50 protein-coding genes (1 of these 50 running past the window's edge) are annotated in these 57,671 nt (G+C 62.7%); 32 read left to right on the forward strand and 18 right to left on the reverse strand.

Annotated features, from left to right (window positions below; all coding sequences use genetic code 11):
• On the forward strand, positions 1-211 hold a 211-nt coding region (locus KUV41_RS04605), incomplete at its 5' end, for a hypothetical protein (protein ID WP_222484609.1).
• A 459-nt stretch (positions 212-670) separates the two neighbouring features.
• Here the strand turns inward: KUV41_RS04605 and tyrS are convergent.
• On the reverse strand, positions 671-1,873 hold the full coding sequence (gene tyrS, locus KUV41_RS04610) for a tyrosine--tRNA ligase (RefSeq protein ID WP_222484616.1): 1,203 nt from the start codon (positions 1,871-1,873) through the stop codon (positions 671-673).
• Between the two features lie 174 nt (positions 1,874-2,047).
• Between tyrS and KUV41_RS04615 the strand changes: the two genes are divergently transcribed.
• On the forward strand, positions 2,048-3,181 hold the full coding sequence (locus tag KUV41_RS04615) for an anhydro-N-acetylmuramic acid kinase (RefSeq protein ID WP_222484618.1): 1,134 nt from the start codon (positions 2,048-2,050) through the stop codon (positions 3,179-3,181).
• A 72-nt stretch (positions 3,182-3,253) separates the two neighbouring features.
• Here the strand turns inward: KUV41_RS04615 and KUV41_RS04620 are convergent, their stop codons facing one another.
• On the reverse strand, positions 3,254-4,336 hold the full coding sequence (locus tag KUV41_RS04620) for a type IV pilus twitching motility protein PilT (RefSeq protein WP_222484620.1): 1,083 nt from the start codon (positions 4,334-4,336) through the stop codon (positions 3,254-3,256).
• Between the two features lie 65 nt (positions 4,337-4,401).
• Here KUV41_RS04620 and KUV41_RS04625 point away from each other — a divergent pair, with 65 nt between their 5' ends.
• From KUV41_RS04625 to KUV41_RS04655, 7 genes are all read left to right on the forward strand, one after another.
• The gene (locus KUV41_RS04625) at positions 4,402-5,097 is read left to right on the forward strand and encodes a YggS family pyridoxal phosphate-dependent enzyme (RefSeq protein ID WP_222483920.1); all 696 of its coding nucleotides are present in this window, start codon (positions 4,402-4,404) and stop codon (positions 5,095-5,097) included.
• Between the two features lie 129 nt (positions 5,098-5,226).
• The gene (gene proC / locus KUV41_RS04630) at positions 5,227-6,051 is read left to right on the forward strand and encodes a pyrroline-5-carboxylate reductase (protein WP_222484636.1); all 825 of its coding nucleotides are present in this window, start codon (positions 5,227-5,229) and stop codon (positions 6,049-6,051) included.
• A gap of 20 nt (positions 6,052-6,071) precedes the next feature.
• Positions 6,072-6,665 carry a YggT family protein gene (locus KUV41_RS04635; protein ID WP_206943924.1) on the forward strand — a complete coding sequence of 198 codons (594 nt, stop codon included), beginning with the start codon at positions 6,072-6,074 and terminating at the stop codon, positions 6,663-6,665.
• 55 nt (positions 6,666-6,720) lie between these two features.
• Positions 6,721-7,896 (forward strand): homoserine O-acetyltransferase, encoded by a 1,176-nt coding sequence (locus KUV41_RS04640; protein ID WP_222484638.1) that lies wholly within the window; start codon positions 6,721-6,723, stop codon positions 7,894-7,896.
• Positions 7,886-8,482 (forward strand): methionine biosynthesis protein MetW, encoded by a 597-nt coding sequence (gene metW, locus KUV41_RS04645; RefSeq protein ID WP_206943922.1) that lies wholly within the window; start codon positions 7,886-7,888, stop codon positions 8,480-8,482. Before KUV41_RS04640 ends, metW begins: the two co-directional genes overlap by 11 nt.
• A gap of 105 nt (positions 8,483-8,587) precedes the next feature.
• Positions 8,588-9,031, forward strand: coding sequence for a DUF4426 domain-containing protein (locus KUV41_RS04650; RefSeq protein ID WP_206943921.1), 444 nt, complete (start codon positions 8,588-8,590; stop codon positions 9,029-9,031).
• Positions 9,021-10,355: a sigma factor gene (locus tag KUV41_RS04655; protein ID WP_222483930.1), complete on the forward strand. Its 1,335-nt coding sequence runs from the start codon at positions 9,021-9,023 to the stop codon at positions 10,353-10,355. The genes KUV41_RS04650 and KUV41_RS04655 overlap by 11 nt, the downstream gene beginning before the upstream one ends.
• Before the next feature lie 25 nt (positions 10,356-10,380).
• On the opposite strand, the gene sfsA is transcribed toward KUV41_RS04655, so the two are convergent.
• Together sfsA and KUV41_RS04665 are read right to left on the reverse strand one after the other, a co-directional pair.
• The gene (gene sfsA / locus KUV41_RS04660) at positions 10,381-11,139 is read right to left on the reverse strand and encodes a DNA/RNA nuclease SfsA (protein ID WP_206943916.1); all 759 of its coding nucleotides are present in this window, start codon (positions 11,137-11,139) and stop codon (positions 10,381-10,383) included.
• A complete protein-coding gene (locus tag KUV41_RS04665; RefSeq protein ID WP_222162485.1) occupies positions 11,139-12,302 on the reverse strand; it encodes a pyridoxal phosphate-dependent aminotransferase in 1,164 nt (387 codons plus the stop codon). Before KUV41_RS04665 ends, sfsA begins: the two co-directional genes overlap by 1 nt.
• 297 nt (positions 12,303-12,599) lie before the next feature.
• On the opposite strand from KUV41_RS04665, the gene dksA reads away from it, so the two are divergent.
• The 10 genes from dksA to KUV41_RS04715 all read left to right on the forward strand — a co-directional run bounded on the left by dksA (position 12,600) and on the right by KUV41_RS04715 (position 24,070).
• Positions 12,600-13,037: an RNA polymerase-binding protein DksA gene (dksA, locus tag KUV41_RS04670; protein WP_206943914.1), complete on the forward strand. Its 438-nt coding sequence runs from the start codon at positions 12,600-12,602 to the stop codon at positions 13,035-13,037.
• A gap of 125 nt (positions 13,038-13,162) precedes the next feature.
• On the forward strand, positions 13,163-14,065 hold the full coding sequence (gene gluQRS, locus KUV41_RS04675) for a tRNA glutamyl-Q(34) synthetase GluQRS (RefSeq protein WP_206943912.1): 903 nt from the start codon (positions 13,163-13,165) through the stop codon (positions 14,063-14,065).
• A 171-nt stretch (positions 14,066-14,236) separates the two neighbouring features.
• Positions 14,237-14,413, forward strand: coding sequence for a hypothetical protein (locus KUV41_RS04680; protein ID WP_206943910.1), 177 nt, complete (start codon positions 14,237-14,239; stop codon positions 14,411-14,413).
• A complete protein-coding gene (locus KUV41_RS04685; protein ID WP_222483931.1) occupies positions 14,403-17,396 on the forward strand; it encodes an ATP-binding protein in 2,994 nt (997 codons plus the stop codon). The genes KUV41_RS04680 and KUV41_RS04685 overlap by 11 nt, the downstream gene beginning before the upstream one ends.
• A complete protein-coding gene (locus KUV41_RS04690) occupies positions 17,374-18,771 on the forward strand; it encodes a sigma-54-dependent transcriptional regulator (RefSeq protein WP_206943906.1) in 1,398 nt (465 codons plus the stop codon). The genes KUV41_RS04685 and KUV41_RS04690 overlap by 23 nt, the downstream gene beginning before the upstream one ends.
• A gap of 1,167 nt (positions 18,772-19,938) precedes the next feature.
• Positions 19,939-21,342 carry a polynucleotide adenylyltransferase PcnB gene (gene pcnB / locus KUV41_RS04695; protein WP_222483935.1) on the forward strand — a complete coding sequence of 468 codons (1,404 nt, stop codon included), beginning with the start codon at positions 19,939-19,941 and terminating at the stop codon, positions 21,340-21,342.
• Positions 21,343-21,347: 5 nt separating this feature from the next.
• Positions 21,348-21,866, forward strand: coding sequence for a 2-amino-4-hydroxy-6-hydroxymethyldihydropteridine diphosphokinase (gene folK / locus KUV41_RS04700; RefSeq protein WP_222483936.1), 519 nt, complete (start codon positions 21,348-21,350; stop codon positions 21,864-21,866).
• Positions 21,867-22,037: 171 nt separating this feature from the next.
• The gene (gene panB, locus KUV41_RS04705) at positions 22,038-22,829 is read left to right on the forward strand and encodes a 3-methyl-2-oxobutanoate hydroxymethyltransferase (protein ID WP_206943900.1); all 792 of its coding nucleotides are present in this window, start codon (positions 22,038-22,040) and stop codon (positions 22,827-22,829) included.
• Positions 22,830-22,838: 9 nt separating this feature from the next.
• The gene (gene panC / locus KUV41_RS04710; protein ID WP_206943898.1) at positions 22,839-23,687 is read left to right on the forward strand and encodes a pantoate--beta-alanine ligase; all 849 of its coding nucleotides are present in this window, start codon (positions 22,839-22,841) and stop codon (positions 23,685-23,687) included.
• 8 nt (positions 23,688-23,695) lie between these two features.
• Positions 23,696-24,070 (forward strand): translation initiation factor Sui1, encoded by a 375-nt coding sequence (locus tag KUV41_RS04715; RefSeq protein ID WP_222238941.1) that lies wholly within the window; start codon positions 23,696-23,698, stop codon positions 24,068-24,070.
• A gap of 163 nt (positions 24,071-24,233) precedes the next feature.
• Here the strand turns inward: KUV41_RS04715 and KUV41_RS04720 are convergent, their stop codons facing one another.
• Positions 24,234-25,103: an NAD-dependent protein deacetylase gene (locus KUV41_RS04720; RefSeq protein WP_222162477.1), complete on the reverse strand. Its 870-nt coding sequence runs from the start codon at positions 25,101-25,103 to the stop codon at positions 24,234-24,236.
• 142 nt (positions 25,104-25,245) lie between these two features.
• Between KUV41_RS04720 and KUV41_RS04725 the strand changes: the two genes are divergently transcribed.
• Entirely contained in the window at positions 25,246-26,163 is a 918-nt protein-coding gene (locus KUV41_RS04725) for a nuclease-related domain-containing protein (protein ID WP_206943893.1), read from the forward strand.
• 11 nt (positions 26,164-26,174) lie between these two features.
• Here KUV41_RS04725 and KUV41_RS04730 read toward each other — a convergent pair whose 3' ends face one another.
• Positions 26,175-27,005, reverse strand: coding sequence for a ribonuclease T2 family protein (locus KUV41_RS04730; RefSeq protein ID WP_222484641.1), 831 nt, complete (start codon positions 27,003-27,005; stop codon positions 26,175-26,177).
• 97 nt (positions 27,006-27,102) lie between these two features.
• On the opposite strand from KUV41_RS04730, the gene KUV41_RS04735 reads away from it, so the two are divergent.
• Positions 27,103-27,882: a RimK family alpha-L-glutamate ligase gene (locus tag KUV41_RS04735; RefSeq protein ID WP_206943889.1), complete on the forward strand. Its 780-nt coding sequence runs from the start codon at positions 27,103-27,105 to the stop codon at positions 27,880-27,882.
• Between the two features lie 38 nt (positions 27,883-27,920).
• Here the strand turns inward: KUV41_RS04735 and KUV41_RS04740 are convergent, their stop codons facing one another.
• The 6 genes from KUV41_RS04740 to KUV41_RS04765 form a co-directional block, all read right to left on the reverse strand.
• Entirely contained in the window at positions 27,921-29,636 is a 1,716-nt protein-coding gene (locus KUV41_RS04740; RefSeq protein ID WP_206943887.1) for a BCCT family transporter, read from the reverse strand.
• 149 nt (positions 29,637-29,785) lie between these two features.
• On the reverse strand, positions 29,786-31,123 hold the full coding sequence (locus KUV41_RS04745; RefSeq protein ID WP_222238945.1) for a deoxyguanosinetriphosphate triphosphohydrolase: 1,338 nt from the start codon (positions 31,121-31,123) through the stop codon (positions 29,786-29,788).
• Between the two features lie 123 nt (positions 31,124-31,246).
• Entirely contained in the window at positions 31,247-32,743 is a 1,497-nt protein-coding gene (locus tag KUV41_RS04750) for a tripartite tricarboxylate transporter permease (protein ID WP_206943883.1), read from the reverse strand.
• Position 32,744: 1 nt separating this feature from the next.
• Positions 32,745-33,230, reverse strand: a complete 486-nt coding sequence (locus KUV41_RS04755) for a tripartite tricarboxylate transporter TctB family protein (protein ID WP_222483940.1) — start codon at positions 33,228-33,230, stop codon at positions 32,745-32,747.
• Positions 33,227-34,213, reverse strand: a complete 987-nt coding sequence (locus KUV41_RS04760) for a Bug family tripartite tricarboxylate transporter substrate binding protein (protein WP_206943879.1) — start codon at positions 34,211-34,213, stop codon at positions 33,227-33,229. The genes KUV41_RS04755 and KUV41_RS04760 overlap by 4 nt, the downstream gene beginning before the upstream one ends.
• Positions 34,214-34,515: 302 nt before the next feature.
• The gene (locus KUV41_RS04765) at positions 34,516-35,730 is read right to left on the reverse strand and encodes a CaiB/BaiF CoA transferase family protein (protein ID WP_222483941.1); all 1,215 of its coding nucleotides are present in this window, start codon (positions 35,728-35,730) and stop codon (positions 34,516-34,518) included.
• Between the two features lie 325 nt (positions 35,731-36,055).
• Between KUV41_RS04765 and KUV41_RS04770 the strand changes: the two genes are divergently transcribed.
• The gene (locus tag KUV41_RS04770) at positions 36,056-37,639 is read left to right on the forward strand and encodes a peptide MFS transporter (protein WP_222483942.1); all 1,584 of its coding nucleotides are present in this window, start codon (positions 36,056-36,058) and stop codon (positions 37,637-37,639) included.
• 2 nt (positions 37,640-37,641) lie between these two features.
• A complete protein-coding gene (locus tag KUV41_RS04775) occupies positions 37,642-39,459 on the forward strand; it encodes an aminopeptidase P family protein (protein ID WP_222483943.1) in 1,818 nt (605 codons plus the stop codon).
• Positions 39,460-39,567: 108 nt separating this feature from the next.
• On the opposite strand, the gene KUV41_RS04780 is transcribed toward KUV41_RS04775, so the two are convergent.
• From KUV41_RS04780 to glnA, 5 genes are all read right to left on the reverse strand, one after another.
• The gene (locus tag KUV41_RS04780; RefSeq protein WP_222483949.1) at positions 39,568-40,539 is read right to left on the reverse strand and encodes a hypothetical protein; all 972 of its coding nucleotides are present in this window, start codon (positions 40,537-40,539) and stop codon (positions 39,568-39,570) included.
• Between the two features lie 198 nt (positions 40,540-40,737).
• A complete protein-coding gene (ntrC, locus tag KUV41_RS04785) occupies positions 40,738-42,150 on the reverse strand; it encodes a nitrogen regulation protein NR(I) (protein WP_206943869.1) in 1,413 nt (470 codons plus the stop codon).
• Positions 42,143-43,192: a nitrogen regulation protein NR(II) gene (gene glnL, locus KUV41_RS04790; protein WP_222483951.1), complete on the reverse strand. Its 1,050-nt coding sequence runs from the start codon at positions 43,190-43,192 to the stop codon at positions 42,143-42,145. Before glnL ends, ntrC begins: the two co-directional genes overlap by 8 nt.
• 413 nt (positions 43,193-43,605) lie before the next feature.
• Positions 43,606-44,292 carry a hypothetical protein gene (locus KUV41_RS04795; protein WP_222484645.1) on the reverse strand — a complete coding sequence of 229 codons (687 nt, stop codon included), beginning with the start codon at positions 44,290-44,292 and terminating at the stop codon, positions 43,606-43,608.
• A gap of 151 nt (positions 44,293-44,443) precedes the next feature.
• Complete coding sequence (gene glnA, locus KUV41_RS04800) at positions 44,444-45,850, reverse strand: glutamate--ammonia ligase (protein ID WP_222162466.1); 1,407 nt, start codon at positions 45,848-45,850, stop codon at positions 44,444-44,446.
• Between the two features lie 513 nt (positions 45,851-46,363).
• Between glnA and KUV41_RS04805 the strand changes: the two genes are divergently transcribed.
• From KUV41_RS04805 to KUV41_RS04840, 8 genes are all read left to right on the forward strand, one after another.
• Entirely contained in the window at positions 46,364-46,882 is a 519-nt protein-coding gene (locus tag KUV41_RS04805; protein WP_222484646.1) for a glycosyltransferase family 2 protein, read from the forward strand.
• 563 nt (positions 46,883-47,445) lie between these two features.
• Positions 47,446-49,272: a translational GTPase TypA gene (gene typA / locus KUV41_RS04810; protein ID WP_206943861.1), complete on the forward strand. Its 1,827-nt coding sequence runs from the start codon at positions 47,446-47,448 to the stop codon at positions 49,270-49,272.
• A gap of 249 nt (positions 49,273-49,521) precedes the next feature.
• Entirely contained in the window at positions 49,522-49,827 is a 306-nt protein-coding gene (locus KUV41_RS04815; RefSeq protein ID WP_206943859.1) for a hypothetical protein, read from the forward strand.
• A gap of 176 nt (positions 49,828-50,003) precedes the next feature.
• The gene (locus KUV41_RS04820) at positions 50,004-51,452 is read left to right on the forward strand and encodes a sodium-dependent transporter (protein WP_222484648.1); all 1,449 of its coding nucleotides are present in this window, start codon (positions 50,004-50,006) and stop codon (positions 51,450-51,452) included.
• 59 nt (positions 51,453-51,511) lie between these two features.
• Entirely contained in the window at positions 51,512-52,282 is a 771-nt protein-coding gene (locus KUV41_RS04825) for an ABC transporter ATP-binding protein (protein WP_206943857.1), read from the forward strand.
• 77 nt (positions 52,283-52,359) lie between these two features.
• Complete coding sequence (locus KUV41_RS04830) at positions 52,360-53,064, forward strand: ABC transporter ATP-binding protein (protein ID WP_206943856.1); 705 nt, start codon at positions 52,360-52,362, stop codon at positions 53,062-53,064.
• A gap of 28 nt (positions 53,065-53,092) precedes the next feature.
• Complete coding sequence (locus KUV41_RS04835) at positions 53,093-54,097, forward strand: branched-chain amino acid ABC transporter permease (RefSeq protein ID WP_222484650.1); 1,005 nt, start codon at positions 53,093-53,095, stop codon at positions 54,095-54,097.
• Positions 54,097-55,413, forward strand: a complete 1,317-nt coding sequence (locus KUV41_RS04840) for a branched-chain amino acid ABC transporter permease (protein ID WP_222162464.1) — start codon at positions 54,097-54,099, stop codon at positions 55,411-55,413. The genes KUV41_RS04835 and KUV41_RS04840 overlap by 1 nt, the downstream gene beginning before the upstream one ends.
• Before the next feature lie 305 nt (positions 55,414-55,718).
• On the opposite strand, the gene KUV41_RS04845 is transcribed toward KUV41_RS04840, so the two are convergent.
• Positions 55,719-56,924, reverse strand: a complete 1,206-nt coding sequence (locus tag KUV41_RS04845; RefSeq protein WP_206943959.1) for an ABC transporter substrate-binding protein — start codon at positions 56,922-56,924, stop codon at positions 55,719-55,721.
• A gap of 273 nt (positions 56,925-57,197) precedes the next feature.
• On the opposite strand from KUV41_RS04845, the gene KUV41_RS04850 reads away from it, so the two are divergent.
• Positions 57,198-57,671: the 5' portion of a dienelactone hydrolase family protein gene (locus KUV41_RS04850; RefSeq protein WP_222484653.1), read on the forward strand. The gene runs 318 nt beyond the window's last position; the window shows 474 of its 792 coding nt (coding positions 1-474); it begins with the start codon at positions 57,198-57,200; its stop codon lies beyond the right edge, outside the window.

The raw sequence follows: 57,671 nt of genomic DNA on the forward strand, positions 1-57,671 counted from the left end.
AGCGCCCTGCGAGGAAGGCGTATTCTACAGAATCGAAGCGTTTCGTCAAGCGCTTTCTTTTGCGTCCTGCAAGCGATGCTCGCAGACTTCAAAAGAGAGCGAAGCGTGCTTCAGCGCACCCTTTGATGCCCTGTCGACGACCCCGATCAAGTGGCGAGCATTTTACCGATTTCTCGTTGCTCGTCAAGCAGTGATTTTTCCGAGAAGCTAAAAAAAGCCTTTCCAAATCAACTACTTTTACCACTCTTCACCGCCTGTGACGTTTGCTCGTCGCCGGCAGCGGATGCGTACTTTACGGATCTCGAGGCAGCTTGGCAATAGCCTAACGTAAAAAAAGTGAACAGCCCTCCCTGGCAACTTATCCACACCCACGTCTCGCTCACTCCCTGTGGACGAACTACCCAGGCGGAAGAACAGCCGAAGCCGAAGAACCACCAGCCACTATCTAGCGCTATAGGAGTGTTGGTCGAACGTCTTCACTCTGCCTTACGAGACCTTCGGAGCGGTGGCCCCAGCGCTTCGCACTCCGGCCGGCAGGCCGAAATGACATCTGGCCATATCAGGCAGGTCCATAGCGTCGGTGGCGCAAGGCGTACTCTGCAAACGCTACCAACGCACGACGCTCGCCATCGGCGAGCGTCGTGTACATTTACCGTCACACCGTGTGTGTTCAGCGCGTCAAGTTCACCTTGGCGTAACGCTTCTTGCCAGCCTGAATGACATAGCTCTTGCCGACCGCCAGCATGGTGTCCTTGGCCACCACGTCTCCGTCGACTTTGACGCGGCCATTGCCCAGCATGTCCTTCGCCTGGGCACTGTTGTTGGCCAGACCTGAACGGTTCAGTACCGCGGCGATAGGCGCCTGCTCGCTGTCCTCGAAGCTCACCTCGACTTCAGGCAGGTCTTCAGGCAGCTCACCTTCTGCCAACTGATTGCCGGCACTTCTGTGCGCGTTGGCAGCGGCTTCTTCGCCGTGATAGCGAGCGATCAGTTCGCGAGCCAGCTCCATCTTGATGTCACGAGGGTTATCTCCGCGCTCGATACGCTGACGCAAGTCTTCAATCTCAGCGTTGTCCTTGAGCGACAGTAGCTCGAAATAGCGCCACATCAAGCTGTCAGGCATCGACACCAGCTTGTTGAACATCGCCCCGGGAGCCTCATCCACGCCAACATAGTTACCCAGTGACTTGGACATCTTCTGCACACCATCCAGCCCTTCCAGCAGCGGCATGGTGATCACGACTTGAGGCTCAAGTCCAAAATGCTTCTGGACCTCGCGCCCCATCAGCAGGTTGAACTTCTGGTCTGTCCCACCGAGCTCGATATCCGCCTTCAGCGCGACCGAGTCGTAGCCCTGTACCAGCGGATACAGAAACTCGTGCACGGAAATCGCCTGCCCACCCTTGTAGCGCTTCTCGAAGTCGTCTCGCTCGAGCATGCGCGCCACCGTGGTCTGCCCGGCCAGCTCGATCATATCGGCTGCACTCATCTGGGAGAACCACTCGGCATTGAAGCGAACTTCCGTCTTTTCGGGGTCGAGGATCTTGAAGACCTGCTCTTTATACGTCTGAGCGTTAGCCTTGACCTCATCTTCAGTGAGAGGCTTGCGCGTCACGTTCTTGCCGGTCGGATCACCGATACGTCCAGTGAAGTCACCAATCAGGAAAATGACCTCGTGGCCCAGGTCCTGGAATTGGCGCATCTTGGTCAGCAGCACGCTATGACCAAGGTGAAGGTCAGGCGCAGTAGGATCGAAGCCCGCCTTGATCCGCAACTTGCGACCGGAGGCGAGCTTTTTCTTCAGCTCGTCTTCCAGAAGAATCTCGTGGGTGCCGCGCTGTATCAGCGCCAGGGCCTCGTCCACTTCGCTCATGGTATCCACTCCACTCCTCACTTCAGCTATGTCGGCCACCCCCTTGTGTCAGCGGGGCCCTTCATTCATGACCAAACAGCGGCGCGACGCCAACATCAGGTTGCGCCAGCACCAGGTTTCAATAGTGGCGGCGATGTTACCATGAACCTTTCCAGCGGTTGAGACGACGACACCATGCAACGCTTCATCGGACTGATGTCAGGTACCAGCATGGACGGTATAGATGCCGCCATGGTGCACATAGATGACCAAGGCGAGCCTTCTCTGGAAGGAAGCCTGGGCCACCCCATGCCAGATGCTTTACGCCGTCAACTGTGGCAATTGGCCCATGCCGACTGCGTCGCCTTCGCCGACCTGGCCGCTGCCGAGGAAGCATTCTGCCAGTGTCAGGCCGCCGCCGTCAGCGCGCTACTCAAGCAGCAAGGCTTGGGCGCCACCGATATTACCGCAATAGGCAGCCACGGCCAGACGATCGAACACGCACCCTACGGCCACGTTAGCGGCGCCCCGCCCTACACGCTGCAGCTCGACAATCCCAGCCGCCTGGCCGAGCTGACCCAATGTAGTGTTGTCGCCGATTTTCGTCGCCGCGACCTTGCCGCTGGCGGTCAGGCCGCTCCCCTCGCGCCCATCTTTCACCAGCAGGTCTTTCGCCATGACGAGCGCTGGCGCCTGGTGCTGAACCTTGGCGGCATCGCCAACCTGACCCTGCTTCCCCCGCTGACGTTGCAGGACGCCCCCTTGGGCTTTGACACAGGTCCCGCCAACGCCTTGCTCGATGCCTGGCACGAACGCCACCACCAGCAGCCGTTCGACGCCCAAGGATGCTGGGCGGCTGGTGGGACGGTAGACACAGAGCTGCTGGAGCGCTGGCTGGCGGAGCCTTACTTCCATCAGGCGCCTCCCAGAAGCACCGGTCGCGAGCTGTTCCATCTGGACTGGGCCGAGTCTCGTCTCAGCGGCCGTGAAACTGCCCAGGACGTTCAAGCCACGCTGGCTGAGCTGACCGCCGCCAGTGTGGCCATGGGCATCGAGATGGTATGCCAGCAGCTGAATGCTCCTCGTGATATCGACCTCATCCCCTGCGGAGGTGGCGCGCGCAACACCGACCTGATGACCAGAATTGAACGGCGTCTACCGCAGGCCAGGGTCCTCGACAGCGAAGCCCTGGGCTGGCCCGCCGACTGGCTCGAGGCCGCAGCCTTCGCTTGGCTAGCCTATGCCAGGATTGAACACCTGGCCGGTAACTTGCCCTCTGTCACCGGCGCCAGCGGAGCGCGGGTGCTGGGCGGCATCTACTCACGCTGACGTCATACCGCTCCGAGGACGAGGGCGTTCCCGCTGGCACAAGGGATGCCTCGTCCCGCCCCTCAGGCAGACTCAGGACCATCCGCCCCGCGGCTCACCCCAACTGCCAGCTGAGTCGCCCTGGGGTGCCAGCGACTCACGCGACAAACGCTGCGCCACCTCCCGAGACACATTACCCTTCGCCACCAGTGTCGCCAGGTCGGCATCCAGGGTTTGCATGCCGGCCTGACCGCCGGTCTGCATGGCCGAATACACCTGTGCCAGCTTGCCTTCACGAATCAAATGGCGGATAGCCTGGTTGACCAGCAGGATCTCTCGCGCGGCGACTCGCCCTCCCTGGGTGCCTGGCAACAGGGCTTGGGAAATGACGGCCTGCAATGACTCCGACAGCATGGCACGTACGGCCTCCTTTTCGTCGCCTGGAAAGGTGTCGATAAGACGGTCGATCGTCTTCACCGCCGACGCCGTATGCAAGGTGGCAAACACCAAGTGGCCCGTCTCGGCAGCGGTCAGCGCCAGATGCGCTGTTTCTCGGTCGCGAATTTCTCCCACCAGAATCACATCGGGGTCTTCTCTGAGAGCACTGCGCAGCGCCACCGCAAAGCTCTGGGTATGACGGTGTACTTCCCTCTGTGACACCAACGAAAGCTGGCTCTGGTGGATAAACTCGATAGGGTCTTCGATGGTCAGGATGTGGTCGTGGCGATGTCGATTGATGTGATCAATCATGGCCGCCAGGGTCGTGCTCTTGCCGGAGCCGGTGGGGCCTGTCACCAGTACCAGGCCTCGTGGCAGCGCGGCCAATCGCTCGAAGACCTCCCCCATCCCCAGGTCACTCAAGCAGGGAACTCGATCAGGAATCGCCCTCAGTACCGCAGCAGCCCCTCGCTGATGCACAAAGGCGTTAACACGATAGCGCGACAGGCCCGGAATATGATGAGAGAAGTCCGCCTCCTGGGTGCGTGCGAACTGGTCGCGCACGTCGCTTGCCATGACCGCATCCAACAGGGACCTGACCAGCGCATCGTCAAGAGGCGGGCCGGGCAAACGACTCAGGACACCATGGACCCGCATCATGGGCGGCAACCCCGCGGACAGGTGCAGATCCGAGGCGCCCTGCTTTGCCGAGAGTGCCAGCAGTTCGGTAATATCCATGGGCTTACCAGGCTTTACGCCCTGATCCAGGGCAGGGAGCCCCACCATAGGACAGACCCAGGCCGATGACCACGACGATCACTGAATCCTTGATCTCAGCCCAAACACGCATGTTGCGGGCGCTTGAAGCGGCTCAGCGCGGGCCTGACGATGCCCTGTTGCTGGCTGTCAGCAAGACCAAGCCCGCCAGCATGATCCGCGAGGCCTATGAGCAGGGACAGCGCGATTTCGGCGAGAACTATCTGCAGGAAGCGCTGGAGAAGCAGAAGGCGCTGGAAGACTGTGACGCTATCTGCTGGCATTTCATCGGGCCGCTGCAGTCCAACAAGACACGTGACGTTGCCGAGCACTTTGCCTGGGTTCACAGCGTTGACCGCGTCAAGATCGCCAGACGCTTGAGCGAGCAGCGCCCTGCACACCTGCCGCCCCTGAACATCTGCTTGCAGGTCAACGTCAGCAACGAGCCGTCCAAGTCCGGCGTAGGCCTTGAGGATCTTCCCGAGCTGGCGGCGCAGGTCGCCGCCCTGCCCGGCCTACAGCTACGCGGGCTGATGACCATACCGGCCCCCTGCGACGACACCAAGGCCCAGCGCCAGCCCTTTCGACAGCTGGCATCGGCACTCGCTACGTTGCGCGAACAGCTGCCGCAAGCGCCACTTGATACCTTGTCCATGGGAATGAGCGCAGACCTGGAGGCCGCCATCGCAGAAGGCGCCACCATGGTCAGGCTGGGCACGGCCATCTTTGGCTCGCGCCAGTAGCGAACAGCAGCACAGGTCTCAGCCCCTGGACTGCGGCACGGCATCTGCATCGCTCGAGGTGTCGACAGCGGTTCCCACACCGGTTTCAACACCGGCACAAACATCGGCTCAACATCCAAGGAGCACCGCATGGCCCGTAACGTGACCTTCATCGGCGCCGGCAACATGGCAAGCGCGATCTTCGGCGGAATGGTCCACAGCGGCTATCCCGCCCACGCCATCACCGCCACCGCCACACGAGAGAGTACGCTTGCCCCCCTCGCCGATACCCTGGGCATTCGCACCACCACCGATAACATGGCCGCCATCGCGGATGCCGATGTGGTAGTGCTTTCGGTCAAGCCACAGATCATGCGACAGGTATGCGAGACTCTGAAAGACGGCATTCAAGCGAAAAAGCCACTGATCATGTCGGTCGCCGCTGGCCTCAGCGCCGAGACCTTGGAACAATGGCTGGGTGGCGACCTGCCTGTCGTGCGCTGCATGCCCAACACTCCGTCGCTGGTCGGCAAGGGCGCCTCGGGTCTTTATGCCAACTCGCGCGTCACCGACGAACAACGCGACGCGGTCAGTGACTTGATGAGCGCTGTTGGTATCGTCGAGTGGGTCGATGAGGAGTCGCTACTGGAAGCCGTCACGGCGGTATCTGGCAGCGCTCCTGCGTACTTCTTCCTGATGTTCGAGGCGATGGAAGAAGCGGCCATCAAGCTGGGGCTCAATGCCGATGCTGCACGCCGACTCGCCATGCAGACCGCCTACGGTGCTGCCGCGATGGGCATGAGCAGTGACAAGCCCCCGGGTGAGCTCAAGCGCAACGTGATGTCGCCGGGCGGCACCACAGAAAAGGCCATAGAGCATCTCGAACAGGCAGGACTGCGGCAAGCGGTCGATGGCGCCATGCAGGCCTGCGCCCAGCGTGCCAAGGAAATGTCCGCCGAACTCGGCAAGAGTTAAACCAAGACGGAGGAGCCCACATGGGCAGTCAACTGGGAAATGCCGGCCTGCTGCTGGTCAACACCCTGATCAACATCTTCATGTTCCTGCTGATGCTGCGCTTTCTGCTGCAGGCATCACGGGCCGACTACTACAACCCGCTGAGCCAGTCGGTGGTCAAGATCACCCAGCCCGTCGTCCGCCCCTTTCAAAGCGTTCTTGGGCCGGTGATGGGGCGCTTTGACCTGGCGACGCTGGCGGCAGGCTTTCTGGTCAAGGTGATCAGTATCGTCATTCTGCTGCAGTTGGCTGGCGTGGGCATGCCCAACCTGGACGGACTTGCCATTGCCGGCGTTGCCGCCTTGGCCAGCGCCATTCTGAAGATCTATTTCTTCGCGCTGATCGTGATGATCATTCTAAGCTGGGTCGCGCCTAACGCCAGCCACCCCGGCGCGCTACTGGTGATGCAACTGGTCGAGCCGATCATGTCACCGGTCCGTCGCGTCATTCCGCCACTGGGAATGCTGGACCTGTCACCCATTGTGGTCTTCATCGGCATCAATCTGATCGATGGGATCGTGGTGGGCTCGCTGGTTCGCGCTGCCGGTATTTCCGGCATGCTGGTCGGTCTGTAGTACCGCAGACGTCAGGCCCACGACAACACCAACTTGCACTGGACACATACGACTGATGCCCGAGCCTACTCGCGATTCGGTCGGACTGGTGACGCCGCAAATGGCGCACTTCGACGACCCACTGCCGCTGGTCTGCGGCAAGACGCTCACGACCTATGATCTGGTCTACGAGACCTACGGCACGCTCAATGAAGACCGCAGCAATGCGGTCCTCATCTGCCATGCCCTGTCAGGTCACCACCACGCAGCGGGATACCACGACGACAGCGACCGCAAGCCAGGATGGTGGGATGCCCACATTGGCCCCGGCAAGTCCATCGATACCGACCGTTTCTTCGTGATTTCGCTGAACAATCTCGGCGGCTGCCATGGCTCCACCGGTCCTTCCAGCATCAATCCGGAAACCGGTCAACGCTGGGGCCCCGACTTTCCCATGGTCACGGTATGCGACTGGGTCGACAGCCAGGCACGCCTTGCCGACCGCCTCGGTATCACCCGCTTCGCAGCCGTGGTAGGGGGTAGCCTGGGCGGCATGCAGGTACTGCAATGGTCGCTCGCCTATCCAGAGCGTATCGCCAATGCGGTCGTCATCGCCGCTACACCGAAACTGTCGGCACAGAATATCGCCTTCAACGAGGTGGCCCGGCAGGCCATCCGCTCTGACCCGGACTTTCATGACGGCCACTACGCTGATCATGACACGCTGCCACGCCGCGGCTTGAAGCTGGCGCGCATGGTGGGACATATCACCTACCTGTCGGAAGACGCCATGGGCTCGAAGTTCGGTCGAGACCTGCGCAGCGATGATCTCAATTTCGGCTTCGACGTCGAGTTTCAGGTGGAGTCCTACCTGCGCTATCAGGGCGACGCCTTTTCCACCTCGTTTGACGCCAACACCTACCTGCTGATGACCAAGGCCCTGGATTACTTTGATCCCGCCGCCCCCCACCAGGGCGAATTGGCCAAGGCGCTGGCCCCGGCTCAATGTCCCTTTCTGGTGGTCAGCTTCACCACCGACTGGCGCTTCCCGCCGTCGCGGTCGAAGGAGCTGGTCAACGCCCTGATTCGGGCCGGCAAATCGGTCAGCTTTGCCAATATCGACTCACCCCACGGTCACGATGCCTTCCTGATGCCGGAACCCCGCTATCAGGCGGTCTTCGCCGGGTTCATGCAGCGTGTCGCCAACGACCTTGGACTGACCTCCCGCCAGGAGAACGACAATGCGCTCTGACCTGACCTTGATCCACGGCTGGGTCCCCGAAGGGGCTCATGTGCTCGACCTGGCTTGCGGTGATGGCACGCTGCTCCACGCCCTGGCGCGTGACAAAGGCGTCTCCGGCTACGGCCTGGAGATTGACCCGGACGGCATCACCTCCTGCGTCGAGAAGGGCGTCAACGTCATCGAACAGAACCTGGACGATGGCTTGGCCAACTTCGAAGATGATGCCTGCGACCTAGTCATCATGACCCAGGCACTGCAGGCCCTGCGGCGGCCTGACCTGATGCTGGATGAGATGATGCGTGTGGCTCGAGAGTGCATCATTACCTTCCCCAACTTCGCCTACTGGCGCCATCGCGTGCACCTGGGGCTTCGCGGCTACATGCCGGTATCGAAGTCGCTGCCCCACGCCTGGTACGACACGCCCAACATTCACCTGTCCACCTTCAACGACTTCGAAGCGCTGTGCCGGGACAAGGGACTAACCATTATCGATCGCGCGGTCGGCATCAAGGATCACGAGGGTAGACGCCTGTCGCGGCTGTGGCCCAACCTGTTCGGAGAGATTGCCATTTTCCGCGTGACTCGCAACGACTGAGCCATCGCGGTACTGGGCTACTGTGGCACTGGGCTACTGTGGCACTGGGCTCGTGCGGCACTGAGCTAGCGCGACACGGAGCCACTGCGACATAAGGAGGCAAGCATGAAGGGCAGAGGCTGGCGTTACGCGGCAACCCTGGCACTGTTGTTGATCCTGACCACCACGGCAAGCGCTCAGCAGTTCGAGCGTTTTGGCGATGTCGAGGCTCACTACGGGGTGATGGCCAGCAATGCCCTGCCCGAGGAAGTGTCACGGCGTCTCGGTATCCAGCGCTCTCCTCACCAGGGCTTGATTACCCTGAGTGTGAGAGACGCTGATGGCGAGGCGCTGAACGTCGCGACGGAAGGTAGCGTCTCGGTGGTCGGCACCAGCCATGACACCCCTCTGGCCTTTCGTACCCTGCGCGAAGGTAACGGTATCTCGCGCTACGCCACCTTCAGCATCGACACCAGCGCCCCCATGCGTTTTCGCCTGCTGCTCCAGCTGGATCGCAACGCCGCTCCTGAAACCCTGAGCTTTGTACAACGGTTCTATCGTGACCAGTGATACTGACAAGCAACCTGCGCCGCCCGTAACAACAGCGTTAGGCGATGCCCTGAATGAGTGCGCTGCAGGCGCTACGCAGGGCCTCGAGTCCCTGGCGTGCCTGGTCGTTCCTCACCTCAGCGCCGTGTCCCAGCAGTTTCTCGAGACCGCCCAGGACGTGGAAGACGTCATTCATGACACCCTGGTCATTGCCTGGCATAACGTCTGGCGGTTCGAGCCTTCTCTCGAGTCGCCTCACCAGTGGCTGCTCAAGATTTTCGCCTCGCGCCTTGCCAGTCAATGCCAAGCCATCGCGGCGCCACCCACGCTCACCCAATGGCAGCTGGATGTGGATCAAGTGAGCCTGCCGGTGGCCCTGAGCCGGCCGCCATCGCCGTCGCCTGAGAGCCTGCTGGCGCTGTATCAGCAGCTTCCCCCGGTAGCGGTGGATAGCGCACTGAAAGCGCGGCTTTGCACGGCCATCAGCCTGCTGAATGCGGGGCGGGACATGCCTCTTACACCCAGCGGCGAACCGGCAGACCCCAGCCTGTTCGACCCCAGCCTCGGCCCACGCATGAGTCTGTCCAGGCTGGCGCAACGTGCCAAGGTTGTCGTCAACCGCTCGCTGACGCTGCCGATGGAGCAGCTAGCGCTGAGCGCCTGGCTCAACCAGGCACCCGGCAGCCAACGTATAGAGCAGCGGGGCTTGCCCCGTCGCGGCATCGAAGCTCGCTACGCCGATGCCCTGGATGTCAACGTGGATCCTCGCCGGCTGCTGCAGCACGTGCACTATCCGCGGTCCTTCCCCGACCGACGTCAACGCCATCGCATCAGCGACCAGCTGCTATGGGATGGGGACTGGGATATTCCCACCACCCATGCGTTGTCGAGCCGACGCATGCACTTTATCGCCGATATCTGGGAACACCGCCGCGCCCCCAGCGGCAGCCGCAGCTACCACCAATTGGCCGAGCGCCTGGCACGCGGCAAACCGGTCGCCTCTCACTCGGATGGCATGGTGCTGGATCGCCCGGAGAGAATTCTGGCCTACCTGCGCCGCTACCTGCTGTATATGGAGGCCATGGCCTGCTTTGGCTTTGACGCGGGGCTGGGCAAAGACCGGCTGGGGGCGGCCATCAACCGCCACGGGCATCTGGTCAAGATCAACAAGGGCCTGCATCGCATGGCCATGGCGCAGGTCATCGGCATACCTGAGGTACAGGTCAGAATCAGGGGCGTTCACCGTCACTGGTGGCAGCAGGTCACAGGCGATGCCCGCGGGTCCTCTGCGATAGAACGCTTTCTGGCGGCCCTGCCAGAGTGCCAGCCGGCTCCGTCACCATGACGCCAGCGAGACGCCCCAGCGTCGCCTAACGGGATTGCGGGTAGCGACCGTCGACACGCACCGGCAACGACGTGTCCAGCGACAGCGCCAGAGGCCTCCCCTGCTCATCCCGTGAGGCACAGATCCGATAGGCCAGCACTTCGACGCCAGTGCCTGTCACCCGTTGCAGGGTGCTGGCGTAGCCTGGGTCCAGGTGTTGTGCCGGCGCCACGTCATCGATGCCCTCATGGGCCACCAGGAACAGCAGCACCGCCCGTTCTCCCTGGGAGGCCAGCCGCGCCAGGGTCTCAAGGTGCTTGCGTCCGCGCTCGCTGACGGCGTCGGGAAAGTAACCATGCCCATCATCCTCGCGCAGCGTGACCTGCTTGACCTCGACGTAGCAGCGTGGGCGAGCCGGGTCATCCAGCCTGAAATCCAGGCGGGCATCCTCGATCTTGGCCTCACGCTTCAACTGGGCATAGCCCCTCAGCTCGACCACCTTCTCCTCGACCAATGCCTCCTCGACGATCCGGTTGGCGCGCCCGGTATGGACCGAGGCCAGTGACACTCCTGAGCCGCCGTCACCATCAGGCAGTTCGATCAGCTCCCAGGTCCAGGCCAGCTTGCGCGCCGGATTGTCGCTGGCCGACAGCCACACCCGAGCCCCAGGAACGTTCACGGCGCGCATCGACCCGGTGTTGGGACAATGCGCCACCACCTCTCGGCCATCATCGAGACGCACATCGGCCAGAAAACGCTTGTAGCGTCGAAGCAGGGTGCCCCCCACCAGCGGCGGATAGTCCATCAGCCGTGCCTCGCCAGAAAGCGCGACAGCCTCTCGACCGCCTCATGCAGGCGCGGAATCCCCGTGGTGAAAGCGATTCTGACATGATGCTCCCCCCCGCTCAGGGCAAAGTCGGTGCCTGGGGTAATGGCGACATTTTCCTCCTCCAGCAGACGCCGGCAGAAGGCTTCACTGTCGTGACTGTAGGCGGAAATATCCAGCCACAGATAAAACGCCCCCTGGGGAGGCAAAGAGGGTGCCAGCCCAAGCGTCGCCAGTCCCTTGAGCAAGGCATCACGCCGTTCGCCAAGCTCGCGCCGACGCTCCTCGAGCAATGCCAGACAGGACGGTGTGAAGGCCGCCAGCGCAGCATGTTGTGCCGGCGTAGACGCCGCCAGAAAGACATTCTGCGCCAATCGTGTCAGCGGCTCCACGGCCGACTCAGGCGCGACCAACCACCCCAGGCGCCAGCCGGTCATGCCGAAGTACTTGGAGAAGCTGTTGACCACGAAGGCTCGATCCGTCAGCGAGGTCACCGATTGCGGCGCTACGCCATAGTTGAGCCCCTGGTAGATCTCATCGACCAACAGCTCCCCGCCCCGCTCGGCAACGCAGCTCACCACGTCCGCCAGCGCCTGCCGATCAAGCACGTGGCCAGTAGGATTGGAGGGGGATGCCAGCATGGCCAGCCGCGTCGACGTCTGCCAATGGCGCTCTACCAGAGCGGCATTCAGCTGCCACGCGCTATCGGGGCCTACAGGCACCGCATCGACCTCTGCGCCAGCCAACGCCATGAAGTGCCGGTTGCAGGGATAGTTAGGGTCTGCCATCAACACCCGATCTCCAGCCCCCGCCAGCAGCTGACTGGCCAGCAGCAGGGCCCCGGAAGCCCCCGGGGTCACAATGATGCGCTGCGGTGAGACCTCGGCCGCAAACTGCTCGGCATAGTGCTGGGCGATCGCCTCCCGCAGGGCGGGAATGCCGGTGGCAGGGGTGTAGCGGGTATGGCCTTGCTCGAGCGCTCGGGCGCCGGCCTCGCGTATCGGCGCAGGCGTCTCGAAATCCGGCTCACCGACCTCAAGGTGAATCACATCCTCTCCGGCGGCTTCACGCTGCTGTGCCAACTCAAGCAAACGCATCACGCGAAACGGCGCTACACCCTCGACCCGGGCATTCCAGCTCATTATGACGTCTCCAACAAGGGGGTTGCTGGCGAACCTGGGCAACTTCCCATGGTCCAACTCACATATTGAAACATGGAATCACGGCGCCGTCCGTCGCCACCTCCCCACCGCCAAAAAACAGGGCTTCCTTGTCCTGATCGAGAAACCCCTAAGACTTTGGGCACAAAACCGGCGGACAGCGCTCAAAAGTGTTGCACTCAGGCTAAATATCAGCTAAACAACCTTCCCTTTGGCGTGAGATACCTTAGCCTTGCGTGGGGTATTGATCAGCAGTCACTAAAGTAATGAGGCAATCCCATGCCAGTTGCACAGAAGAAGCCGGAAGCGCCCAAGAAGTTCATCCCGTACGAGCCGGCCGCGGGCGAAGAGTACATGAACGAGAAGCAGCTCGAGCACTTCCGACAGATCCTGCTGGGCTGGAAGCAGGAGCTGATGGAAGAGGTTGATCGCACCGTTCGTCATCTGCAGGAAGAAGCCAACAATTACGCCGATCCTGCCGACCGGGCTACCCAGGAGGAAGGCTTCAGCCTTGAACTCCGTACCCGCGACCGCGAGCGCAAGCTGCTGAAGAAAATCAACGAAACCCTCGAAGCGATCGACGAGGACGACTACGGCTTCTGTGAGGCCTGCGGCGTCGAAATCGGCATCCGCCGCCTCGAGGCCCGTCCGACCGCCACCCTGTGCGTCGACTGCAAGACACTGGCCGAGCTCAAGGAAAAACAGCTCGGCGGCTGACCCTACCCGGGCCGGTCCCTTCGCCAAGCGGGCACCTGCGGGTGCCCGCTTGCGTATCTGCCGAACGCGACGTGCCGCGCTCACGCTATCCCTCTCGCCCTTCACTCGACCAGGGTTAATGCTCCATGCCCCACGTCCACGGTCGCTTTGCCCCCACACCTTCAGGCCCACTGCATGCGGGCTCACTCGTCGCAGCCGTCGCCAGCTACCTGGATGCACGTCATCAGGCAGGGCGCTGGAGTCTGCGGATCGAGGACGTTGACCCACCGCGCTGTCCGGCTGGCGCTGCCGACACCATCCTCAGGCAGCTGGAAGCCTTTGGCCTCGAGTGGGACGGCGAGGTTCGCTATCAGAGCCAGCGTGATCACGCCTATGAGGCCGCGCTTGCCAGACTTACCCAGCAGGGCATGGCCTACCGCTGCAGCTGTTCGCGTCGCCAATGGCGAGATTACGGGATCTACCCAGGCTGGTGCCGCCAAGGCACTCGACGCCCCGACATCGCCTGTGCCTGGCGGCTGCGCAGTGATCTGGGCGCGCGCCCTGTCAGCTGGCAGGACCGTGTTCAGGGCTATCAGCGCTTCGACCCCGCAGCGCTGGGCGATGTGGTGCTCAAGCGCAAGGATGGCCTGTGGGCCTACCAGCTCGCGGTGGTAGTGGATGATATCGACCAAGGCATCAGCGACGTGGTGCGCGGCCTGGACCTGCTGGACAACACCCCGTGGCAGCTCCAGCTCTATCTGGCTCTGGGGGTTGAGCCGCCGAGCTATCTTCACCTGCCGCTGGTAATGGGGCAGGATGGGCAGAAGCTGTCCAAACAGAACCTGGCCAAGCCGCTACCTGATACTGAGCGCGAGATTCGCCAGCTGCTGTACGCCACCCTGGCCTGCCTGGGCCAACGCCCTGACCCGGCCTCACGCTCAGCGCCGGTGGCCGAACAGCTCGTCAGCGCCTGCAGGGCATGGCGCCCTGACGCCATGGTGACGCATGCCATATCCGCTGATCTGCTGGGTGTGACAGCGTCCGAGTAACGGTGGCCACGCGCGGGCACGGGGACGGGCACACCCTGGACCTGAAGGCGAGTGCTCAGAGGAGAGTGCTCAGAAGAGAGTGCTCAGAAGAGAGTGCTCAGGGTTCAGGGCTCGGCGCTATGGGCCTGATCCGTGCAGCGCATCGCCCATTGCCGGGACGGAGAGACTAACGTGTACGTCTATCGCGTCATGCTGTTGCTGGTGTTTTGTGGCTATTTGCTGTCCCCTTTGCTAATGACCGGCTGGGGCCAACAGGGCAGTGCCTGGTACCGCCCGTTTCTCATCTGGGGTGTGCTGATCGCCTTGACCCTGTGGCTGGAGCAGAAACGGGCCCTGGATGAACGCTGAAGCTGCCGCCGTCACGCTACTGGGTCTCGGCTATCTGGTGGTGCTGTTTGCCGTCGCTACCGCAGTAGAACGCCACTGGGTTCCCGCCGGCTGGAGTCGAAGCCCCCTCGTCGGCATTCTCGCCCTGGGGGTCTACGCCAATGCCTGGGCCTTGGCGGGAAGCATCGGTGTCGCCTGGCAGTGGGGCTACGGCTATCTGGCATATTCGCTTGGGGCCGCCGGCAGCTTTCTGCTCGCCCCTGTGCTGCTGGTCCCGCTGCAGCGCCTGGCACGCACCCATCAGTTGTCGTCCCTGGCCGACCTGTTTGCCTTTCGCTTTCGCTCACGCTGGGTCGGTACCAGCGTCACGCTATTAAGCCTGACCGCCGCCATGCCGTTGGTGGCCATGCAGGCGCAGGCCATGGGACAAGCCATCCAGCATGTCACCGCAGCGGCCCCCGCCTGGCTACTCTCACTGTGCTTTTGCGCGATTATCACGCTGTTCGCGATTCTTTTCGGTGCCCGTCACACCCACGCGCACCGCAGATACGATGGTCTCACCGCTGCCATGGCGGTCGAATCGCTGATCAAGCTGGCCGCCTTCCTCGCGCTCGGGGCCTATGCGCTGTATACCATTTTTTCCGGTCCAGGGGAGCTGGAACAGTGGCTATCAGGCCCGGCTGCCGACCTGCAGCAGGCGCACCAGCTGGATGCTGCCCAGTGGCGAACCCTGCTGCTGCTGTTCTTTGGCTCCGCCCTGTTGATGCCCCACATGTTCCATATCAGCTTCGCTCGGCCGCTGAGTCGCCGCACTCTGCTGGCGGCAGGCTGGGGAGTGCCACTGCTGCTACTGCTGCTGGCCCTGCCGGTGCCACTGATCCTGTGGGGCGCACAGCGGCTGGGAGTCGCCGATAGCGCTCAGACCGCCACCTACGCCATCTTCGCACTGTCCACATCACCGAGCGTGCAGGCGATAGCGTTCATTGCATTGCTGGCCGCTACCTGCGGCACGCTGATTCTCACCGCACTGGCCCTGGCCGGAATGATGCTCAACCATCTGGCCTTGATCGCCCACCCCCCGGTGGAACAGCCCGATCTCTACCGTCGCCTGCGATGGTTAAGACGCGCCCTGATTGCCACCGTGATTCTCGCAGGGTGGGGCTTCTCTCAGGCGGTCGATGCCTCCACCGAACTGACACGTCTGGGCCTGGTCTCGGTGATTGGTATGGCCCAATGCCTGCCTGGTCTGCTGGCGCTGCTGTACTGGCCGGGAGCCAACCGCAAGGGTGTGATGACGGGGCTCGGGCTGGGTACCCTGGTATGGTGCCTGGGGCTATGGCTGCCCTTGATTACCCCGCTGCCCCCCTTGCTGGCACCGCTTGACCTCCTGCTGAGTCTGCTGGGTAGCGACAGCCTTGCCCCTCTACCCGATTGGTATCAGGTATCGCTGACCTCGCTGGGGCTCAATGCCCTGAGCCTGATTCTGGTGTCCCTGGCCTCGTCCACGTCCCCACAGGAGCGTGCCGCTGCCGAAGCCTGCTCGGTCGATGCGGTCATTCGCCACAAGCGGCTGCCGCTGTCCATCGCCGATGGTGATGACGCCAAGAAGCGCCTGGCTAGCGCCCTGGGTGAAGACGTCGCCGAGCGCGAGGTCAACCAGGCCCTGGCCAGCCTGCGTCTGTCGGCCAATGACGCCAGGCCCTACGCCCTGAGACGACTGCGCGAGCGGATCCAGGCCAATCTCTCGGGCCTGATGGGGCCATCGATTGCCCAGGATATCGTCGATCACTACCTTCCCTACCGCCATGATGGCCCCCCGGCCCGGGAGGATATCCACTTCGTCGAACACCGGCTGGAGGCCTACCGTTCGCGCCTTACCGGCATGGCCCGTGAGCTGGACGAGCTGCGTCGTCATCACCGCCACATGCTGGCCCGACTTCCGGTTGGTCTGTGCGCCTTCGGCGACGATGACGAGATCCTGATGTGGAACGACGCCCTCAGCGAGCTCACCGGCATTGCAGGAGAAGAGGTGGTCGGGGCGCACCGGGCAGCCCTGCCGACACCCTGGAACACGCTGCTTGGGGACGTGCTGGCAGGACAGCGTGAACGGGTCTATCACCACGCCATGACGCTGCCCCAGGGCGAACGCTACATCAGCCTGCTTCGGGCCCGTCTGGATACCGAGGCTCCCGCGGATAGCGCCGGTGGCACCGTCATTCTGGTAGAAGACCACAGCGAGATGAAATGGCTGGAAAACGAGCTGATCCATGCCGCCCGTCTGGCGTCCATCGGGCAGATGTCCGCGGGGGTCGCCCACGAGATCGGCAATCCAATCACCGGAATTTCCTCACTGGCACAGAATTTGCGCTACGACACCTCGGACCCTCACGTGCTGGAGACGGCCCAACAGATTCAGGTGCTGACCGAACGCGTCTCGCGAATCGTCGGCTCGCTGGTGGGGTTTGCCCACGGCGGCAGACATGTCGGCGGCAACGCATTCACTACGGTGTCAGCCAGGGAGTTGGCCGACCAGGCGCTGCACCTGCTTCGCCTGTCCCGCCCCGACGCCACCCTGGCGCACGCCAATCGTTGCGCCCCGCACGTCGAGGTGTATGGCGACCAGCAACGCCTGTTACAGGTATTGGTCAACCTGCTCACCAATGCCTGCGATGCCTGCCCCACCACCGACAGCATCTTCATCGATGCAGGCCAGGGTGAAGAAGGTCCGTGGCTGAGCGTGACCGACGCCGGACCAGGGATCGATCCGAAGATCCGCGCACGCCTGTTCGAACCGTTCGCCACCACCAAGCCTCCCGGCCAGGGGACCGGCCTGGGGCTTGCGCTGGTCGTCAGCATCGTCGCCGAACATGACGGCAAGGTAGAGGTCATATCGCCTCTGCCAGGGCAGGCCAGAGGGACCCGAATTCAGGTATGGTTGTGTTCACCCGTTGTCCATCGATCCGCCCAGGACGCCGCACCCCATGAGCCGAATCCTGATCGTTGAAGACGAAGCCATCATCCGCTCCGCTCTGCATCGCCTGCTGGAGCGACATGACCACCACGTCGAGGAGTCCGACTCGGTCGAACAGGCCCAGCAGCGCGACTTGCAGGCCTATGACCTGATCATCAGCGACCTGCGCCTGCCTGGAGCCCCCGGCACCGAGCTGATTGCCCTGGCCTCGCCATGCCCGGTGCTGATCATGACCAGCTACGCCAGCATGCGCTCCGCCGTGGAGGCCCTGAAACAAGGCGCTGTCGACTACGTGGCCAAGCCGTTCGATCATGATGAGCTGCTGGAAACCGTTGCCCGCATCCTCCACCGCCAGTCCAGCCAGCGCAGCAGTCCGCCCGCGGTTGCCGACGAGGCGGGCCAGCGGCGCACCATGATCGGCAACTGCCCTGCCATGCAGACGGTCTATACCCGTATCCGCAAGACCGCACCAGCGGACGTCACGGTACTGATCCTGGGCGAATCCGGGACCGGCAAGGAATTGGTCGCCCGGGCACTGCACCAGCAGAGCCGGCGTGCCAACGCGCCGCTCATCTGCGTCAACTGCGCAGCGATTCCTGAAACGCTGATCGAGTCGGAGCTGTTTGGCCACGAAAAAGGGGCCTTTACCGGCGCCAGCGCAGCCCGCACCGGCCTGGTTGAAGCCGCCCATGGCGGCACCCTGTTTCTGGACGAGATTGGCGAGCTGCCCCTGGATGCCCAGGCGCGCCTGCTCAGGGTGCTGCAAGAAGGAGAGATTCGCCGCATCGGTTCGGTGGAGACCCGGCACGTGGACGTGCGGCTTGTCGCAGCGACCCATCGCGACCTGCGGGCGCTGTCGCGAAGCGGTGACTTCCGGCTCGACCTGTACTACCGCCTCAATGTGATGCAGATCGACCTTCCTCCGCTGAGGGAGCGCGAGGACGATATCCTCGAGATCGCCGATGCCCTGCTGGCGAAGACCTGCAAGCGTCATGCGAGGGAGGAGCTGAGATTATCGCGTGCCGCACGCCGGGATATCGCGGACTACCCCTGGCCAGGCAATGTCAGGGAACTGGAAAACGCCCTGGAAAGAGGGGTCATCTTGGCCGAGGGCCAGCTGATCCATCCAGATGACCTGGGCCTTGCCATGCCCGTCACACCCCGCTCGCTTGCCGATCCCCTGCCGACGGCGGCCAACCTGGCGGAGCATGACGTCGCGCGCAGCGACGCCCAGAGTGACGCCGACGACCTGTCGCTGGAAAACTACTTTCAGCACTTTGTGCTGGAGCACCAGGACCAGATGAACGAGACCGAGCTCGCCAACAAGCTGGGCATCTCTCGCAAATGCCTGTGGGAAAGGCGTCAACGGCTCGGTATACCTCGAAAGCGCCCTGCTCGACGCCAGTGATGACCAGCGTACGCTCCAGGTGACGCCTTCCTTCAGCGCTGGAGGCAACGCCGTGGCGTTCTCTTCTTGGCGCCCGATGCCGCGCCGCTCTCTTCCTGGCGCCCGACGCCGCGCCGTTCTCTACTTGGCGCCCGATGCTGCGCCTCCCTCTTCCTGGCGCCCGACGCTCTCTACCCGGCGCGCGATGCCGCGCCTAATGGGCTTTCATCGGCGCCAGACACTCCACTGCCAGCATGTCGCTGATCTCCTGTCATGCCCCCTGCTTTGGTTCATTCGACCATGGTGCAAGTGTCTGTAGCGATCAATACAGGCATTGTAGGCCCTGCACGCCAGCTACCTCTTGATGCACCGGTTGTTACCATCCAACCCAAAAGAGTGCGCCAAAATGGGTAGCCCGAGGTAACACAAACAACCCGGCGGCTTGCCTCGAACCAACTACAAAGAGACAAGCCGCTGTTTAAAAAGAAAAAAATCAAAGTAGGCACGACAACTGCAGTAAGTCTGGGCAAGAACAACAAATTCCGGCGATCGTGGACAGCCAACAACAACAATCTGTCAGAACACGATCAGATCCGCCGCCCTAACAACAACAACGCTTCATGATGAAGCAGGCGGATTGGGCACTAGGCGACGCGGCCCCACAACAAGAACAACACGGGACCAGCGCAGCGCACATTCGTCGAACAACAACAATACGACGAAGCCCGGAGTACCAGGACGCGACGCGCCACAGACGACCGACCAACAAAAGCAACAAGGTCGTCAGAGCGCACTCTCGGCAACAATGACAATAAGCCGAGGGGAGGCATCATATGCCGTCGTGGTTGGATTATTGTTTTGAATACGAGGCGGTCGCCGTCAGGAGCGCCAATAACAACAATATCATTGCTTGCCTGAACCTCCTTGGTGACTGTGGTGCGTATTCAAGGCGATGCGCCATCACGAAGAAGAATCAGCAGCACGGACGCTGCATCCTGCTTTGATGGGGAGGCCCTTGGCCTCCCCTTCTGCTATCCGGCAATCACCACCGTCATGCCTGCTGGGCAGCCCACTTCGGCGCCAGCCCCTTATGGCTGACTCATGACGTTGAGGCGACCGCGCTTTGCAAGGCAGAAAGCGTCCGCTACACTCAACACCTTTCAGACCCCCGCGAGTCCATATCGCCGCATGATCAAAGGATTTACCCGCTTTCTGCAGAGCCCAGGAGAACACTTGAAGTCCCTGTTTGGAGCTCAGGAAGCCGTCGCAGGACCGCCGATGCCACGCGTACTCACTCGTGACGAACACCCCGTGTCCCGTCGCCAGTTCAGCGAAGCCTCCCTCAAGGTACTGTACCGGTTGCACAACGCAGGCTATGAAGCCTACCTGGTAGGTGGCTGTCTGCGTGACTCCTTGTTGGGCATCGACCCCAAGGACTTCGACGTCGCCACCGATGCCACTCCCGAGCAGGTGAAGCAGCTGTTTCGCAACTCACGCATCATCGGACGCCGCTTTCGCATCGTGCATGTGCGATTTGGCCGTGAGGTCATCGAAGTCACCACGTTCCGTGGCAAGCCGCGTGATGACCATGGCGACCACCTCGCCTCACAATCCGATGATGGTCTGCTGTTGCGCGATAATGTGTGGGGCAATATCGAGGAAGACGCCCTGCGCCGCGACTTCACCGTGAACGCGCTGTACTACAACATTGCCGACTTCACGCTGCATGACTTTGCCGGCGGCGTCGATGACATCGCCTCGCGCACGCTGCGCCTGATTGGCGACCCCGAAACACGCTACCGTGAAGATCCGGTGCGCATGCTGCGCGCCATTCGCTTCGCGGCAAAGCTCGACTTCGATATCGCGCCGGACACCGAAGCGCCCATCGCCGAGATGGCACCGCTGTTGCTGCAGATTCCGCCCGCGCGCCTGTTCGACGAGATCTTGAAGCTGTTCCTCTCAGGAGAGGGGCTCGCTACCTTCCGGCTACTTCGAGATTACGGCCTGTTCGCCATGCTGTTCCCCGAGGCCGATGAGTGCATGGAAGAGCTGCCTTGGGCTGAGGCGCTGATCGAACAGGCACTGGAAAGTACCGACCGCCGCATTCGCGATGACCGTCCCGTCACGCCCGCCTTCCTGCTCGCTGCCTTTATGTGGGGGCCGGTTCACTGCCGCCAGCGAGACCTTGAAGCCGAAGGCATGCCGCCCGTGCCCGCCTTGCAGGCCGCTGCCCAGCAAGTCATCAGCCGCGAGCTTCAGCATGTGTCCCTGCCCAAGCGCTTCAGCATGCCCATGCGAGACATCTGGGATCTGCAGCAACGGCTGCCCATGCGTCGCGGCAAGCGTGCCTTTCAGACCCGCGACCACCCACGCTTTCGTGCGGCCTACGACTTCCTGCTGCTGCGCGAGGCCGCGGGTGAGATCGCACCGGGCCTGGGTGACTGGTGGACGGCCTTCCAGGAGGCCGACGAGCACGAACAACGCCGACTGCTTGGCAAGGTGGGAGCCGACCCTGCTGGCACCGCAGCACCGCGCAAGCGCAGACGTCGCCGTCGCAAGCCGCGCAGCACCCCGCCTTCTTCGGATGAGTGAGCCCGATGGCAGCACGCTTCATCGCTCATATCGGCCTCGGCAGCAACCTGGAAAACCCGCGCAGGCAGGTTGAGACAGCACTGGCTGAACTCGACGGCCTGCCGCTTACCCGGCGCGTGGCGGCCTCGCGCCTGTACGCCAGCCGGCCTGTCGGCCCCCAGGATCAGCCGGATTTCGTCAACGCCGTTGCTACGCTTGAGACCGCGCTGTCGCCGCTGGCACTGCTGGATCAACTGCAAGCGCTGGAACAGCGCCATCGACGCAGAAGAGAGCGCCACTGGGGTCCTCGCACGCTGGACCTGGATCTATTGTGGATGGCGAACATCACGCTTGCCCTCCCGCGGCTGACATTGCCCCACCCAGAGCTCGCCCACCGTGCCTTTGTCGTCCTGCCGCTGGCCGAACTCGATCCCGCGCTGTCCCTGGCAGATGGGCGGGCCCTCGACAGCCTTGCTCAGCAGATGGAGGAGGCTCTGCACCGCGGCGACCTGCAACTGCTGACGGCTTCACCGGTAGACGGTTGACGCCGGTTCACCAAGACACAGGTGAAGCCGGTTCACAAAGACACAGTTGAAGACTCTCCCCCGCTTGGTCAATGTTACCTATCGACACAGATTCACCCATCGGTAACAATCCGCGGTAATCACTCAGGGGCGGCCACGATGCACGCCCTGTTGCCAACACGAGAACACGCCATGACTTCTGTCACCCTGAGCTCGCTGAAGGCTCGCAAGCGCGCCGGTGAACCCTTCAGCTGCCTGACCGCCTACGATGCGTCCTTCGCCGCCAGCGCCGGCCGCGCCGGTATCGACGTGCTGCTGGTCGGGGATTCCCTGGGCATGGTACTGCAGGGACACGACAGTACCCTGCCCGTCACCATGGACGACATCCTCTACCACACTCGCTGCGTCGCACGCGGCAAGGGTGACAGCCTGCTGATGGTCGACCTACCGTTCATGGGCAATCCGAGCCGCGAGCGCCTGCTCGACAATGCCGCCGCGCTGATGCGCGCCGGTGCAGAGCTGGTCAAGGTCGAGGGCGAGGGTTGGATGGCGGACGATATCCGCGAGCTGACCCGACGTGGCGTGCCGGTATGCGCCCATCTCGGCCTCACTCCGCAAACCGTGCACCAACTGGGCGGGTACAAGGTTCAAGGCCGCGAAGCAGAAGCCGCCACCCGTATTCTGGAAGACGCGCGTCTGTTGGTCGACGCCGGCGCTTCCGTCATTCTGCTCGAATGCGTGCCAGCCAGCCTGGGCCGCGCGGTCAGCGAGGCCCTGGAGGTCCCGGTTATCGGTATAGGCGCGGGCCCAGACACCGACGGCCAGATCCTGGTGATGCACGATATCCTCGGGGTCACTCACGGGCGCACGCCGCGCTTCGTCAAGAACTTCCTGGCCGAGGCTGAAGATATCGAGGGTGCCTTCCGGCGCTACCACGAAGCGGTGCTCAGCCGCGAATTCCCCGCTGCAGAGCACTGTTTCTAGGAGAGTAGCATGCACGTCCACCCCGCCATCGCGGACCTGCGCGAGGCGCTGCGACCTCATCGCTTGGCCGGTGCCAGAATCGGCCTGGTACCGACCATGGGCAACCTGCATCAAGGCCACCTGGCCCTGGTCGAGGCAGCGCGAGAGCGCTGTGACCTGGTCGTCGCCTCGATCTTCGTCAACCCGCTGCAGTTCGGCCCGAGTGAGGACCTGGACAACTACCCGCGCACCATGGAAGCCGATCTGGCCAAGCTGGAAGCGGCGGGCTGCGATATGGTGTTCACCCCGACGCCGGCGATCATGTATCCCGAGGGACTCGAAGGCCAGACGCTGGTTCGCGTACCCGGGGTCAGCGAAGGTCTGTGCGGAGGTTCCCGCCCCGGGCACTTCGACGGCGTATCGACCGTGGTCAGCATGCTGTTTCACATCGTCCAGCCCGATGTCGCCTGCTTCGGCGAGAAGGATTATCAGCAGCTCGCGGTGATCCAGCGCATGGTTAGCGATCTCCACCTGCCCATCGAGATTGTCGCCGTCCCCACCGTACGCGAGGCGTCGGGCCTCGCGATGTCTTCGCGAAATGGTTATCTCAGCGCTGCCGAGCACGCCACCGCGGCTGAGCTGCAGGGCACTCTGGTGCAGCTGAAACAGGCGCTGCAGCAGGGCGAAGACGTCGCTCGCACCCTGCAACACGGCAAGACTCGCCTTGAGTCACTGGGCTTCAGGCCCGACTATCTGGAGCTACGCCGTCGTGATCTGGGTCACGTGGCTGCCGATACCCGCGAGGCCGTTCTGCTGGTGGCCGCTCGGCTCGGCGCCACACGCTTGATCGACAACCTGTTTGTGACACTGCCGCGCTAGGAGTCCATATGCCATCGCTCAAGGACCAACTTGGATCGCTCGTCTATTCCACCGAGCACGGTGATATCTGTCCCCAGTGTCGAGCGCCCAAGGAGGCTTGCCGCTGTGATGAGATCGCTGACCAGGCACGCCTTGAAGAGCTGGACGGGATCGTGCGCATCCGCCGGGAAACCAGCGGTCGCAAGGGCAAGGGCGTCACCACCATCAGCGGTGTGCCACTGGCCGAAAAGGAACTGAAGGCACTGGCCAAGGAGCTGAAGAAGCGCTGCGGTACCGGGGGCGCCCTGAAGGATGGCATCATCGAGATCCAGGGCGATCATCGTCAGGTGCTGAAGGAAGCCCTCGAGAAAAAAGGCTTCAAGGTCAAGCTGGCCGGTGGCTAAGGGCCCCTGGCGCGCGGCGAGAGGTAGCCGCGAGCAGAGGCAGAAAGAGGTGGCAGCCTGGGCGCCCCTCTGACGATGCACCACGCTGCTGGCGACAGCCCTGATAGCCTAAGCCCTGATAGCCTGAGCCCTGGTGACCACAGCCCTGAAAACCAGACCGCGGCTAGCCAGAACCCAGCTGGCTTGCCAATGCCGGCAATACCTGATCGACGGCCCCATCAAGCTTCAGGGTAAACAGGTCATCGGCACGGGTCTTGCCCAGGTTGATGCAGGCGACGGGCTTTCCGGCCTTGACGCTCTCGCGCACGAAGCGAAAACCAGAAAACACCATCAGCGACGACCCCACCACCAGCAAGGCGTCGCTGTCATCGAGCAGGGCACGGGCGTCAGCCACAACAGCCGCAGGCACATTGTCACCGAAGAACACGACGTCTGGCTTCCAGATACCGTCACCGCAGCGCCCACAGGCAGGCACATCGAAGCGTGAAAAGTCGGCTTCCAGATCCGCATCTCCGTCAGGGGCGGCCGCGATCCCGGAGTGGTCGAAGGTCCAGTCAGGGTTACGGCGCGCCAGCTCAGTATGCAGTGCATGCCGCATCTGGCGGGCACCACACTGCATGCAGACTACCTGATCGGCGCGGCCATGCAGGTCGATCACACGCCGGGAGCCACTGCGCTGATGCAGGCCATCGACGTTCTGGGTGATGATGCCGGACACCTTGCCGAGCCGCTCCAGTTCGGCCAGGGCACGATGGGCGAGGTTAGGCTTGGCGTCGTTGAGCACGCGAAAACCGATCAGCGCCCGCGCCCAGTACCGCTGCCTTGCGCCATGGTGGGCCATGAAGTCACGATGATCGATCGGCGGGGAGCGTTTCCAGTCCCCCTTGGCATCGCGATAGTCGGGGATCCCGCTGGGCGTGCTGATACCCGCACCACTGAGCACGGCAATGCGCCGATGACGGTGACAGAAGTCGACCAGGGCGCTGGGTGATAAAGCTGCTGGCAGCAATGTCGGGCGGATAGCGTCCGGCATGATGGCTCCTCATCAGAGACAACAAAGGCCGGATCTGCCTGGCTATCCGGCGCCACCAGTTTACATGTCCAAGGGTCGCATGGCCCGGATGCCCCTTCATTGTCTACAATGGACAACATTCTGCTACGGGCAAGGAGTGCCGATGGCCTGGCTGGATTACCTGCTGCCACTGTTCTTTCTGTTTCCACTGGCCGCCGCCGCGACGGTGGTGGTGGCACTGCGCAGCTTGCACGATCCGCGCGTGCATTCCCCGTTTGATGCACACCCCCTGCGAGAGCCAGGGCAGCTGCTGCGCGATCGCCTCGACAGAGCCTTCGCCAGTCTATTCTTGAATGCGGCCCTGGGGCCGGTGCTGGTGCTGACTCCGCTCGTCTACGGCATGGGCCGCATGCTGTTTTCACGCCACCAGAACTGGCTGGAATGGGCCTTCTACGGCGTGCTGTGCACCCTGCTTGCCATCGTATTCAGTTTCCGTTTGATGCGTGACTATCAACGCATTCGCCGGATCAAGCTCGGTCTGGCGTGTGAGCTGGCGGTCGGGCAGGAGCTGGAACGCCTTATCCGGCCTGAAGCTCACCCCTTTTTCGTCTTCCATGATGTGCCGGCCGACACCTTTCTGATCGACCATATCGCGATCACTCCCTACGGCGTCTTCGTGGTCGAGACGCGCGCACGTACGCCGGGTATCAGTCCATCGGGCGACGTTCAGGATACCGTCGTGGTAGAGCACGAGCGCCTGCGCTTCCCCGGCTGGCTAGAGCGCCGTCCGCAGCGCAAGGCTCGGCAAGCCACGCGCTGGGTGGCATCCTGGCTGTGCCGTGAGCTGGGACAGCCCGTGCCGGTACAGGGGATCCTGGCGCTGCCAGGCTGGAAGATCGAGCGTGAAGTGAGCGCAGATGATCTCCAGGTCGTCAGCGGCGAAGGCCTGGCAGCCCATCTGACCGACGCCCGCCCCGCTAACACGGCCATGGACCCCGTCCTCCACGACCGGGTGATCGATGCCCTCCAGAAACGTGCCCTGACGCGAGAGCTGAGCCATCTGGAAGGCCCCTCTGTCTAACCGGAGCAACGCTAGCTGTTGCGGCGCAGCTCGATGCGGGCCGGGCAACGCCCGAAGGCCACCGACGCGAGGCTGTGCCTGGCAGGGAAGTCGTCGACGTGCTCGGCCTCGATGCCGACGCGTATTTCCGTCAGCAGGCGATTGCCTGGCCCACCACACACCAGCGCCAGTGCACGGCCGCTCCCCCGACCAAAGCTTTCCTCGAAGGCAGCGATCAGATCGCGGCGTGCCACGGTACGGCCTCGCTGTGCTCGCACGAATGCTCCCAGCGCACTGTCGTTGACGATCTCCACCAGGGCCAGCGAGCCATCAAAGTACTGGTCATCCGTCATCCCCATGCAGGCTCCGTGCTTGGCGTATTCGTAGCGATCCAGACAGCTGGCACTACCAGGCATGGCGGCCGTCAGCTCCTGCTCCAGGGCACTGTCGGACAGTGAAATCGCGGGGCCCGCCTGACAGAAGTCTCCCGCCGGTCTCGGACGCTCGATGAAACACCCTTGCCGCTGCCATTCCTGCGTACTCAGTCCCTGGGCGATCCAGCGATCTGGGCGAGACGGCCATAGCCCGTGCAAGACAAAGCCCTCATCGGTACCCGCCAGCAACGCGGGGTCACGACATTCCCGCGGCGGCTGACGACGGCTGCCGCAAAAGCCGGGATGCCAGGTCAAGGCCAGGACATAATGGTCAAAATGCGGTTGCTCCAGATCCAGCAGCGCTGCGCGCTGCTCCTCCGCGTCGTGGGCCTCGACCGTGCTCCCCAACATTGCCAGGGCCAAGGCCAGCGCCAGGGCCAGAGCCAAGCGCTGACCTGGCTTGTCGGCCACCACCGTCGCGTAGGTCATCCGAGCTCCCCGCAGGCGACTTGCAAAGGTGCGCCACAGTTGGCAAGGTGCGCGCCCTCGATATTTCCACTCTGTTGTCTTTCTGGATAACTGTTTCATGAAGCTGATCACCTTTGATCCGTTACGGAGCCTGGGGATCTCGCAGGCGCGCTATATCAAGCCTGACCACATGGACGAGCACCGCCAGGAATTGGCGGAAGCTGACGCCCTGCTGTTCCCCGAGTACTGGCAGATCAACGCCCTGGCCTATGGCCTTGGCCAACGAGTCTTCCCTAGCCTGGCAACCTATCACCTGGGCCATGACAAGATAGAGCAGACGCGCGCCTTCCGCGCCTGCTGTCCGGAAGCGACGCCAGACACTGCCATCCTGGGCGTCAATTCCCAGGCGATACACGACGTGGAGGCACGCTTTGGCTACCCCTTTGTGGCCAAGCGGGTGCGCAGTGCCATGGGGCAGGGTGTGTGTCTGATTCGCTCTCGGCAAGCGCTGATCGACTATCTGTCCAGTGAGAACCTGCTCTACGCCCAACGCTATCTGCCGATCGACCGGGACCTGCGTATCGTGGTGGTAGGGAAGCGTATTCTGGCCGCCTACTGGCGCCAGAGTCCGCTGGATGACTTTCGCACCAATGTGGCGCAAGGTGGAGAAATCCGCCACGACCCAGTGCCCGATGCGGCGCTAGCGCTGGTAAAGCGCCTGTCGTCACGGCTGGGCATCGACCACGCGGGCTTCGACATTGCCATGGTCGAGGGGCGCCCCATGGTACTCGAATTCAACCGACTGTTCGGAAATCAGGGCATCGACGCGCCTGAAACCACCGTCCCAACCGCCATTCTCGAGCATCTGGGCGCCCCCTCACTGCCGCAGGCAGCCTGACGACGACCCTCGCAACAAGGGCCGCCGCGCCGCGTCCACTACAGGCGAGAAGGATGACTGCCGGGGTCACCCTCCACATGGGGACGATCATCATGGCTGACGCCATGATGTTCACCTTCCGGAAGCTCCCAGGTGCCTTCCTCGGTCCAGGGGTCATCCTCCGGGAACTCCTCGATATAGATTTCCTTGTCGGTATAGTCAGGCTGATAGCGCAGGTCGTAGTGCGCCGCTCGCACCGTCGAGATACACAGCAGCAGCGCCACCAGCAGCAACGGCACCCCACCCACGACGGATGCTGTCTGCAGGGTCTCCAGGCCTCCGATGAACATCAGTACCGCGGGCATGAACGACAGCGCGAAGGCCCAGAACAGTCGGTTCCATCGCATCGGCTCTTCATCGACCTCCTTCTGCACCACTGCTGCCAGGATGTAGGAAATGGAGTCGAAGGTGGTGGCCGTGAAGATCAGGGCCAGCAAGGTGAAGGCGAAAATCACCAGATAGCTCAGCGGCAGGGTCGACAGGGTGGCAAAGATGGCCGCCGTGGCGCTCTCTTCGTTGAGGATGGTGACCAGGTCCAGGGTTCCGGAGAGGTGCAGGTAGAGGCCGTAGTTGCCGAGCACGATAAAGAACAGGGCACAGCCGAGGGAGCCGAAGAAGATCGATCCCGCCACCATGGAGCGAATGGTCCGCCCACGCGAGATACGCGCAATGAACAGCCCCACGCTGGGCGCAAACACCAGCCACCAGGCCCAGTAGAAGATGGTCCAGTCCTGGGGGAAGTGAGTGGACTGGAAATTCTCGAATCGCGCAAAGGGCTCGGTCCAGGTGCCCATGTGCACCAGGTTGCTGAGAACCCGCCCCAAGGCGTCCAATCCGGTGCTGGCCATGAACTCGGTGGGCCCCACGACGAAGACGAAGACCAGCAGCCCGGTGGCCAACCAGAAGTTGATGTCGGAGAGCACCTTGATCCCCTTCTTGAGCCCCACAAAGGCGCTGTAGCCAAAGATCGCGGTGCACAGCATCAGTACGAAGATACGCGCGGCCAGGGTCTTGGGTACACCAAACAGCTCATACAGCCCTTCATTGATCAGCGGGGCCGCCAAGCCCAGCGTGGTGGCCCCGCCGCCGAGCATGCCAAACACGAACAGCACATCGATCAATTTGCCTGGCCAGCGATGGGCGCGACTCTCACCCAGCACGGGCATCAGGGCCTCGCTGATCTTGAGCACGCTGTGATTGCGCACATAGTAGAAGTAGGCGATCGGGATGGCCGGAATCAGATAGATTGACCACGCCACCGGGCCCCAGTGAAAAATGCCGTAGGCCGCCGCCCATCGAGCGGCATCCGGCGACAGCGGCTCGGCGTGAAACGGTGGCGCCTGGTAGTAGTAGATCCACTCGATCATCGACCAGTACAGGATCGAGGCTCCGATCCCGGCACAGAACAGCATCGCGGCCCAGGATATTGTCGAAAACTCGGGTTGTTCTTCAGGGTCCCCGAGCTTGATCTGCCCAATATCGCTGAACACGATAAACAGCATGAAGCCGCTCGCGCCCAGCCCGAGCGCCAGATAGAGCACGCCAAGTTCATTGGTAATGAAGTTCTTGGCCGCCAGCACCCAGGTGGCGCCCTGCTCAGGGAAGATCACCAGGGGCACAGTGACGGCAAGAAGAAGGAACAGCGAACCGAAGAAGGTCGGTTTGTCGATCACGTCAAAGCCATGATCGCTCTGGGGGGGCGTCTGCGTTTTCACAAATCAATCCCTTGTTATGTTTTTCCCCCTCAGTATACGAGAAAACCCCGTGGCGCCACCGTGCCGATACCTCCGGTGGCCCACGCTACCTGCGCTTGCGTCAACGCCGCTGTGCCCTGCACCGACAGCAAGCCGCTGAGCAGGCCTGCCTAATCCCCGCGCAGCTTGCCGCCCATCTCCTGGGCCAGGTCTACCGCGTAGTGATCGGTCATGCCGCCGATAAAGTCCAGCATACGACGGTAGCTGTCATACAAGGACCAGGACGGCAGCGGCGTATTCTCGCCGATCAACGCCAGTACCCGCTGATGCTTGAAGCTCGAATGCCCGGTGTGATGCAGCTCATGCGCCGCACCGATAAAGGCCTCCAGCAGGATGCCCAACGTCGTGTAGGCGCCGATTTCCAGCTTGGCCTTGCGCGTGTTCTGGAAAATCCGCTTGCGCGCCAGCTGCTTGGCCAGCTTCACCCCCCAGTCAAGGTCCGGGTGGCACAGCTCCAACAGGTCTTGCTGCAGCGTGCCTGACAGCAGTTCCTGCTCGTGTTCGACGAAGACCTTGCCAACATCGGTGACGGCCCGCTCCATGGCCGCCCCCCGCAGCGCCGCGATACGGCGTCGCTGAGACACGCCATTGCGACACATCTCGGCATAGTCCGCTGGCTCTCCCCCGGCAATCTGGGTGAGAATTTCCGCCACCTCGTCAAAGTCCAGGATGTCCATCTCCACCCCGTCCTCGAGATCCAGCAAGGCGTAGCAGATGTCGTCTGCCGCCTCTACCAGCCAGGCCAGGGGATGACGGCACCAGCGATGCTCGCCCTGGGGGATCAGGCCCAGGTGCTCCGCCACCTGGGCCAGCGCGGGAAGCTCGCTCTGATAGCAGCCGAACTTGCCGGCCTGGCCACCGTGGGTCACTGTCCATGGGTACTTCAACAGCGTGCCCAGGGTCGCCGCGGTAAGGCGCATGCCACCACGAAACTGGTTGTATTCGATCTGGGTCACGATACGAAAGCCCTGAGCATTGCCTTCGTAGGTCAGCAGGTCTTCACGCTCCAGCGGCGTCAGCCCGTCGAGCAAGCCGCTGCCATTGTTCTCGGCACACTTGAACCAGTCACGGATGGCATACTCGCCGGCATGACCGAAGGGCGGGTTGCCGATGTCATGGCCCAGGCACGCCGCCTGGATGATGACGCCGAGATCCGCTGGGGTGATCCATGCAGGCAGGCGATCACGCAGCAGCTCGCCCACGCTCATGCCCAGCGAGCGGCCTACACAGCCAACCTCCAGCGAATGCGTCAGGCGGGTGTGAATATGATCGTTGTCGGTCAACGGGTGCACCTGGGTCTTGCGCCCCAGGCGACGGAAGGAACCCGCAAAGACAATCCGGTCATGGTCCTTGTGAAAGGGACTGCGCCCCACTTCATCGTGGGTGCTGCCACGTGGATCGTGCAATCGGACCGGATCCAGCAGGCGTTCCCAGTTCATGGTTTTCATGGCGGCTCCCTCCTTGTGAACCGCCATTCTGACACCAGCACCCTCATCAAGGCCACGCTCACCGAGAGCTCAGCCAATTTCCCAGGGCATACCGCCGCTCATCAGCCCTGGCGCCTTCCTGGCTTACTTGAGGCGGCGCCGGAGTAACATGGCGTAGACAGCCCCGGCGATGATCAACGTCACCGCGAAGACATAGATGCCGATGGAAATCCCGCTGTTCACCAGGATGCTCCAGTCGCCACCGCTGATCGACATGGCACGCCGCAGGTTGAACTCCATCTGACCGCCCAGCAGCAAGCCCAGCACCACCGGCACGGTCGGTATCTCCAGCTTGCGCAGGACATAGCCGAGCACCCCGAACGCCAGCATCATGTACAGATCGAAGGGACTATTGTTGAGCGAATAGACGCCCACGAAGGCGATCAGCACCACCATCGGCATCAGAAGCCAGCTGGGCGCCTGCAGCACACGAGCAAACAGTCCGACCAGCGGCACATTGAGGATCAGCAGCATGATGTTGCCGATAAACAGCGCCGCCACCAGCCCCCATACCATCTCCGGCTGCTGCGCGAACAGCAGCGGCCCCGGGGTGATGTTCATCGACAGCAGCAGCGCCAGCAGAATCGCCGTGGTGCCGCTTCCAGGAATCCCCAGCGACAGCATCGGAATCAACGCACCACCGGCAGCGGCATTGTTGCCGGCTTCCGGTGCGGCGACGCCGCGAGGGTCGCCGTTGCCGAAATCGCCTTTCGCCCCCAGCCAGCGCTTTTCCAGCATATAGGAGAGAAAGCTACCCAAGGAGGCACCGGCTCCGGGCAACACCCCCGACACGAAGCCGATCAGCGAGCCGCGTCCAATGCTGCCCTTGCAGGACAGCGACGACGTCATGCCCGGCCAAGCGGAACCCAGCTGGACGTGAGGCTTGTCGGCATCGTGGCGTTTTTCCAGAAACACCAGACACTCGGAGATCGCAAACAGGCCGACCAGCGCTACGATGAAATCGATGCCGTCATACAGTTCGAAGGTACCAAAGGTATATCTGGCGACGCTGGACACCGGATCGATGCCCACGGTGCCCAGCAACAGCCCCAGGCACGCAGCAATGAAACTCTTGGTGAAGCTACCGCTGGTCACGCCGCCGATGGTGGCAAACGCCAGCAGGAACAGCGCGAAGTATTCCGCTGGCCCAAACTTGATGGCCAGATCGACCAGCAGCGGGGCGAACAGAGTCAAGCCGATGGTGGCGATGGTTGCCCCTACGAAGGACGCCACCGCCGACAGCCCCAGGGCCTCACCACCGCGGCCTTTCAGCGCCATGGGATAGCCGTCGAGGGTCGTCATCATGGCCGGCTCGTCACCGGGAATATTGAGCACGATGGAGCTGATACGCCCCCCATACATGCAGCCGTAGTAGACGCTGACCAACAGGATCAGGGCCGCCGTGGGCTCCAGTCCGAAGTTGAACGCCAACGGGATCATCAGGGCCACCCCGTTGACCGGCCCGAGTCCCGGCAAGGCGCCGATCAGGGTGCCCACCGCACAACCGATCAGCGCCAGCAGCAGAAATTCCGGCTGAGTCGCGACCGCGAAGCCCTGGGCAAGAAACGCTAAGGTATCCATGTCAGGCAGCTCCCCACCAGGGTACGTTCGGCAACGGCATGCCGAGGCCAAACTCGAACAGCACATAGAGCCCCACCGCCAGTCCGGTCCCGGCCACCATGGCCTGCTGCCAACGGGCACCAAACAGCCGCGTCAGCAGGACGGCACCGACCAGCGTGGCAGGCAGGAAGCCCAGCGCTTCCAGCACGCCCGCATAGGCAGCCAGCAACAGCAACACTGCCAGCTGACGTGCAAGCCCAGCACGGTCCGGCCAGCGCTCGTTAAAGCCCGGCCGAAACAGCAGATACGCCGACAATAGGCCTAGCGGCAGACTGACCAGCCGGGGGAAAGCCCCCGGCCCTACCGGCTGCATGAAGCCAGTGACGAAGCTGTGCGAATGCCACCAGGCGCCCAGCGCCAGCAGCAGCAACACCGCCCCCGCGATACGATCACCGACCGGTGCCGGCCGGCGATCATGATTCAGCTCGAGGTCATCGGTGTGACTCATTGAATAACCCCGATCTCCCGAGAGATCGCCTCGACCCGCTCGATGGACTCGACCACGAAGGAGGAGAACTCATCGCCACCGCGCCACAGCGGAACCAGGCCATTCTGGGCAGCGACCTCTTTCCATTGGTCGCTGGCGTACAGGGTTTCGAGGTCCTCTACCATGCTGGCATAGTCGTCGTCGGAGACGTCGCCACCGGTGTAGAAACCGCGCCAGTTATAGCCGGTCACGTCGTAACCCTGGCTGACGGCGGTGGGCAGCTGGTCGAAGGGCGCCGGCAGCGGATCTTCTGACAGCACCCCCAGCACACGCACGTCACCCGATTCGATGAAACCTGCCACTTCGCCCAGGTCTGTCGACACCACATCCACATGGTTGCCCATCATCTGGGTCACGGCGGGACCGCCACCATCGAACTGCACCCAACGCAGGGCGCCTACCTGGTCCCCAGGCAGCCCCGCTGCCTTGGCCAGCATCAAGGCCCGGATGTGGTCCCATCCACCCGCACCGCTGGAGCCGGCTACCGCCACAGAAGAGGGGTCCGCCACGATGGCCTCGAGCAGTTGTTCGAGGCTTTCGTATTCGCTTTCGTCATCGACCAGGATGACCCCGACATCGGTACCCAGCATCGCCAGCCAGCGCATGGTCTCGGCACCGCCGGGATAGCGGCCCTGGGCAATCTGAGTCATGCCCACCGTGCTGGTCGCCACCATCAAATCACTGTCATCGGCGCGCTTGGCCGCCACATTCGAGAAGGCCACGGCACCGACACCGCCCGGCATGTTGGTGACTTGTACCGTGCCGTCCGTCAGTTCGAGGTCGGTCAGCAACTTGCCGACACTACGACAGGTAAAGTCCCAGCCACCGCCGGGGTCTGCCGGGGCAATGCACTCATCGATGGGCACGGCGTTGACGGTCGAGGACAGACCAAGACCCAGCGCGAGCAGCGGCAGTCCAATACGAGGCTTGAGCGAGAATGGCATGAGCAGGGCTCCTTGCAGCATTTGTTGATTATTGGGGTATGTCGTGTTGTGGTGGCCACCGCCACCGGTGTCAGCGTTGCTTGCGGTGAAGCGACAGGTACCTGGGTCGCCGCTGTCCTCCCATCACCTGGACAGCTGTTGCGGATGACCGCTACCGAGCGGATCGGCATCTTCTACACGGCAGCGTGTTGACTTGCGCGTGTTCTTGCGCGTTTTTCCTATAGCGCCTTTCCTTTTCGCGCTCGCCTGCCGACGGCCCCGATCATGCCGACGGCCCCGATCATGGCGACTCCGTGGCCAGGCTAGACAACGCCACGACGGCGCAGGTCTTCGCACTGTGTTGCGTCAAAACCCAGCTCCGCCAGCACCTCGGCAGTATGCTCGCCCAGTTTAGGGGCCGGGCGCTGCAGCGCGGCCGGAGCCTCACGCATCTTGATCGGGAAGCCGGTCGTTGCGATCGTTCCCGCCTCGCCCTGATCCAGCTCCAGGCGCATCTGCTGATCCAGAATCTGAGGGTCGGAGAAGGTCTCGCGAAGATCTTGAACGCGACCGCAGGGCACTCCTGCAGCATTGAGATGATCAATCCACTCCGCCACGCTGCGCTGTCGCGTGACTTCATTGAGTATCTCGCGAAGGGCGTCGCGATTGGCCATGCGCTGGCGGTTGTCGGCAAAGCGGGGCTGCTCGAGCAGCGCATGCTGTCCCAGGGCTTCCAGCAGCCTGCGCACCATCACTTCACTGCTGGGGGCGATGGCCACCTCGCCATCGGCAGCCTCGAACAGTCCGTAGGGGTAGAGCATCGGGTGATCATTGCCGGTCCGCGTCGGGACCTTGCCCGTGGCAAAGAACTCCGCCGCCAGATACCCCAGCATTGCCACCAGGCCATTGGTCAGCGCCGTTTCCAGAATCTCCCCTTGCCCGGTTCGCTCACGCCTTACCAGTGCGGCGCTGACACCGAAGGCCAAGTTGAGACTGGCGACCATGTCACTGATGGGGGGCGCCGCTCGCATTGGCTCGCCGCCCTCGGCACCATTGACGCCCATGAAGCCACTCATGGCCTGGGCCACAAAGTCATAGGCGGGCCGGTCACGGTAGGGTCCGGTGGAACCAAATCCATTGATACGGCCGACCACCAGCCGAGGAAAACGTGTCCTCAGGGTGTCATCATCAAGCCCCATCTTCGCCAGCACCCCTGGTCGGAAGTTCTCCACCAGGACATCGGCATCCGCGAGCAGGCGGTCAAGCACCTGACGCCCCTCAGCGGTGCGCAGGTTGAGGGTCATGGAGCGCTTGTTGCGGTTGAACTGGGCAAAGTAGGCGCTGAAGCCGTTGACCATGTTGCCCTGCTGGCGCACCACATCACCTTCGCCCGGTGTTTCCACCTTGATCACCTCTGCCCCGTGATCCCCCAGCATCTGGCTGGCAAAAGGGCCGGAGATCACGCGTGTCAGGTCGATGACCCTGATGCCAGCCAGGCTCCCTGACAATCGCGTACTGTCCTGCACGGGTGCTTCCATGACGCTCATCCTGTCCGTTCAGCGAAGGGGCTCTGCCGAGAAACATCGACATTTCGACAATATAGTGGCTGACCCCGCATGTTGGACATACGCCTTTTCGCTGAGATGACAGGGGGTACGCCGCCAGTCAGACCGCCTGGGGTATTTCCCTCGAGGGACGATTTCCCTAAAATTCGCTGCCTTTATGCTGATCTACAGCAATTTCTTACGACTATCGGCACATTATTGTGTCCATTGCTCGCAATCTTCCCGAATGCCCTCTCGACTCGAGGCGCTTGAAGTAGAGGCGTAAGCACGCCTTCCCACCCCGAAAAGGTCTGGTCTCATGCAATCCACCCACTCACCCGGCTCCCACGCCGACAAGGGGTTCTTTGGGCATCCACGCGCCCTTGGCCCGCTGTTTTTCACCGAGATGTGGGAGCGATTTTCGTTCTACGGCATCCGGCCGATGCTGGTACTGTTCATCGCCGCCTCCCTGTTTGACGGCGGTCTAGGCTTCGACGCCAAGACCGCCGCCGCCATCGTGGGCATCTATGGTGGCGCCATCTATCTTGCCGCGCTGCCCGGCGGCTGGCTGGCGGACAACTGGCTCGGCCAGCGCCGTGCCGTCTGGTACGGCTCCATCCTGATCGCCTTCGGCCACCTGTCCATCGCCCTGTCCGCCCTGTTCGGCGCGGTTGCCTTCTTTGTCGGGCTGATCTTCATCGTGCTGGGGACCGGCCTGTTCAAGACCTGCATCTCGGTGATGGTCGGCAGCCTCTATGACGAGAGCGATGTGCGCCGGGATGGAGGCTTTGCCATCTTCTACATGGGCATCAACATCGGCAGCCTGTTTGCCCCGCTGTTCACCGGACTGCTGATGGACTCCATGGGCTGGCATTGGGGCTTTGCCATGGGGGGCGTCGGCATGCTGATTGCCCTGCTGCTGTTTCGCCTGTGGGCGGTGCCCGCCATGCAACGTGCCGATGCCGAGCGTGGCCGGGCCTCCACCTGGGACGCTCCTGCCCAGCGACGCCGGCATGTGGGCGCCATCGTCAGCCTGTGTCTGGCCGCCCTTGCCGCCCTGGTCGCGCTGGTCGCCACTGGGGTGATCAGCATCGATGCCCGCGCCGTGGCAGAAGCCATGACCAGCGTCCTGATCGTGGCTGCGGTAGGGTTCTTTGCATACCTGATGCTGTTCTCCGGCCTTAACCGTGACGAGCGCATCCGTGTGACCATCTGCTTCGTGCTGATCGTGGCCGCGGCCTTCTTCTGGGCGGCCTTCGAGCAGCAGCCCACCTCTTACAACCTGTTCGCCGCTAACTACACCGACCGCAATGTGCTGGGCTGGGACATCCCCACCCTATGGTTCCAGTCCCTCAACCCGGTCTTCATCGTGCTGCTGGGCCCGGTGTTCGGCTGGCTGTGGCCGGCCCTCGGCCGCCGTCACCTTGAACCCGGCAGCCCCATGAAGTTCGTCCTGGGATTGCTGCTGGCAGCCATGGGCTTTGGCCTGATGGTGCTGGCTGCACAGCAGGTACTCAGTGGACCTGGGCTGGTCTCTCCCCTGTGGATCGTCAGCAGCATGCTGCTGTTGACCCTGGGCGAGCTGTGCCTGTCACCGGTGGGGCTGTCGACCATGTCAGGGCTCTCTCCCCAACGCACCCAAGGCCAGCTGATGGGGCTGTGGTTCACCGGTGTGGCGCTGGGCAACCTGGTGGCAGGACTGATCGGCGGCCACGTCAATGCTGAAGAAATCCAGCAGCTACCCGAGCTGTTCGGACGCTCGGCCATCGCCCTCGTCATCTTCGCCGCCGTGCTGCTGTTGCTCGTACCCGTGTTCAAGCGCATGCTGAAGCACCACCGCCTCATCGATCCGGCGTCCGCTCATCGCGCGGACGCTGAAGCTATCGTCAAAACAGGAGTCTGAGCATGTCCTCAACCAGCGCCGAGACCGCTCGCCAACGTCTCAGCGAACTGCGTGACGCGATGCGTCGCCATCAGGTAGACGCCTGGTGGTTACCCTCCAGCGATCCCCATAACAGCGAATACCTGCCCGAGCATTGGGCCGGGCGCGAGTGGCTTTCCGGCTTCGATGGCTCTGTCGGCACCCTGGTGGTGACCCAGGACGAGGCGGGGCTGTGGGTCGATAGCCGCTACTTTGTGCAGGCCGAGGCCCAGCTCGCTGGCAGCGGCATTGCCATGCAGAAGCTGACCCAGGGGCAGGCTGCCGCGCCGATGCAGTGGCTCAGTGAGCGGCTCGCCGCGGGCGACACGCTCGGCTATGACGCCCAGGTGGTATCGCTGGCACACGGCCGCCAGCTGGACGAACTGCTTGGCCAGCAGGGAGTGAACCTGCGTGGCGACAAGGACCTGCTCGACGAGATCTGGGCCGACCGTCCACGCCTGCCGCTGGAGCCCATCGAACCCCACGACCCGCGCTATCTCGATCAGACACGTGGTGAACGGCTGACCCATCTGCGCGAGGCCATGGCCGACCACGCCGCCGACTGGCACTTGATCTCGACCCTCGACGACATCGCCTGGCTGACCACCCTGCGTGGCTCGGACGTGGGCTTCAACCCCGTGTTTCTGGCCCACCTGCTGGTTGGCCGGGCGACAGCCACCCTGTTTGTCGCACCCGGCAAGCTGGACGTCGAACAGACTCAGGCGCTCGCCGAAGACGGTATCGAGGTCGCCGACTATGCTGACTGGGCAGCGCGCCTGGCGGCTCTGCCCCGGGACGAGACGGCACTGATCGATCCGGCTCGCGTGACCCTCGGCACCCGTCAGGCGTTGCCGGCGGAGATGAACGTGGTCGAGGCGTTTCAGCCCAGCACCCTGGCCAAGGGCATCAAGACGGATCATGAACTGGCGTTCGTGCGCCAGACCATGGAAGCAGATGGGGCAGCCCTGTGCCGTTTCTTTGCCTGGCTGGAGGAATGCCTGTCCCGCCAGGAACCGGTCAGCGAGCTCGATGTGGAAACCCGTCTGCGCGAACAGCGTGCCCAGCACGCTGACTTCGTCTGCGAAAGCTTCAACACCATTGCCGCCTTCAATGCCAACGGTGCCCTGCCCCACTACCGCGCCACCGCCGAGGCCTACTCGACGATAGAGGGTGACGGGCTACTGCTGATCGACTCCGGCGGCCAGTACCGTGGCGGCACGACCGACATCACCCGCATGGTACCGGTGGGCGAGGTGTCACGGGCGCAGCGCGAAGACTGCACCCTGGTGCTCAAGGGCATGATTGCGCTGTCCCGAGCGCGTTTTCCAGAGGGTATCGCCGCCTCGCGGCTAGACGCCCTGGCGCGGGCGCCGCTGTGGGCCACCGGGCGTGACTACGGTCACGGCACCGGCCATGGAGTAGGCTACTTCCTCAATGTGCATGAGGGCCCTCAGGTGATCAGTTCCGGCGCGTCCGTCGCCGAGCATACCGCCATGCGTGCGGGCATGATCACGTCCAACGAGCCTGGCGTATATCGGCCTGGCCAGTGGGGCGTGCGGATCGAGAACCTGGTAGCCAACCGCCCCGCTCCCGCGAGTGAGTTCGGTCACTTCCTGGAGTTCGAGACGCTGACCCTGTGTCCCATTGATAGCCGCTGCCTGGCTCCGCTGATGCTTGACCAGGCCGAGCTCGACTGGCTCAACGCCTATCATGCCGAGGTCCGCCGCCGGCTGGCACCTCTGCTCGATGGCCCGGCGCTGGCTTGGCTTGAGGCGCGCACCGAGCCTCTGACGCTGGCCTGATCGCAACCTCGCCGGCGATCACGCCGACAAGCTTAGCGTCAGAGCAAACCAAGAAGGGCTCCGCCATGGCGGAGCCCTTCTGTCGTTTCATGGCAGGCGACAACGTCCTTACAGGAAGGGGTTCTTGACCACCGGGATGAACATGAAGCGCAGATTCCAGTCGGCGTCCCACTCGTCACCGCGAATCACGCTGCGCTGAATCTCGGCGGCCAGGCGAACCGGCGTATTGCCCATGCGGATCACGTTGGAGTACCCCAGGCCAATCGGGAAATTGACCTTCTCTCCACTGTCCGCTTCCCAGTTGATCCGCACGTTGGGGGTCATGCCCACCAATTCGGTGCCACTGAGTCGATAGTTGAGAAAGTACTGAAGGTCGGTCTGGCTGGTGTGCTCCCGATCATCTTCACCGGCATAGGACCACCAATGCTGGGCCAGCAGGCCCATGTTCCAGCCACCAGGATTCGGCGCCAGGCGAGCAATCAGCGCCGCAGGACCGGCCTGGAATTTCCCTTGCCCCAGTACATCGTGCTCTGCGGTCGGGAAAATCTGCGTCATCCCCAGCCCCCAGATCACGCCATCGCTGCGAGCCGGGCCGGCCAAGGTGACCAGCGCCGTGTCACCGAGCCCCTCCGTCCTGCCCCGATGGGGGGCATTGCGACTCCATTCATCTGGGTCGATGTCCAGCGGACTGCCACCACGAGCCAAGGTCCCGAAGCTCTCGTCCATGGGCGAGGAGTTGTACTGGAAGACGGGGCGCACCACCAGGTTCCAGTTATCCTCGGCCAGCTCGAACGGGAAGGACATGACGGGCTGGAACTTGAAGGAGTTCGACCAGCGACCATCGAAGTCATCACCATCGAGATGGGTGTAGTCGTTCTGCATCCACAGCATCCAGGCGGAGCCGACCGGGTTGGTGGTCTCCTTGGCAATGGCGGCGAGGTCATCACCAGCAGCTGGGGCCTGCTCGCTGTGAGCGGGGACCGTGACCGGACGGCCGGAATCCTGGGCGTAAGCGCCCGTCGCCAAGACACAGAAACACAAGCTCAGCAGGCTAAACCTGCCAATACGCGAAAAAGACATGGGAAAGACCCTCTCAGAAGCGCAGCAGCACTGCTGAAGCTGCAAACGTGGTGACAAGAGCGTGGCGGCTCAAACAATGTTTGGAGAGAATATGCTATTCCGCCATCACTCTAGATCACTCATTGGCCGTTTGTGATACGCCCCTTGAGGTAGGTCAATTTCAACAGAGAGGTTATGCCCTTGCTACGGCCACCACGCTCAATCGTGGTCCTCGGCCAGCGAAGGCAGCAGCACCTTCAGCTTGCGCGTCAGCGTGTTGCGACCCCAGCCAAGCAGCTCTGCCGCTTCGCCCTTGCGTCCCGCGGTGTGCTTGAGCGCTGTCTCGATCAGAATGCGCTCGAAATCAGGCACGGCCTCTTCCAGCAAGTGAGTATGGCCAGCGGCCAAGGCACCGTCAGCCCAGGCGCGAAACGCCTCACGCCAGTCCCCTCCGGCAGCCACGTCATCCCCCCCACGCAGCTCCGGCGGCAGGTCTTCGACCAGCACCTCGCGCCCGGAGGCCATCACGGTCAGCCAGCGGCAGGTGTTCTCCAGCTGGCGCACGTTGCCAGGCCAGTCCACCCGGGTCAGAAACTCCTCGGCGTCCTGGGTCAGTACCTTGACGTCGGTGGATAGCTCCTTGGCGGCCTCGGCCAGGAAGTGCCTGGCCAGCCGCGGAATATCCTCACGCCGCTGGGACAGCCGCGGTAGATGAACGCGGATCACGTTCAAGCGGTGAAACAGGTCCTCACGGAAACGCCCATCGGCCACCAGTGTCTCCAGATCCTGGTGGGTGGCGGCGATGATCCGCACATCCACCTTGACCGGCGTGTGTCCCCCGACCCGATAGAACTCGCCGTCGGCCAGCACCCGCAGCAGCCGAGTCTGGGTTTCCGACGGCATGTCGCCGATCTCGTCGAGAAACAGGGTGCCGCCGTTGGCTTGTTCGAAGCGCCCCTGGCGACTGGCACTGGCACCGGTAAAGGCTCCCTTTTCGTGACCAAACAGCTCGGATTCGATCAGATCCCGAGGAATGGCGGCCATGTTGAGGGCGATAAAGGGATTGCCCGCGCGCGGGCTATGCTGGTGCAGGGCGCGTGCCACCCGTTCCTTGCCCGTCCCTGACTCGCCGTTGATCAGCACGGTGATGTGCGAGTGGGCGAGTCGGCCGATGGCACGAAAGACCTCCTGCATGGCCGGCGCTTCACCAATGATCTCTGCATCCAGGCCTTCGGGAACGCTGACGGGCCGTTGGCGTTCTCGCACGTGGGCGACCGCTCGGCGCACCAGGGCAAGCGCCTCATCGACATCGAAGGGCTTGGGCAGGTACTCGAAGGCGCCCCCCTGATAGGAAGCTACCGCACTGTCCAGGTCGGAGTGAGCGGTCATGACGATGACCGGAAGATCAGGGTGCACCTCACGCACCTTTGCCATCAGATCCAGTCCATCGATGCCCGGCATACGAATATCGGTGACCAGAACATCCGGGGGTGAGGAGAGCAGACGATCCAGAATCGTATCGGCACGCTCGACCGCTTCCACCTGCAAGTCAGGCTGTGCCAGCGCCCGCTCCAGCACCCAGCGAATGGCGCGATCGTCATCGACGATCATTATACGAGCGGCATCAGTCATGACTCATCTCCAGGGGAATCAGCAAGCGAAATTCTGTGTGTCCGGGGGCGGACTCGCATTCGATCAGCCCGTCGTGCTGATGCAGCACCGACTGGGCAATCGACAGCCCCAGGCCGCTGCCCTCGGCCCGTCCGGATACCATTGGATAGAACAGGGTGTCACGCAGGGTGTCGGGAATACCTGGCCCGTTGTCGATCACACTGACATCGCAGACCAGGCGATGACGCTGGGCCCCCAGGGTGAACTGGCGTCTGGCCCGGGTCCGCAGGCTGATCACGGGGTCTGGGGTGTCCGACTCGACCAGAGCCTGCACTGCATTGCGCGCAACATTGAGCACGGCCTGGATAAGCTGTGCTTCGTCACCGATCAGCTCGGGCAGGCTGGGATCGTAGTCTCGCTCGATGCGGACCTGGGGCTGCTCTACCAGCAGCAGTGCCCGGACACGCTCCAGCACCCGGTGGATGTTCAGAGGCTCCCGGCGGCTCACGCGGTTCGGCCCGAGCATGGAATCGACCAGATCCCTGAGTCGATCCACTTCCTCGATGATGATGCGGGTGTATTCCTTGAGCGCGGGTGTCTGCTCGAGGTCACGCTCCAGCAGCTGTGCGGCGCCACGTATGCCGCCCAGCGGGTTCTTGACCTCGTGAGCCAACCCTCGCGCCAGCACCTTCATGGTCTCCTGGCGCGACTGCAGGGCCTCTTCTCGCGAGATCCGCAACAGCCGGTCCCGCGGCTCCAGCTCTAGCAGCAGGCTATCCCGGGACAACGGCGTCACCGTGTAGTCCACCGTCAAGGGTTCGCCACCGCCGAGGGTCAGCCGCGCCTCACGCTGGGTATAGGGGTGCAAACCGTCTCTGGCACGCGCCAGCACGTCGGCGATATCGTCTTCTCCGCCGACCCAATCTCCCAGCGGTACGCCGATCACTCGGGCAGCGCTGACAGCCAGCAGGGCTTCCGCTGCGGGATTCATCCACGTTGGACGCAAGTCCTCATCAAGCAATACAACCGCCGTGGTGAGGTGTTCGATGATGCCTGACGCCATGAGCGTATCCTGAGCAGATGAAGTCGTTCAGCCGAGCGTGAGGTGCACCCCCTGCGAGGCGCTGAAGGCGCCATCCCGAAGCAGGCGTCGTCAGCGAGTGCACTTCCTTAATGCAAGCAAGAAGCGGGCCAGACTCGCCTTCACCCAGACGATGACCACCGTGGTGCGCCGTGTACCCGCTGTCGTCCCACGGGGGAGCCTGGACACTCCTCCCCATGGACATGCTACTGCACCAAGCTGGTGCACTGCACTGGTTTAGGGCTTATGCCGAATGGGATTGGGGCCACGCCAGCGCGCCACCCGGGACCGACGTGACTCTGGCCAGATGTCTGAGCTGCCAGGGGGACAGGGGGACCAGGGGGACAGGGGGACCAGGGGGAACGGGAACAAGGGAGACAGGGAGCATTCGCTATCTACGATGACGCCCCATGGCGAGAAGTCGCGGGCACCGCAACGCGGGCTCGCTGCACGTGCAGCACGACAGCGTCGCTGCGCTGGCGAACCTTGCGATCAGGGTCGATCACGACCAGGACGATGCGGTGCTCTCCCCGCTCGAGCTGAGTCAGGGTCAGTGGAGAATCCCCCGTCGTCACCAGCACGCCATCGACCTCAAGCCCCAGCACATAACCGGCGTCAAGAGGCGGGCTTACGGCCGCCGCGACCTCGAGGCTGCCGCCAGCGCCGCTGGGCAGCACGCTGCCAGATGCCGGACGGGCAATGGCCAGTACCTCCCGTGCCAGGTAGCCCGGCGCAGCAGCGCTGATATCCCCCGGCAGCTGGGACAGTGCCGGGGGCAGAGGAGCACTCGGCACATGGGAGAGCACCCCTGGCACGAAGCGCTCTCCACCTTCCAGCGGCCGATCGCTATAGGTGACGCCGCCATGACGTTCGACGCGACGATAGAGGGCATCGGCGGCACTCCCCTGGGAGCCATACAGCAGCAGTATCGTCAGCAGCAGGCCTCTCGATACTCGCCAAAGCCATATCCGCTCCCGCCATATCCACCCCAGCCACATCAGCTCCAACCGGCATCGCCGAGCCGGCAGGCGGCCCGACGGCTGTGGCGACATGGCCTGCCGGCAGCGCGGGGGTAGCTTCACGGTGGCTCCTTGATGGGGGTGTCCTGGCAAGCATGCGATGCCTGTCCTGCCAGGCCAAGGGCATCGCTTGCTCGAGGGCAAGGCCAGGCCAAAAAAAATCGGCCCCGCTCAAGGCGGGGCCGATATACGACGCGGTGTCGTCGTCGCTGGATCAGCAGCTGTAGTACATGTCGAACTCGATCGGGTGCGTGGTCATGCGCAGGCGCTCCACGTCTTCGTTCTTGAGCTCGATGTAGGCATCGATCATGTCGTCGGTGAAGACACCACCTTCGGTCAGGAAGCTGCGGTCTTCGTCGAGAGCCGCCAGCGCCTGGTCGAGGCTTTCCGCCACGGTCGGAATTGACTTGCCTTCTTCCGGCGGCAGGTCGTAGAGGTTCTTGTCCATGGCATCGCCAGGATGGATCTTGTTCTTGATGCCATCGATACCCGCCATCAGCATGGCCGCGAAGCACAGGTAGGGGTTGGCGGTCGGGTCAGGGAAACGCGCCTCGACACGCTTGCCCTTGGGGCTGGCGGTGTACGGAATACGGATCGACGCAGAGCGGTTACGGGCACTGTAGGCCAGCATGACCGGTGCTTCGAAGCCCGGCACCAGACGCTTGTACGAGTTGGTAGAAGCGTTGGTGAAGGCGTTCAGCGCACGTGCGTGCTTGATGATGCCACCGATGTAGAACAGCGCCATTTCAGACAGGCCAGCGTACTGGTCGCCAGCAAACTGGTTCTGACCGTCCTTCCAGAAGGACTGGTGCACGTGCATGCCGCTACCGTTGTCGCCGACCAGGGGCTTCGGCATGAAGGTGGCGGTCTTGCCGTAGGCGTGGGCCACATTGTGGATCACGTACTTCATTTCCTGAACTTCGTCGGCCTTCTTGACCAGGGTGTTGAAGGCTACGCCAATTTCGTTCTGGCCGGCGTTGGACACCTCATGGTGGTGCACCTCGACCTTCTGGCCGATGGCTTCCAGGGTGTTACACATGGCGCCGCGCATGTCATGGAAGCTGTCCACCGGGGGAACCGGGAAGTAGCCGCCCTTGACCCGAGGACGGTGGCCCAGGTTGCCGCCTTCGACAGCGCGGTCCGTTGACCAGGCACCCTCTTCGGAGGAAATCTTGTACATCGCACCTTCGATGTCGGCCTTCCAGTGCACTTCATCAAAGATGAAGAACTCGGGCTCGGGGCCGAAGAATGCAGTATCACCCAGGCCGGAAGACTGCAGGTAGGCCTCAGCGCGCTTGGCGATGGAACGCGGGTCGCGCTCGTAGCCCTGCATGGTAGCCGGCTCGATGATGTCGCAACGCAGAATCAGGGTCGCGTCTTCGGTGAAGGGGTCGAGGAAGCCGGTGCCGTCTTCCGGACGCAGAATCATGTCGGACTCGTTGATGCCCTTCCAGCCGTTGATGGAGGAGCCATCGAACATCTGGCCGTTCTCGAAGAATTCCTCGTCGACCTCGGAGGCCGGAATAGTGACGTGCTGTTCCTTGCCGCGGGTGTCGGTGAAACGCAGGTCAACCCACTTGACGTCATGTTCGTTGATCAGGGCGAGAGTCTTGTCTGACATGTGGTCCTCCAGAGTGAAACTTGTTCGTGACTCGAGCATTGGGGCGACGGCACCAATCCCATGTCACCGACTTCGAATTGGGGGATGATCCAGGGAGCAAAAGGGGTACCGGGATCCTTTGTAGCACGCTCCCGGGACAGTTCCCATGGTGACGTGCTCGACACGATGACACTGTCAGAAACAATGCAGGTTGCGTGCCATCATTGCACCAGCATTGATCAAAAAAATTTCAACCACATGTTTTTCATCGATTTTAAGTTCTCGCCACAGCTGCTCCAGCATAGCGCATTGGCTCACGGCCATCGCGACAAAGACCCACTTGTGCACCAAAATGAAGCGCTGGAAACTTTTATGCACCAAAATAACCCTCAACCATCTCGGCGCTGAAGTCTGCCGAGGCGATCGCTAGGGGTAAGGGGTCGCTGGAACCTTCTGCAACGCACGGATACACTTCCTTACGTTTGTCGCCGACCGTCGTGTCACGGTCGTCGTCACCCGCCTCGGAGTGTCGTCGTGAATATCAGCCTGATCATCGATGCCCGCCTGACCGGCAAGGATTTGTCCTGTCGGCTGACGCAAGCACGCCAGCAGATTGCCCTGTTCCAGGGGCGCAGCGAGATCATAGTCATCGACGATGGTGGCATCACCTCTGAACAGCTCGGTGAGCACGCGAAAGACTATCGGCTGGTGCGCATCCGTCCGGCGCCGATGGGGAGACGCTTCAACCTGGCAGCCTCCCACAGCAATGGGCGAATGCTCGGCTTCTGCCTGGGCCCACTGGACTCTGCCTGGGTAGAACGCATGATGGCCGCGGCTGCCGACGAATCACGCCCCATGGTCAGGCCATCTCGGCCTTGTCCGCTGGCCCTGTTCCAACTGCTGCGACAGACGCCCACACGGGCACTGGGCGTAGAGCGCAACTGGTTCGAGCGCCTGGGAGGCTTTGATCCATCGCTGGACCTGAGCGCCGTAGAAGACCTGGCCACGCGGCTCAAGGCCTGTCGGGCCAATGCGCTGGTACAGCGCGCCTGAGGGACAGCTACTCAGCAGCCGCCGCGCAACGGCGGTTATGTCGTAGTTGGCCCATGCCATCCTGAGCATGTCTCTACTGCGGCCCTGATGCAGCGGCCCTGATGCAGCGGCCCTGATGCAGCGGCCCTGATGCAGCGGCTCCCATGCAGCAGCCCCGTACACTCCTGCCAAGCGCCAGCCAGGGGCAGGCCCTCAGCGACCCGCTGGATGACGCTGATACTCATGTTGATAGAACACCGTCGTGGAGAGCCCTCTCATCAAGGCGTCACAAAGACGTAGTCATATAGACGTTGTCGTGTAGACGTTGTTATGCCGTGGCGTCGAAAAACGCCGTCTCAAACAGGCGGACACACAAGAGATGGCACCTCAAGCCACTCCTTTCTTGTCGCCTTCTCGCGTAAAAACGCCTGAAAATGGGGCTTAACGCGTCAAGTCAGCGTCACGCAGGTGCTTGAAAGTTCAGTATCTTGAGAATTCACGGATAGATTGACCGCAACAATGCTGGTCGTTGTCATCACCCAGGCCCTATAATGCGGCCCCACTTTTTCCAGCAGGATCCCGTCGTGATCGAGAATCTTCGCAACATCGCCATCATCGCTCACGTCGACCACGGCAAAACCACCCTGGTCGACAAGCTGCTCAGCCAGTCCGGCACTCTGGACCGCAAGGCCGAGGGGCAGGAGCGCATCATGGACTCCAATGACCAGGAAAAGGAACGTGGCATCACGATCCTGGCCAAGAACACGGCGATCCGCTGGAGCTCTCCCGAGGGACAGGACTACCACATCAACATCGTGGACACCCCTGGACACGCTGACTTCGGCGGCGAAGTCGAGCGCGTCATGTCCATGGTGGACTCGGTCCTGCTGCTGGTCGATGCCGTTGACGGCCCGATGCCGCAGACTCGCTTCGTCACCCAGAAAGCCTTCGACCAGGGCCTGAAGCCGATCGTTGTCGTCAACAAGATCGACCGCCCCGGCGCACGTCCTGACTGGGTCATCGATCAGATCTTCGATCTGTTCGACAACCTGGGTGCCAGCGACGAGCAGCTCGACTTCCCGATCATCTACTGCTCGGCGCTCAACGGCATTGCCGGTCCGGAACCGGACCAGCTGGCCGAGGACATGACGCCGATGTTCCAGTCCATCGTCAACATCGTCGAGCCGCCCAAGGTTGAACTCGATGGCCCGCTGCAGATGCAGATTTCGGCCCTCGACTACTCCAGCTACGTCGGCGTCATCGGCCTTGGTCGCATCACTCGCGGCGCCATGTCACCGAACCAGCAGGTGGTGGTGATCAACAAGGAAGGCCAGACCCGCAAGGGCAAGATTGGCCAGGTCATGACCCACCTGGGCCTTGAGCGTGTCCAGACCGAGCAGGCTACTGCTGGCGATATCGTCTGCATCACCGGTATCGACGAACTGGCCATCTCCGACACCATCTGTGACGCGGCTGCGGTCGAGGCACTGCCGGCCCTGACGGTCGACGAGCCGACGGTCTCCATGACCTTCCAGGTCAACGACTCGCCCTTTGCCGGCAAGGACGGCAAGTTCGTCACCAGCCGCAACATCAAGGATCGCCTGGACCAGGAGCTGATCCACAACGTCGCGCTGCGCGTCGAGCAGGGTGAATCACCGGAGAAGTTCATCGTCTCCGGTCGCGGCGAGCTGCACCTGTCGGTGCTGATCGAGAGCATGCGTCGCGAAGGCTTCGAGCTGGCCGTCGGTCGTCCTGAAGTCATCATCCGCGAGATCGATGGCGAAAAGCAGGAGCCCTACGAAGAAGTCATCATCGACTGCGAAGAGCAGCATCAGGGCGCCATCATGGAAGAGCTCGGCTACCGCAAGGGCGAGCTCAAGAACATGAATCCGGATGGCAAGGGCCGCGTGCGCCTTGACTTCATCATTCCGGCGCGCGGCTTGATCGGTTTCCGCGGTCAATTCCTGACCCTGACGTCAGGCACCGGCATCCTGACCAGCCGCTTCGATCATTACGGCCCGCTCAAGCCCGACGCCTCCATCGAGCGTCGCAACGGCGTGCTGGTGTCCATGGTACCGGGCAAGGCCCTCGCCTACGCCCTGTATGCGCTGCAGGAGCGCGGCAAGCTGATCATCGACCACGGCACCGAGGTCTATGAGGGCATGCTGGTCGGCATCAACAACCGTGCCAACGACATGGTGGTAAACCCGACCAAGGGCAAGAAGCTCGATAACATGCGCGCCTCCGGTAACGACGAGAACATCGTGCTGACTCCGCCGGTGCGCTTCACCCTGGAACAGGCCATCGAATTCCTCGATGACGACGAGCTGGTCGAGATCACCCCGAACCATATCCGTCTGCGCAAGAAGTTCCTGACAGAAAACGAACGCAAGCGCGCCAGCAAGAAGTAATCGCGCCGCTTTCCGTTGCCTCGATGCCCGCCCTCTGGCGGGCATCGTCGTTTGTAGCGGGACATCCGCCATATTGGCCGACTCGCCCCCCATGGAGCATTTATCAGCCTGGGCTTGATAAAGGAACTTCTCCGCCCATAAGCTGCCACAGGAGTATGGCTTCGGAGTAAGGGGTCCGTCGGCGACCCTGCCCCGACAGGTCTATGCTAAGGACAGAACATCATCTTTCGCGAACGAGGAGCCACGCGAATGCACAAGCATGTCGAATGGGATGATCCCGGCGCCGACAGCGTACAACGCTATTTTGCCGACAAGCCTGACGAGTACCCCACAGCCCACATCGGCAGCATCATTGCCGGCCGCTATCACGGATACTCGGTCAGGGTAAAAGTGGAAGCTCGGGTCGATGACGATACCGCGAGCATTGGCGACGTGGTGGCACTTATCTCGGTCAGAACCGGGGAGCGCACTCAGTCCATCGGCGACCTGTCGGTCGGTGATACGGTACGCCTGGGCGACGACCACCGCTCGCTGGCGCCGCGAGTCGGTAGCTAAGGCCCCGACGGCTATCGTCGACAAGATGAAAAGCCCGCCACTATCACGCCCCACCAACGCCTGCTAAACGCACCCCCTCTAGTCAGGCATACGTTTGTATCGCAAAGTTGGCATGTGAGACCGGGCCATCGCCCGGTCAGTCCGACTGACAAGTCTGACATGTCGACGGATGCCCCATGAGCAGCGACAACATCTGGACCCACAAAGGCACCTTCCTGCTGGCCGCGGTTGGCTCAGCAGTGGGGCTTGGCAACCTCTGGCGCTTTCCTTATCTGGTGGGCGAGCATGGCGGTGGTGCCTTCCTGTTGGTGTACGCGCTGTGTGTGTTTGCCATCGGCGTGCCGATTCTGATCGCCGAGATCATGCTGGGCCGCAACAGCCGGCGCTGCCCGATCATGGGCATGCGCTTCCTGACACGCTGTCACAAGACCTCGAGGGCCTGGGAAATCATCGGTTGGCTGGGGGGTGTCTCGGCACTGCTGATCCTCAGCTTCTACTCCGTCATCAGTGGCTGGGCGATCCACTACCTGGGAGAGATGCTGACGGGCTCGCTACGAGGTGCCGACGCAGCCACCCTCGCCAGTGACTTTGCCAGCCTGATCAGCTCACCGATCAAGCTGACGCTCTATCACACGCTATTCCTGGTGATCTGCGCGTACATCGTGGCGCGCGGCGTCCACCGCGGCCTCGAAAGCGGCCTGCGCCTGTTGATGCCTACCTTGCTGGTGATCCTGCTGGTCGTGCTGTTCTATGCAGCGGCCGCAGGCGACATGCTCGCTGCCAGCGACTTCCTGCTATCGTTCTCGCTCTCCGATCTGAGCCTGGAAGGCTGGTTGGTTGCCCTGGGCCAGTCCTTCTTCACCCTGAGCCTCGGCATGGGGGCGATCATGGCCTACGGCGCCTATATGCCAAGCGAGACGTCGTTGACCCTCACGGCCTTTACCGTGGCCCTGATCGACACCCTGGTCGCCATTCTGGCGGGGCTGGCCATCTTCGCGCTGGTCTTCGGAGCAGGCCTGTCTCCCGATGAAGGCCCTGGACTCATGTTCGTGTCGCTGCCGCTAGCCTTCACGGCCATGCCTTCCGGCGCGCTGATCGGCGCCATCTTCTTCGTGCTGGTGCTGGGGGCTGCCGTCAGCTCTGCCATATCGCTGATCGAGCCGGTAGCGGCATATCTGGTAGAACGCTTTTCGCTGAGCCGGGTGACGGCGGTCCTGGTCGTCGTGGGGGTTGCCTGGGCGCTGGGACTGGCGACCGTCGCCAGCTTCAATCTTTGGGCCGAACAGAGCCCCTTCCATGATCTTTTCGGTCGCAGCGCCTTCGAGGTGCTGGAACTGACAACGCATATCACGCTGCCCTTCTGCGGCCTGCTGATTGCGCTCTTTGCCGGTTGGTCACTGACCCAGACCGAATCCATGAAAGAGATGCACACGCGCGCTGGCTGGCTCAGCCTGTGGCGCTTTCTGGTGCGCTTCATCGCGCCCACCGGGGTGGCCTTCGTGTTCCTCCGTGCTCTGCCTTACGTCGAGGGCTACTGGCTACCGGCCATCGTCGCGATCGTCACGGTAGGCGCCTTTGCCGCCTACCGCACGCTGGGCGAGCACGAGGGACATCACGGCGGTTGATCGCCGCCTGGGCGGCGCCCATCACGACAATAACGACAACGAACACAGCAGGTATCAGGATGTCAGCCATCATCGATGTGCGTCACGTCAACAAGGCCTTCGGCGGCCTGCGGGTCATCAACGACTGCTCCATTCAGGTCGAAGAAGGCTCGGTCACGGGCCTGATCGGCCCCAACGGCGCCGGCAAGTCGACGCTGTTCAATATCATTGCCGGCGCGCTGCCGCTGGACTCGGGGCAGATCCTGTTAAGCGGTGAAGACATCACCAATCGGCCTGCCAACGAACTGTTCCACAAGGGGCTCTTGCGCACCTTCCAGATCGCTCACGAGTTTTCCCAGCTGACAGCGCTGGAGAACCTGATGATGGTTCCGCCCGCACAGCCCGGCGAATCTCTGGCCAAGGCCTGGTTCGCGCCGCGCGCGGTGCGCGAGCATGAGGCCGAGATCAAGCGTCGGGCTCAGGAAGTCATCGAGTTCATCGGGCTCAATCACGTGCGCAACGAGCTGGCGGGCAACCTGTCTGGCGGCCAGAAGAAACTACTGGAACTGGGCCGCACCATGATGACCGACGCCCGCGTGGTGCTGCTCGATGAGATCGCCGCCGGGGTCAACCGAACGTTGCTGGGCGACCTGATCGGCAATATCGAACGCATGAACCGTGAGTTCGGCTACACCTTCCTGGTCATCGAACACGACATGGACATGATTGCCCGACTTTGCGACCCGGTCATCGTACTGGCCCAGGGCTCGGTGATGGTGGAAGGGTCGATCGAAGAGATTCAGAACAATCCGGAGGTCATCGAGGCCTACTTCGGTGCAGGCGCGGCCTGACCTCCTCCTCCTTGCGCGCAAGGGGGGCAATAACAACGACCGAGGCGCACTGAGCGCCCCATGCAGAGAACAGGACTATGCCTCTACTCGACGCACGCCAGGTGCACGGTGGCTACGGCGGGATGAACATCCTCAACGGGGTGGACATGACCATCGAAGCCGATGAAATCGGCGTCATCGTCGGCCCCAACGGCGCCGGCAAATCCACCATGCTCAAGGCCATTTTCGGCCAGCTCAACGTGACTCAGGGCGATATTCTGCTGCGCGGAGAACCTATCCACAACCTGCCGACCAATCGTCTGGTGGAGCTGGGCATGGGCTTTGTACCTCAGGAACACAACGTCTTCCCGAGCCTGACGGTCAAGGAAAACCTCGAAATGGGCGCGTTTCTCAAGCCTGGCAATATCAAGCGCATGCTGGCCAAGGCCTATGAGTTCTTCCCCCCGCTCTATGACAAGCGACACCAGCCCGCCGGCGAGCTGTCAGGAGGACAGCGCCAGATGGTCGCCATGGGCCGGGCACTGATGGCGGAACCCGAACTGCTGCTGCTGGACGAACCCACGGCAGGCCTCTCGCCCAAGTACATGTACGAAATCTTCGACAGGGTAAAGGAGGTCAACGCGGCAGGCGTCGGCATCCTGATGGTGGAACAGAACGCCAAGCAGGCGCTTGCCATCGCCGACAAGGGCTTCGTGCTGGCCGCCGGCCAGAATCGCTTCACCGACTCGGGACAGGCCTTGCTGGCCGATCCCGACGTGGCCAAGAGCTTCCTCGGCGGCTGACGCCAGACACCAGTGCGGAGATATCGCCTTGAACGAATTCGTGTTCTTCATCAACAACGTGCTGATCGCCGGCAGCGTCACCGGGTCGATCTACGCCATTGGCGCGGTTGGGGTGACGCTGGTCTTCAGCATCATGCGCTTTGCCCACTTCGCCCACGCCGACATGATGACCTTCGGTGCCTTCATGGTGCTGTTGCTGGCAACGCTGTTCCCCAATGCCGGCGCGGCACTGGGGGTGCCCTCGGCCATCGTCATGCTGCCGCTTGCCATGGTCTTGACCGCGGCCCTGGCGGTCGGCATCGACAAGGTCTTTTACAAGCCGCTGCGCGCCCATGGCGTCAAACCCATCGTCATGGTCATTGGCTCCCTGGGCGTGACGCTGATGCTGCAGGGGCTGATTCGCCTGTTTTCCGGCACCGGCGGACAGAGCCTCTACGTCGATGACCGCAAGGAAATCTTCCGCCTGGCCCTGCCAATAGAAGGCGTGCGAGTGCCGGTGGTGATCACCGAACCCCAGATCTACCTGTTTGTGCTGACCCTGGTCGCGGTCATTGGCCTGCAGCTGTTTCTGTCGCGTACTCGCCTGGGCAAGGCCATGCGCGCGATGTCAGACAACCCCGACCTGGCCCGCGCCTCTGGCATCAATACCAACACCATCGTGGCCGTGACCTGGGTCATCGCCGGTGGTCTGGCGGCCATCGCCGGCACGCTTTTGTCGATGGACGTCACCTTCAAGCCTGATCTGAGTTTCCATCTGCTGCTGCCCATCTTTGCCGCAGCCATCGTCGGCGGCGTGGGCCACCCCTTCGGCGCGATCGCAGGCGGTTTCGTGGTGGGGTTCGCCGAAACCCTGGCGGTATTCAACTGGAACGTGCTGCTCAGACCCTTCCGCGACAGCCTTCCCGAGTGGCTGGAGTTGCCGAACAACCTGGCCTTCGTCGGCACTGAATACAAGATCGTGGTGCCCTTCTTCATCCTCGTTGCCATCCTGGTATGGCGTCCTACCGGCATCTTCAAGGGCAAGGTGATCTGATGACGACCAACGACTTTCATCATCGTGATGACACCAATAGCGCGCCCCAGAGCCGCTTTCCGGTACGCGAGCTCAGCCTGCTGGTGGTGCTGGCCATTGCCGTGAGCGCGGTGTTCATGGTCATGGGCTCCGCTTACTCGACACGCATGCTGGTCGAGGCCAGCTGCTATGCCATCCTGGCCCTGGGGCTGACCATTCAGTGGGGCTACGCGGGCCAGTTCAACGCTGGCGTGATGGGTTTCGTGGCTCTTGGCGGCTTCTGCGCAATGACCTTCAGCGTGCCGGTCAATCCCGCCTTCTGGGACAGCTCCCTGCCGGGAGAACTGGCGCGAGTACTGGCCTATGTGGTCGCCGGCATTGCCCTGGTGTTCGGCCTGTCGCGCCTGACCCGACTGGGCTTGCCCTCCTGGCTCAGGACCGTGATCACCCTGGTGGTCGGTGTGGTCGTCTACATGGTGGTCATCAGCGAATTCCGCGAGGTCACCGACGCCATCGAGAGCCAGATGGGCTTTGTCGGCGGACTGGGCCTGCCGGTCTGGGTCGGCTGGATCGTCGGCGGCGCGCTGGCCGGTGGGGTGGGCTATTTCATTGGCCACGTCTGCCTCGGCCTGCGCAGTGACTACCTGGCTATCGCGACGCTAGGGATCGCCGAGATCATCAAGGCATTCCTGAAGAACTCCGACTGGCTGACCCGAGGCACCGCCACTGTGTCGCCGCTGCCCTGGCCGGTGCCAGCCCCAGGCGAGGTCGGCTTCACCCTGGCCAGGGCGATGTACCTGTCGGTCACCGCGGTGATGATCCTGGCCATCTTCTTTCTACTCAACCGCGCCTACAACGCGCCCTGGGGCCGCATGATCCGCGCCATTCGGGACAACGAGGTATCGTCTGCGGCCATGGGCAAGGACATCAACCGCCGCCGCCTCGAGATCTTCGTGCTCGGCTGTGTGCTGATGGGTATCGGGGGGGCGGCGCTGGGCAGCTTCAACAGCATCTTTGACCCCAACGGCTACCTGCCGCTCAACCATACCTTCCTGGTGCTGGTCATGGTCATTCTTGGTGGGCCGGGCAACAACCTGGGAACGCTGTTTGGGGCGGTGGCGGTCTACATCATCTGGATCATGTCGGAGCCGCTGGCGCTATACGTGATGGAGCTTGCCGCGCATTTCGGTCAGGCCAGCTTCGGCTGGGAGGTCCCCAGTAGCCTCGAAAGCCGCGCCCTGCAGGCACGAGTGTTCGTCATCGGGCTGCTTATCACCATCGTGCTGCGGGTGGCCCCGAAAGGCCTGCTGCCCGAGAAGGTCAAGCACCACGACTGATAGCGCCACGACGACAGCTTCGCGTTACAGCATCTGACAAGGGCGGCCTGCGGGCCGCCCTTGTCGTGTTATCTGTTTCGCTGGCAGGTGACCGTCCCTGAAGGAGGAGGCTCCCACCACACTGCTACAGGAGACCATGCGGGCCCAGGAGGCTAACGCCCCATAATGATAAAGCCCCCAACCAGATGGCCGGGGGCTTTCCTTAAGCGCCTCAGTTGCGAGCATTGGCGCGGTCATAGGGCGGAGGCGACCGCCCGGATGCAGCGTCGTCCGTCGACGACTCGCCTTACTTTACGTCAAGGCGGCTACTGAACAAAGCCCTTGCCGGTGAAAGTCCCGTTTTCCACGGTCATTTCCTGGACCACGCCAGGCACGTCACCGTTATCGTCAAAGTCCTGGGTGCCAGAAGCACCTTCATAGTTGATCTCGGTGCCGGCGGCGATCAGCTCCACCGCTTTCTCCCACTCACCCGGCAGGATGACTTCGCCCGGAGGCGACGACACGCTGCGCAGCGCGGCCGATACGCCCTCGCGCTCGGCGCTGCCATTCTGCTGAATCGCAAGCCCCAGCAGGAAGGCGGCGTCGTAGGCCTGGGCGGCAAATACCGCGGTGGGGTCAATGCCGGCGTTATTGGCCAATTCGGTGAAGATCTCGGTGCCAGGCAGGTCAGGACTTCCTGGCCGCGTCGCAATCATACCGTCGAGTACATCGGCACCGATGGCCTCGACCAGGCTGTCGCCCACCATGCCGTCGGCCCCGACGTACTGTGTGAACATGCCGCTCTCGTAGGCCTGACGCACCACGGTCTGACCCGACGTATCGGCGTAGGCCAGCACGACCAGAGTCTGTGCCCCTGTCGCCGACAGCGTGCCCAGTTCGCTGCGATAGTCTGCCCGGTTGTCTTCATGGGCCAGGTTTTCCAGCACGCTGCCGCCGCCATCTTCAAATGCGGAGCTGAACGCATCGGAAAGACCACGACCGTAGTCGTTGTTGACGTAGGTGACCGCTACTTCCTCGATTCCCTTGTCGAGCAGCAGCTTGGCCAGCATTTCTCCCTGGAAGGCATCGGACGGCACGGTGCGGAACACCAGGTCGTTGTCGTCCAGGTCGGTGACGGCTGGCGCCGTGGAGGCCGGCGACACCATGGTCACCCCGCCGGGGATACCGGCATTATTGGCCGCGGCAATCGTCGCCCCGGTACACAGAGCACCGACAATGGCGGTCACCTGTTCGGTGTTGACCATGCGGTCCGCTGCGTTGGAGGCGGCCGATGCATCACCACAGGTGGTATCACCGGTCGGCATGACCACTTCCTGGCCATCGAGGATGCCGCCCTGGTTGTTGATGTGGTCCACGGCGAGCTGGGCGCCGTCATAGATGGGGGGCGTCAGACTCTCGATACCGCCGGTGAAACCACCGAGAAATCCGATCTTGACCTCTGCGTGGGCCATGGAACCGACCGCCAGGGTGGTAGCGGCCACCGCGGTCGCCAGTACGCGCTTTTTCATGATTGTTGGTCTCGCTCTGGTTGTCCTGAGATGAAGCTGGAAGCGCAGCGACATGGATTGCACGCCTGGCCCCAGAGTCTTCATACCTCCAATCTGGAAGGAAGGCATTAAAAACTCAAGTCTGCCTTGCCAACGCTGTGGATGGATGACGACCCAGCCAGCGTCACCACACTGGCATCTTGGCGATCACTTCTATACTCATGAGTCGTGCGCCCTAGGCTCGACAGGCACCAAGCACGCAGCCAGGCGCGCTATTCCGACCACAAGGAGTCCGTCATGCCTCGAATTTCCTGTCTCACCCCACCCTTGATCAGCGTTTCCATGCTCCTGGCGGCGACGTCAGTTGTCGCGGGGGAAAACGTTGACTATCAGGTCGACGGAGAGTCCTTTCAGGGGTACTTCGCCCCCGCCAGCCCTGACTCGTCCAGCGCCAAGGGCAGCGTGCTGATCATCCACGACTGGGATGGCCTGACCGACTATGAGAAGCGCCGCGCCGACATGCTGGCCGAGGACGGCTATGACGCCTTCGCCATCGACCTTTACGGCAAGGGCAACCGTCCCGCCGAGATCGACGCCCGCAAGGCCGAGATGGCAGCGCTGTATGACGACCGCGAGCGCATGCGGGGCCTGACCCTGGCGGGGCTGGCCAAGGCGCGGGACGAAGGTGCGGCAACCGATACCGTGGTCATGGGCTACTGCTTCGGTGGTGCCGTGGTGCTCGAGATGGCCCGCGCCAATCCCGATGACGCC

Origin of the sequence: Halomonas sp. DP8Y7-1, assembly GCF_019801685.1 — a bacterium.
In the GTDB taxonomy this organism is placed as follows: Bacteria; Pseudomonadota; Gammaproteobacteria; order Pseudomonadales; family Halomonadaceae; genus Halomonas; species Halomonas litopenaei_A.

Bases quoted from the DNA above. Each gene is read 5' to 3' on its own strand.
- KUV41_RS04625 (WP_222483920.1), top strand. From the start codon at position 4,402: ATGACCACGACGATCACTGAATCCTTGATCTCAGCCCAAACACGCATG.
- KUV41_RS04615 (WP_222484618.1), top strand. From the start codon at position 2,048: ATGCAACGCTTCATCGGACTGATGTCAGGTACCAGCATGGACGGTATA.
- KUV41_RS04690 (WP_206943906.1), top strand. From the start codon at position 17,374: ATGAGCCGAATCCTGATCGTTGAAGACGAAGCCATCATCCGCTCCGCT.
- proC (WP_222484636.1), top strand. From the start codon at position 5,227: ATGGCCCGTAACGTGACCTTCATCGGCGCCGGCAACATGGCAAGCGCG.
- KUV41_RS04620 (WP_222484620.1), bottom strand. From the start codon at position 4,336: ATGGATATTACCGAACTGCTGGCACTCTCGGCAAAGCAGGGCGCCTCG.
- pcnB (WP_222483935.1), top strand. From the start codon at position 19,939: ATGATCAAAGGATTTACCCGCTTTCTGCAGAGCCCAGGAGAACACTTG.
- KUV41_RS04775 (WP_222483943.1), top strand. From the start codon at position 37,642: ATGTCCTCAACCAGCGCCGAGACCGCTCGCCAACGTCTCAGCGAACTG.
- tyrS (WP_222484616.1), bottom strand. From the start codon at position 1,873: ATGAGCGAAGTGGACGAGGCCCTGGCGCTGATACAGCGCGGCACCCAC.
- KUV41_RS04745 (WP_222238945.1), bottom strand. From the start codon at position 31,123: ATGAAAACCATGAACTGGGAACGCCTGCTGGATCCGGTCCGATTGCAC.
- KUV41_RS04770 (WP_222483942.1), top strand. From the start codon at position 36,056: ATGCAATCCACCCACTCACCCGGCTCCCACGCCGACAAGGGGTTCTTT.
- KUV41_RS04650 (WP_206943921.1), top strand. From the start codon at position 8,588: ATGAAGGGCAGAGGCTGGCGTTACGCGGCAACCCTGGCACTGTTGTTG.
- glnL (WP_222483951.1), bottom strand. From the start codon at position 43,192: ATGGCGTCAGGCATCATCGAACACCTCACCACGGCGGTTGTATTGCTT.
- KUV41_RS04665 (WP_222162485.1), bottom strand. From the start codon at position 12,302: ATGAGCTGGAATGCCCGGGTCGAGGGTGTAGCGCCGTTTCGCGTGATG.
- panB (WP_206943900.1), top strand. From the start codon at position 22,038: ATGACTTCTGTCACCCTGAGCTCGCTGAAGGCTCGCAAGCGCGCCGGT.
- KUV41_RS04735 (WP_206943889.1), top strand. From the start codon at position 27,103: ATGAAGCTGATCACCTTTGATCCGTTACGGAGCCTGGGGATCTCGCAG.
- KUV41_RS04830 (WP_206943856.1), top strand. From the start codon at position 52,360: ATGCCTCTACTCGACGCACGCCAGGTGCACGGTGGCTACGGCGGGATG.
- KUV41_RS04725 (WP_206943893.1), top strand. From the start codon at position 25,246: ATGGCCTGGCTGGATTACCTGCTGCCACTGTTCTTTCTGTTTCCACTG.
- KUV41_RS04840 (WP_222162464.1), top strand. From the start codon at position 54,097: ATGACGACCAACGACTTTCATCATCGTGATGACACCAATAGCGCGCCC.
- KUV41_RS04720 (WP_222162477.1), bottom strand. From the start codon at position 25,103: ATGCCGGACGCTATCCGCCCGACATTGCTGCCAGCAGCTTTATCACCC.
- ntrC (WP_206943869.1), bottom strand. From the start codon at position 42,150: ATGACTGATGCCGCTCGTATAATGATCGTCGATGACGATCGCGCCATT.
- panC (WP_206943898.1), top strand. From the start codon at position 22,839: ATGCACGTCCACCCCGCCATCGCGGACCTGCGCGAGGCGCTGCGACCT.
- KUV41_RS04760 (WP_206943879.1), bottom strand. From the start codon at position 34,213: ATGCCATTCTCGCTCAAGCCTCGTATTGGACTGCCGCTGCTCGCGCTG.
- KUV41_RS04765 (WP_222483941.1), bottom strand. From the start codon at position 35,730: ATGGAAGCACCCGTGCAGGACAGTACGCGATTGTCAGGGAGCCTGGCT.
- KUV41_RS04730 (WP_222484641.1), bottom strand. From the start codon at position 27,005: ATGACCTACGCGACGGTGGTGGCCGACAAGCCAGGTCAGCGCTTGGCT.
- metW (WP_206943922.1), top strand. From the start codon at position 7,886: ATGCGCTCTGACCTGACCTTGATCCACGGCTGGGTCCCCGAAGGGGCT.
- KUV41_RS04755 (WP_222483940.1), bottom strand. From the start codon at position 33,230: ATGAGTCACACCGATGACCTCGAGCTGAATCATGATCGCCGGCCGGCA.
- KUV41_RS04750 (WP_206943883.1), bottom strand. From the start codon at position 32,743: ATGGATACCTTAGCGTTTCTTGCCCAGGGCTTCGCGGTCGCGACTCAG.
- folK (WP_222483936.1), top strand. From the start codon at position 21,348: ATGGCAGCACGCTTCATCGCTCATATCGGCCTCGGCAGCAACCTGGAA.
- KUV41_RS04825 (WP_206943857.1), top strand. From the start codon at position 51,512: ATGTCAGCCATCATCGATGTGCGTCACGTCAACAAGGCCTTCGGCGGC.
- gluQRS (WP_206943912.1), top strand. From the start codon at position 13,163: ATGCCCCACGTCCACGGTCGCTTTGCCCCCACACCTTCAGGCCCACTG.
- KUV41_RS04640 (WP_222484638.1), top strand. From the start codon at position 6,721: ATGCCCGAGCCTACTCGCGATTCGGTCGGACTGGTGACGCCGCAAATG.
- dksA (WP_206943914.1), top strand. From the start codon at position 12,600: ATGCCAGTTGCACAGAAGAAGCCGGAAGCGCCCAAGAAGTTCATCCCG.
- KUV41_RS04780 (WP_222483949.1), bottom strand. From the start codon at position 40,539: ATGTCTTTTTCGCGTATTGGCAGGTTTAGCCTGCTGAGCTTGTGTTTC.
- KUV41_RS04685 (WP_222483931.1), top strand. From the start codon at position 14,403: ATGAACGCTGAAGCTGCCGCCGTCACGCTACTGGGTCTCGGCTATCTG.
- KUV41_RS04820 (WP_222484648.1), top strand. From the start codon at position 50,004: ATGAGCAGCGACAACATCTGGACCCACAAAGGCACCTTCCTGCTGGCC.
- glnA (WP_222162466.1), bottom strand. From the start codon at position 45,850: ATGTCAGACAAGACTCTCGCCCTGATCAACGAACATGACGTCAAGTGG.
- KUV41_RS04635 (WP_206943924.1), top strand. From the start codon at position 6,072: ATGGGCAGTCAACTGGGAAATGCCGGCCTGCTGCTGGTCAACACCCTG.
- KUV41_RS04715 (WP_222238941.1), top strand. From the start codon at position 23,696: ATGCCATCGCTCAAGGACCAACTTGGATCGCTCGTCTATTCCACCGAG.
- sfsA (WP_206943916.1), bottom strand. From the start codon at position 11,139: ATGGACTATCCGCCGCTGGTGGGGGGCACCCTGCTTCGACGCTACAAG.
- KUV41_RS04815 (WP_206943859.1), top strand. From the start codon at position 49,522: ATGCACAAGCATGTCGAATGGGATGATCCCGGCGCCGACAGCGTACAA.